The sequence below is a fragment of the Halobellus sp. GM3 genome (genome assembly GCF_052545375.1).
In genome coordinates, this window is the sequence record NZ_JBQWLT010000008.1 from 1 (window position 1) to 57,671 (window position 57,671).

At 55.4% G+C, this 57,671-nt stretch carries 52 protein-coding genes and 3 pseudogenes (1 of these 55 running past the window's edge); 29 read left to right on the forward strand and 26 right to left on the reverse strand.

The annotated features are described in order from the left end of the window. Positions 1-65 precede the first annotated feature (65 nt). Positions 66-206, reverse strand: a complete 141-nt coding sequence (locus ACT3HL_RS13100) for a hypothetical protein (RefSeq protein ID WP_008524486.1) — start codon at positions 204-206, stop codon at positions 66-68. A gap of 212 nt (positions 207-418) precedes the next feature. On the opposite strand from ACT3HL_RS13100, the gene ACT3HL_RS13105 reads away from it, so the two are divergent. Beyond that, a complete protein-coding gene (locus ACT3HL_RS13105; protein WP_445087292.1) occupies positions 419-982 on the forward strand; it encodes a hypothetical protein in 564 nt (187 codons plus the stop codon). A gap of 17 nt (positions 983-999) precedes the next feature. Here ACT3HL_RS13105 and ACT3HL_RS13110 read toward each other — a convergent pair whose 3' ends face one another. Both ACT3HL_RS13110 and ACT3HL_RS13115 read right to left on the reverse strand, forming a co-directional pair. Then, positions 1,000-2,418 (reverse strand): argonaute/piwi family protein, encoded by a 1,419-nt coding sequence (locus tag ACT3HL_RS13110; protein WP_445087293.1) that lies wholly within the window; start codon positions 2,416-2,418, stop codon positions 1,000-1,002. Further along, positions 2,415-3,839 carry a hypothetical protein gene (locus tag ACT3HL_RS13115; protein ID WP_445087294.1) on the reverse strand — a complete coding sequence of 475 codons (1,425 nt, stop codon included), beginning with the start codon at positions 3,837-3,839 and terminating at the stop codon, positions 2,415-2,417. The genes ACT3HL_RS13110 and ACT3HL_RS13115 overlap by 4 nt, the downstream gene beginning before the upstream one ends. 111 nt (positions 3,840-3,950) lie before the next feature. Between ACT3HL_RS13115 and ACT3HL_RS13120 the strand changes: the two genes are divergently transcribed. Beyond that, complete coding sequence (locus ACT3HL_RS13120) at positions 3,951-4,799, forward strand: hypothetical protein (protein ID WP_445087295.1); 849 nt, start codon at positions 3,951-3,953, stop codon at positions 4,797-4,799. Beyond that, on the forward strand, positions 4,796-5,593 hold the full coding sequence (locus ACT3HL_RS13125) for a hypothetical protein (protein ID WP_445087296.1): 798 nt from the start codon (positions 4,796-4,798) through the stop codon (positions 5,591-5,593). Before ACT3HL_RS13120 ends, ACT3HL_RS13125 begins: the two co-directional genes overlap by 4 nt. A 191-nt stretch (positions 5,594-5,784) precedes the next feature. Here ACT3HL_RS13125 and ACT3HL_RS13130 read toward each other — a convergent pair whose 3' ends face one another. Then, the gene (locus ACT3HL_RS13130) at positions 5,785-8,799 is read right to left on the reverse strand and encodes an AAA family ATPase (protein ID WP_445087297.1); all 3,015 of its coding nucleotides are present in this window, start codon (positions 8,797-8,799) and stop codon (positions 5,785-5,787) included. Next, on the reverse strand, positions 8,796-10,523 hold the full coding sequence (locus ACT3HL_RS13135) for a hypothetical protein (protein WP_445087298.1): 1,728 nt from the start codon (positions 10,521-10,523) through the stop codon (positions 8,796-8,798). Before ACT3HL_RS13135 ends, ACT3HL_RS13130 begins: the two co-directional genes overlap by 4 nt. Before the next feature lie 273 nt (positions 10,524-10,796). On the opposite strand from ACT3HL_RS13135, the pseudogene ACT3HL_RS13140 reads away from it, so the two are divergent. The 5 genes and pseudogenes from ACT3HL_RS13140 to ACT3HL_RS13160 form a co-directional block, all read left to right on the forward strand. Continuing rightward, positions 10,797-10,955, forward strand: a pseudogene (locus tag ACT3HL_RS13140) (integrase core domain-containing protein); the annotation flags it as partial. Positions 10,956-11,345: 390 nt separating this feature from the next. Beyond that, positions 11,346-12,443 carry a hypothetical protein gene (locus tag ACT3HL_RS13145; RefSeq protein ID WP_445087299.1) on the forward strand — a complete coding sequence of 366 codons (1,098 nt, stop codon included), beginning with the start codon at positions 11,346-11,348 and terminating at the stop codon, positions 12,441-12,443. Between the two features lie 3 nt (positions 12,444-12,446). Continuing rightward, a complete protein-coding gene (locus tag ACT3HL_RS13150; protein WP_445087300.1) occupies positions 12,447-13,571 on the forward strand; it encodes a hypothetical protein in 1,125 nt (374 codons plus the stop codon). A gap of 271 nt (positions 13,572-13,842) precedes the next feature. Next, entirely contained in the window at positions 13,843-14,202 is a 360-nt protein-coding gene (locus tag ACT3HL_RS13155) for a metalloregulator ArsR/SmtB family transcription factor (protein ID WP_445087301.1), read from the forward strand. Beyond that, complete coding sequence (locus ACT3HL_RS13160) at positions 14,195-15,040, forward strand: arsenite methyltransferase (protein ID WP_445087302.1); 846 nt, start codon at positions 14,195-14,197, stop codon at positions 15,038-15,040. The genes ACT3HL_RS13155 and ACT3HL_RS13160 overlap by 8 nt, the downstream gene beginning before the upstream one ends. Before the next feature lie 237 nt (positions 15,041-15,277). Here ACT3HL_RS13160 and ACT3HL_RS13165 read toward each other — a convergent pair whose 3' ends face one another. After that, positions 15,278-15,715 carry an ArsR family transcriptional regulator gene (locus ACT3HL_RS13165; RefSeq protein WP_445087303.1) on the reverse strand — a complete coding sequence of 146 codons (438 nt, stop codon included), beginning with the start codon at positions 15,713-15,715 and terminating at the stop codon, positions 15,278-15,280. A 132-nt stretch (positions 15,716-15,847) separates the two neighbouring features. Between ACT3HL_RS13165 and ACT3HL_RS13170 the strand changes: the two genes are divergently transcribed. From ACT3HL_RS13170 to ACT3HL_RS13190, 5 genes are all read left to right on the forward strand, one after another. Next, on the forward strand, positions 15,848-16,423 hold the full coding sequence (locus ACT3HL_RS13170) for a hypothetical protein (protein ID WP_445087304.1): 576 nt from the start codon (positions 15,848-15,850) through the stop codon (positions 16,421-16,423). Between the two features lie 122 nt (positions 16,424-16,545). Further along, positions 16,546-16,869: a hypothetical protein gene (locus tag ACT3HL_RS13175; protein WP_445087305.1), complete on the forward strand. Its 324-nt coding sequence runs from the start codon at positions 16,546-16,548 to the stop codon at positions 16,867-16,869. A gap of 258 nt (positions 16,870-17,127) precedes the next feature. Continuing rightward, the gene (locus tag ACT3HL_RS13180; RefSeq protein WP_445087306.1) at positions 17,128-18,126 is read left to right on the forward strand and encodes a hypothetical protein; all 999 of its coding nucleotides are present in this window, start codon (positions 17,128-17,130) and stop codon (positions 18,124-18,126) included. Further along, on the forward strand, positions 18,123-18,473 hold the full coding sequence (locus tag ACT3HL_RS13185) for a calcium-binding protein (protein WP_112077748.1): 351 nt from the start codon (positions 18,123-18,125) through the stop codon (positions 18,471-18,473). The genes ACT3HL_RS13180 and ACT3HL_RS13185 overlap by 4 nt, the downstream gene beginning before the upstream one ends. A 35-nt stretch (positions 18,474-18,508) precedes the next feature. Beyond that, entirely contained in the window at positions 18,509-18,973 is a 465-nt protein-coding gene (locus ACT3HL_RS13190; protein WP_445087307.1) for an IS1096 element passenger TnpR family protein, read from the forward strand. A 36-nt stretch (positions 18,974-19,009) separates the two neighbouring features. On the opposite strand, the gene ACT3HL_RS13195 is transcribed toward ACT3HL_RS13190, so the two are convergent. Then, complete coding sequence (locus ACT3HL_RS13195; RefSeq protein ID WP_445087351.1) at positions 19,010-20,368, reverse strand: DUF790 family protein; 1,359 nt, start codon at positions 20,366-20,368, stop codon at positions 19,010-19,012. Continuing rightward, on the reverse strand, positions 20,355-21,767 hold the full coding sequence (locus ACT3HL_RS13200; RefSeq protein ID WP_445087308.1) for a DEAD/DEAH box helicase family protein: 1,413 nt from the start codon (positions 21,765-21,767) through the stop codon (positions 20,355-20,357). The genes ACT3HL_RS13195 and ACT3HL_RS13200 overlap by 14 nt, the downstream gene beginning before the upstream one ends. A gap of 392 nt (positions 21,768-22,159) precedes the next feature. On the opposite strand from ACT3HL_RS13200, the gene ACT3HL_RS13205 reads away from it, so the two are divergent. Then, complete coding sequence (locus ACT3HL_RS13205; RefSeq protein WP_445087309.1) at positions 22,160-22,297, forward strand: DUF7837 family putative zinc-binding protein; 138 nt, start codon at positions 22,160-22,162, stop codon at positions 22,295-22,297. A 147-nt stretch (positions 22,298-22,444) separates the two neighbouring features. Here the strand turns inward: ACT3HL_RS13205 and ACT3HL_RS13210 are convergent. Continuing rightward, positions 22,445-22,600: pseudogene (locus tag ACT3HL_RS13210) on the reverse strand (PadR family transcriptional regulator); the annotation flags it as partial. 77 nt (positions 22,601-22,677) lie between these two features. After that, positions 22,678-24,042, reverse strand: a complete 1,365-nt coding sequence (locus ACT3HL_RS13215) for a restriction endonuclease (RefSeq protein ID WP_445087310.1) — start codon at positions 24,040-24,042, stop codon at positions 22,678-22,680. 187 nt (positions 24,043-24,229) lie between these two features. On the opposite strand from ACT3HL_RS13215, the pseudogene ACT3HL_RS13220 reads away from it, so the two are divergent. The 3 genes and pseudogenes from ACT3HL_RS13220 to ACT3HL_RS13230 form a co-directional block, all read left to right on the forward strand. Further along, positions 24,230-24,385, forward strand: a pseudogene (locus ACT3HL_RS13220) (universal stress protein); the annotation flags it as partial. A 63-nt stretch (positions 24,386-24,448) separates the two neighbouring features. Further along, on the forward strand, positions 24,449-25,318 hold the full coding sequence (locus ACT3HL_RS13225; protein ID WP_445087311.1) for a universal stress protein: 870 nt from the start codon (positions 24,449-24,451) through the stop codon (positions 25,316-25,318). A 72-nt stretch (positions 25,319-25,390) separates the two neighbouring features. Then, positions 25,391-26,455 (forward strand): CNNM domain-containing protein, encoded by a 1,065-nt coding sequence (locus ACT3HL_RS13230; RefSeq protein WP_445087312.1) that lies wholly within the window; start codon positions 25,391-25,393, stop codon positions 26,453-26,455. 157 nt (positions 26,456-26,612) lie between these two features. On the opposite strand, the gene ACT3HL_RS13235 is transcribed toward ACT3HL_RS13230, so the two are convergent. From ACT3HL_RS13235 to ACT3HL_RS13245, 3 genes are all read right to left on the reverse strand, one after another. Then, positions 26,613-27,074, reverse strand: a complete 462-nt coding sequence (locus tag ACT3HL_RS13235; RefSeq protein ID WP_445087313.1) for a DUF4112 domain-containing protein — start codon at positions 27,072-27,074, stop codon at positions 26,613-26,615. Positions 27,075-27,334: 260 nt separating this feature from the next. Further along, positions 27,335-28,666, reverse strand: coding sequence for a CNNM domain-containing protein (locus ACT3HL_RS13240; protein WP_445087352.1), 1,332 nt, complete (start codon positions 28,664-28,666; stop codon positions 27,335-27,337). 227 nt (positions 28,667-28,893) lie between these two features. After that, on the reverse strand, positions 28,894-29,985 hold the full coding sequence (locus ACT3HL_RS13245; RefSeq protein ID WP_445087314.1) for a hypothetical protein: 1,092 nt from the start codon (positions 29,983-29,985) through the stop codon (positions 28,894-28,896). Between the two features lie 433 nt (positions 29,986-30,418). Here ACT3HL_RS13245 and ACT3HL_RS13250 point away from each other — a divergent pair, with 433 nt between their 5' ends. Next, positions 30,419-31,678: an inorganic phosphate transporter gene (locus ACT3HL_RS13250; protein ID WP_445087315.1), complete on the forward strand. Its 1,260-nt coding sequence runs from the start codon at positions 30,419-30,421 to the stop codon at positions 31,676-31,678. A gap of 40 nt (positions 31,679-31,718) precedes the next feature. Here ACT3HL_RS13250 and ACT3HL_RS13255 read toward each other — a convergent pair whose 3' ends face one another. The 4 genes from ACT3HL_RS13255 to ACT3HL_RS13270 all read right to left on the reverse strand — a co-directional run bounded on the left by ACT3HL_RS13255 (position 31,719) and on the right by ACT3HL_RS13270 (position 34,045). Continuing rightward, entirely contained in the window at positions 31,719-32,138 is a 420-nt protein-coding gene (locus tag ACT3HL_RS13255; RefSeq protein WP_112077759.1) for a universal stress protein, read from the reverse strand. A gap of 216 nt (positions 32,139-32,354) precedes the next feature. Continuing rightward, the gene (locus tag ACT3HL_RS13260) at positions 32,355-32,540 is read right to left on the reverse strand and encodes a DUF7333 family protein (protein WP_112077760.1); all 186 of its coding nucleotides are present in this window, start codon (positions 32,538-32,540) and stop codon (positions 32,355-32,357) included. Between the two features lie 125 nt (positions 32,541-32,665). After that, positions 32,666-33,748, reverse strand: coding sequence for a CNNM domain-containing protein (locus ACT3HL_RS13265; RefSeq protein ID WP_123124640.1), 1,083 nt, complete (start codon positions 33,746-33,748; stop codon positions 32,666-32,668). 126 nt (positions 33,749-33,874) lie between these two features. After that, on the reverse strand, positions 33,875-34,045 hold the full coding sequence (locus tag ACT3HL_RS13270) for a hypothetical protein (protein WP_238330869.1): 171 nt from the start codon (positions 34,043-34,045) through the stop codon (positions 33,875-33,877). Between the two features lie 464 nt (positions 34,046-34,509). Here ACT3HL_RS13270 and ACT3HL_RS13275 point away from each other — a divergent pair, with 464 nt between their 5' ends. The 3 genes from ACT3HL_RS13275 (at position 34,510) to ACT3HL_RS13285 (ending at position 37,587) form a co-directional block, all read left to right on the forward strand. Further along, complete coding sequence (locus tag ACT3HL_RS13275; protein ID WP_445087316.1) at positions 34,510-36,393, forward strand: bacterio-opsin activator domain-containing protein; 1,884 nt, start codon at positions 34,510-34,512, stop codon at positions 36,391-36,393. A gap of 42 nt (positions 36,394-36,435) precedes the next feature. Continuing rightward, positions 36,436-36,879, forward strand: a complete 444-nt coding sequence (locus ACT3HL_RS13280) for a HalOD1 output domain-containing protein (protein ID WP_445087317.1) — start codon at positions 36,436-36,438, stop codon at positions 36,877-36,879. Between the two features lie 237 nt (positions 36,880-37,116). Further along, entirely contained in the window at positions 37,117-37,587 is a 471-nt protein-coding gene (locus ACT3HL_RS13285; RefSeq protein WP_445087318.1) for a pyridoxamine 5'-phosphate oxidase family protein, read from the forward strand. Positions 37,588-37,640: 53 nt separating this feature from the next. Here the strand turns inward: ACT3HL_RS13285 and ACT3HL_RS13290 are convergent, their stop codons facing one another. From ACT3HL_RS13290 to sufB, 6 genes are all read right to left on the reverse strand, one after another. After that, on the reverse strand, positions 37,641-39,095 hold the full coding sequence (locus ACT3HL_RS13290) for a PAS domain S-box protein (RefSeq protein ID WP_445087319.1): 1,455 nt from the start codon (positions 39,093-39,095) through the stop codon (positions 37,641-37,643). Positions 39,096-39,225: 130 nt separating this feature from the next. Beyond that, complete coding sequence (locus ACT3HL_RS13295) at positions 39,226-39,375, reverse strand: DUF7563 family protein (protein WP_443984582.1); 150 nt, start codon at positions 39,373-39,375, stop codon at positions 39,226-39,228. Positions 39,376-39,380: 5 nt separating this feature from the next. Beyond that, positions 39,381-40,244 (reverse strand): thiamine pyrophosphate-dependent enzyme, encoded by an 864-nt coding sequence (locus tag ACT3HL_RS13300; protein WP_445087320.1) that lies wholly within the window; start codon positions 40,242-40,244, stop codon positions 39,381-39,383. 91 nt (positions 40,245-40,335) lie between these two features. After that, positions 40,336-40,725 carry a hypothetical protein gene (locus ACT3HL_RS13305; protein WP_112077785.1) on the reverse strand — a complete coding sequence of 130 codons (390 nt, stop codon included), beginning with the start codon at positions 40,723-40,725 and terminating at the stop codon, positions 40,336-40,338. A gap of 21 nt (positions 40,726-40,746) precedes the next feature. Continuing rightward, entirely contained in the window at positions 40,747-41,076 is a 330-nt protein-coding gene (locus ACT3HL_RS13310; protein WP_123124637.1) for a 4Fe-4S dicluster domain-containing protein, read from the reverse strand. A 40-nt stretch (positions 41,077-41,116) separates the two neighbouring features. Further along, positions 41,117-42,547 (reverse strand): Fe-S cluster assembly protein SufB, encoded by a 1,431-nt coding sequence (gene sufB / locus ACT3HL_RS13315; protein WP_123124636.1) that lies wholly within the window; start codon positions 42,545-42,547, stop codon positions 41,117-41,119. A 138-nt stretch (positions 42,548-42,685) separates the two neighbouring features. Between sufB and ACT3HL_RS13320 the strand changes: the two genes are divergently transcribed. Beyond that, positions 42,686-43,648: a transcription initiation factor IIB gene (locus ACT3HL_RS13320; protein WP_112077770.1), complete on the forward strand. Its 963-nt coding sequence runs from the start codon at positions 42,686-42,688 to the stop codon at positions 43,646-43,648. A gap of 530 nt (positions 43,649-44,178) precedes the next feature. Here the strand turns inward: ACT3HL_RS13320 and ACT3HL_RS13325 are convergent. The 3 genes from ACT3HL_RS13325 to ACT3HL_RS13335 form a co-directional block, all read right to left on the reverse strand. Then, complete coding sequence (locus ACT3HL_RS13325; protein ID WP_445087321.1) at positions 44,179-44,487, reverse strand: hypothetical protein; 309 nt, start codon at positions 44,485-44,487, stop codon at positions 44,179-44,181. A 213-nt stretch (positions 44,488-44,700) separates the two neighbouring features. Beyond that, a complete protein-coding gene (locus tag ACT3HL_RS13330; protein ID WP_112077771.1) occupies positions 44,701-45,096 on the reverse strand; it encodes a hypothetical protein in 396 nt (131 codons plus the stop codon). A 470-nt stretch (positions 45,097-45,566) separates the two neighbouring features. Then, positions 45,567-45,968: a hypothetical protein gene (locus tag ACT3HL_RS13335; RefSeq protein ID WP_112077786.1), complete on the reverse strand. Its 402-nt coding sequence runs from the start codon at positions 45,966-45,968 to the stop codon at positions 45,567-45,569. A gap of 430 nt (positions 45,969-46,398) precedes the next feature. On the opposite strand from ACT3HL_RS13335, the gene ACT3HL_RS13340 reads away from it, so the two are divergent. The 7 genes from ACT3HL_RS13340 to ACT3HL_RS13370 form a co-directional block, all read left to right on the forward strand. Continuing rightward, positions 46,399-50,871: a PAS domain S-box protein gene (locus ACT3HL_RS13340; protein WP_445087322.1), complete on the forward strand. Its 4,473-nt coding sequence runs from the start codon at positions 46,399-46,401 to the stop codon at positions 50,869-50,871. A 3-nt stretch (positions 50,872-50,874) separates the two neighbouring features. Then, positions 50,875-53,583, forward strand: coding sequence for a response regulator (locus tag ACT3HL_RS13345; RefSeq protein ID WP_123124632.1), 2,709 nt, complete (start codon positions 50,875-50,877; stop codon positions 53,581-53,583). Between the two features lie 158 nt (positions 53,584-53,741). Continuing rightward, complete coding sequence (locus ACT3HL_RS13350) at positions 53,742-54,065, forward strand: HalOD1 output domain-containing protein (protein WP_158601460.1); 324 nt, start codon at positions 53,742-53,744, stop codon at positions 54,063-54,065. 10 nt (positions 54,066-54,075) lie between these two features. Further along, positions 54,076-54,669: a response regulator gene (locus ACT3HL_RS13355; RefSeq protein ID WP_123124630.1), complete on the forward strand. Its 594-nt coding sequence runs from the start codon at positions 54,076-54,078 to the stop codon at positions 54,667-54,669. Between the two features lies 1 nt (position 54,670). Next, the gene (locus tag ACT3HL_RS13360) at positions 54,671-55,054 is read left to right on the forward strand and encodes a DUF5658 family protein (RefSeq protein ID WP_445087323.1); all 384 of its coding nucleotides are present in this window, start codon (positions 54,671-54,673) and stop codon (positions 55,052-55,054) included. 272 nt (positions 55,055-55,326) lie between these two features. Further along, the gene (locus ACT3HL_RS13365; protein WP_445087324.1) at positions 55,327-56,085 is read left to right on the forward strand and encodes a bacteriorhodopsin; all 759 of its coding nucleotides are present in this window, start codon (positions 55,327-55,329) and stop codon (positions 56,083-56,085) included. A 380-nt stretch (positions 56,086-56,465) separates the two neighbouring features. After that, on the forward strand, positions 56,466-57,671 hold the 5' portion of the coding sequence (locus tag ACT3HL_RS13370) for a PAS domain S-box protein (protein ID WP_445087325.1). Its footprint extends 423 nt past the window's final position; 1,206 of the gene's 1,629 nt are visible here — the first part of the coding sequence; the start codon lies at positions 56,466-56,468; its stop codon lies off the right edge, out of view.

The following is a 57,671-nucleotide window of genomic DNA, read 5'->3' on the forward strand; positions in this document are numbered from 1 at the left end:
AGGTTCGCAGGAGTCGAAAATACTCGGCGGGCGATTCGTCGTGCCGGTGGTTGTGGGCGTATCGCTCATTCGTTTGTCGAAGTGGTTTCGTTGGTGCGTTCTTTGAGGAGCGTCTTGATTACCGAATCGAGGGACGTGTGGTCTTCCTCGTCCTTGATCTCCTCTAGCTGTTCTTTCGTCCAGTCCTGTACCCGTATCATCGGCATAATTGTATCACGAAATGTCCGGTCCCCTGAGTTTCGCGCACAGTAGGTTATCACGATGTATACAGACAGTTGACTTAGTCATTTGGTATTTTAAAGATGAGTAGAGTGCGACAAGCCTGAGGTTCGACTATGATACTGTCCTTCTGGCCGATCTCACATTCAACCCCCAGCTATTAGCCATCTCTTTGTAGCTCCAATTAGACTCGGACAATATGCCGAAGCCGGATATCGAAGTCCTCGACGACGGCGACGCCTATCCGTATTCATCGCATATCAGCGTAGACGGTACAGAACTCCAGCTGGGCGATCTTCTCCTTGTGTTTGATTCTCCTGACGATAATGGTGTCAGCTTCTTTGAGCGCATCTATGGGTTCACTTGGCCGGGAATCATCACTCACGTCGTCGATGGGCCGGTTCCTGCTGAGTTCCACAATTTCGAGGACTTTGCTGCGGATCTCGACAGCGGGAAGACCGCGGTCGCCAGCAAACGCGAACAAACGAGCTTCTTTGTCGACGAAGACACCGTCCGCACTATCACCCTCTACCGATACCAGTACCAGGGGGGGTGGCAGCCGATAGTGATTGATGAGCGACGAGATCCACTTGAGAACACTCCTTTCAATGAATCAATTACTCTCTGTGAGGATGGAGAGCAGGTAATTGAAGAACTACTCGGGACGAGTTCATCTGAGGAGAAGCAGGAGGTTGAGCATCTCCGTGAATTTCTGCGGTCTGCTGGTTATCAGCTAAATCCGATCTCTGATTCAGACGAATAAGCGTCTCACTCACCGATTCACATATAGTAGAAATACTGTGGCCGAACCTCTGAGATGGACTCCGTATCTACTTCGGAGAGGATTGTACCCACCCGCTTTGCAACACTCACGGTTGCTGGCATCCGAATTGCGTAGTCTGATGTATTCCAGTCGAGTTTCGTGAAAAAGAGGATCTCTTTACAAATCTCTAACGAGGGTGTCTCACAGATCTCGTCAGGTCGGATCTCAATCGGTGATGGTACCCCACTCCCCTGATAGGTCGTCTCTTCCGGAACATATCCAGATGTGTAGAGATAGTGGACGTCGTCATCAGGGACACTCAGGAGTGTTCCCCGCATGGCGGGATAATCCGTAGGCGGGAACAACCTGACCTTTGGCCGCCTACGAACCCATACAAGGTCTAAATCGCGAACACCGTCCGTGGCATCAAGCAACCCTTCACGTTCTTCTTCCCAGAAGACAGATGGCTTATGTAGGACAAACCGGCTGGGACGTGTCCCTTTCTGGGCTTCGTAGTATTCCAGAATCTGCTCACCTACCTGTCTAGCCGCCTCATATGAGAGGTGGGGAGATCCATTCTCGTCCTCGGTGATATCCGGGAGTGGATCGCTCTGCAGGATAATATGGTCCCGTCCGTGAAAGACGTGAGCAAGAGCAGCTCGAATTACATCATCTCCTTCGTTTCGCTCTCTGTAGAACGAGAGCCCTGCGTAGCAGTGCCCATCTTCGATCTGCCGAGTTTTCCATGGATGCCCTCGTTGGGACTTGTACAGAAGTCCAACTGTGAGATTCCAGGCCCGAGATGCTCGCTGTCGGTCAGTACGGATCGCAAGTGTGGATGGCTTAATCAGCTGTGTGGGGATTCGAGCCTCCATCCCGATCAGTTTGATTCGATTTCGCAGGTCAGAACCTTCCGACTGGATTTGTGCATGGTCCTGATTCTCTGGAGTACACGCGTCCATCACTTCTTGCGGAATACAGACGATGATTGCGTTCGGCTGAACGGAATCCCGTTCGATTATCTCGATGTCTTTCCGCACTAGCTTCAGGAATCGCTCCATCCGGTCTCTGGGCGTTGATTTACTCGTAACAGATTGGATGTCTCGTCGACGAATCTGGCGTCTCCAGCCCTTTTTTGCGTTAATAGAGAGATTGAGCGGGGAACTCTTACCTAGGCCGGGATACGGAACCTGCCACGGCTTATCACTTGTTCCTGGATGGATCCCGACCTCCATATCATGAAGTAGTTCGGTCAACCGGCGAATTGAATCTCGATCGCCGATAATCCCGAGTTTGATTGTGTGGTGTCCTTCTTCATAGAGCCGTGGACCATATCTGATAAGGCCTCGTTTGGGAGAGGTTTCAGTACCTCCTTCAAACTGAATCTCTGGCTCCTCGAGGTGACGAAGTGTGAACGGGGAATCTTCAGGCGTCATTGTTCAATTCCACCTGGATTTTTGAGATCAGACGCTGACTCGATGAGCTCATCACGTTCGTCTCCATCTTTGGGTGGGCGGACATTGAGGGAAAGCGAGTCAACTCTGGTCACCTCGAGTTCCTTTATCACGGGTATCTTTTCGCCCATGAATCGATCAAGCTGGGTCTGATCGGACATCAGCAGCTCTTCCCAGACACGCAGCTGGCGGTCGTACTTACTATTCTGGGCGTGGAAGCGGTTTGGTGAGAAATCGTTTTGGAGCCGGGATTTACGCTCGCCTTTTACAGGCCGACGACCGTCAGAAGTGAAGACTTGTGTGGGTAGGAGAACGTAGTAGTACTCTTCCGCATAGCGCCGTACTCGTACTTTGACACCACGATGGATGACATCGGGGTAGGAGTCTAACTCCTTTGCAACCCAAGATCGACCTAGTTTCCGCTCGGAACCGTGCTGTTTGCGGTCGAGTTCTGGGTATACTGTTGTTCCTTTCTCACGGTCGATGAGACAATCGTTATCTCTCGCAACGAGAGTGAATATCCCTCTGAGAAGCGACCTTACGATGTTTTCGCGCTCTTCCTCTTGAGAACCCGTTCGAAGGAACTCCTCGAAATCCTGTGTTTCGAAACGGTCCTCGTGGAGGTAATGACGAGTAGACCCCGGAAGATGGTCCGGATGAACGAGCGAATACAATTTCCGCTCGTGAAGCTTGATGGGAAACGCTTCGTTGTTGTAATTATAGACGCGAGCTGACTTGGCTTCATCTGTCGTATCTATGATATACAGTGTCTCAGGGTAGCGGGTTACCTGAAACAGATTCGTCGCATATTCTGTTTCCTCAGAAACCGGTTCATACGAATGAAGATATGGTTCGTACTGGAACCGTTCTGTTTTCTCGAGTTGATGAGCTTGTTGACGGAGATCATCGTATGTACCTACGAAAACATGGGTATCGATAGCAAAATCTCTGAACTCATCTACCTCAGTATCATCTAGCCGATCTACGACCTCATCGTTGACGCTGTCTTTGAGTTTTTTGTAGAAGTCGACCAGTTTCTGGTTATCGGTGACATCTCGATCGAATAGGGCTTTCCAGAGCTGGTCATTAGAGAGTGTCTCCGTAAAAATATAGAAATCAAAACGGTGGGGTTGGGGCTGTTTGATGTATTTGAGGAAATACCGAGCGAGTTCGTCTCTAAAATCGTTCGGGCTGAGGCCTGTGGAATACGCTTTCGCCTCGGCTACCACCTTATCGCCCGTAGCTTTGTTCACAAACTGAATATCGTCAAGCGTAGAGTGGAAGGCTGAATCCCGTTCGACCATGTAATTCAGCCTTTCCATGTACTCGATGACGACTTCCTTATAGTCCTCCCCGCGTCTCGCCGTCCCTTCCCGCTCTTTATATAGATTGTAGATGGGCACGTTGTATCTCGTTACAAGGAAGTCTCGTGTGAATTACTTTTCCCCAGTCGTTGGATAGTCTACTGGGATACGACGGTACTTCTATAATCCGAGCGGTATATGTTGGAGATAATGAACCGCGAGGACTTGGGAACGACTCTGCGTCTCCTCAATCGCGAACGTGGGGCCGCGGATGCGTTACCGAAAAAGTCGCTTCACAAGCTCCTCTATCGTATTGACGTCAAATCTGCCGAGCAAGATTTGGACATCGAGATTCCGTATTACTGGTATCTCTTTGGTACTGTCTCTCCAGCTACACCCTCGACTGTCCCCTCAGCCAGTATTAATCAGCCCGGAGTTGAAGATCGCCTCCGTTCTATTGTCTCTGAGGCTCTTTCTGAATATTACGAGCATGGGTTAGAATGGCTCACAGACAGAATGTATGATGATGCGCCGTATCAGGTTCAGCGGGATTTTCGGGAATTAGATAAGAAAATCCGGACGTTACATACGGGCTATCACGATTTCTTTGAGGTTGACCCAAGTAGAGAATCGGTACTCAGTTCGGTTTACGAAACTTTTGAATCATTTCCAAACGACCGATTTCCGGAGTACGACCGACCGCTAATCAAGTGGTATAATGCGGTCACACGAGAACTCCATTCGCATTCTCCTGATCCCTCCAGATTGATGACGGTGAATGTAACGTTCTGGCGTATATTTGCCCTCGAACTTGCTGAACGGTATGCCCAGGGGATGTCTCAGGAAGAGGTTCGTGGGAACCTCGGTATAACTTCATTTGAGCAGGCTCGGAATACTGCGATCCAGAAACTTGACGAATTCGAAGAGCAAGACCTTGATGCAAAATTTTCTGGATTAGCAACCGAACTCGAATCTGAACGGAGCGCAGCTGACGAACTTGTTGCTCCGATTCTTGAACGCCGGGGAATTGCGCACGAGGATCTTCATCCGGGTCAATGACTAGATACTTCGTAGATACTAACGTCCTCATTGGACTCACGTTTTCTCACGACCGGTGGGCCGTGGAAGCAGAGCGTATTCTAGACGGCCATAACACGCTCTTCACGAGTGAGTTTGTGATCTACGAGTATTGCAGCCGCCCACAAGGAGCGCCTCGAGTTGTGTCCGACCCTGATCAGCTACGGGTTGATCCTGACGATACAGGTGGCGTGTTCGGAACCGTTCTTGAAGACTTTCAAGAGAATGTGGAGGACAACATCCCGATGTACAATCGTGAAATCGATTTACAGCGCTACGATGGACTTTCGTTTGAGAGGATATTAGAGATTTTCTTCGAAAATATCGAGGTTCGAAGTCAGGCTAAGCCACACTTTGTTCGGCACTTCCAGAACTACTTTTCCTCGCGTGAGGTCACTCCGCGGAACGCGAAACGGTGTGTCGAAGATCTTCGTGATCGTGTTCTTTACGACGCAAAGAAGCGAAAAAACGCACTAATGAATGCTATACATATCATGTCTTCAATTTATGACGATCAGGAGCGGGCTCGCGGTCTAGTCAATGAGCACATCGGAATTCGAGAGTCCCGGATTCCTCCAGTAGACTCTCAGTGGCTTCTTGACGCAATCGGGCTTGCAGAACGCGGTGTGCTTCATCGTGTTGTAACCGGGGATAAGAAAGACATCGTCCGATATCAGCAACAGTTGACCTCCTTATTTGATGTTTCAATCCTCTATATCTTGGATGAGTTTCATACTCACTCCCAAGTCGGTCAGGACTCACACGAGATCTTCTAGTTACCCACCGACTGTTTAGAAGAATCACTGTCGACTGAGCTCTCGGTAGTCCGGGTGGCTGTCGCGAGCAGCGTGGGTTACGTCGTGCGACCAGTCTGTCTTGTCAGTCCCCCGGTCGCTTTTGTAACATCCGCTTCCGGACCCCTTCGGTTGATGACCGAATTCATGATCGACCTACAGGCACTTCCTGCTCAGCGACGACGGCTCTCCAGATCGACCCGCTTGAACGCCTCGGTCTCGCCAACCTTGCGCTCCAGCAGCGAGGCGAGGTTGTCGTTCGCGGTAGCAAACATGATCTGTCGGTCTCCCAGGACCGCAAGTTCAATCACGAGGTTGAAAAACGACAGCGTATTGAGCTCGTCCAAGTGCGCGAACGGCTCGTCTAGTAGCATCAGCGGCGGCGCAGAGTCGTGGGCGAGGTTGTTCGTAACGAAGATCGCCAACACGAGCGCCGTCCGCTGGCCGGAACTCATCTCATCTATGCCTACCACCTCGCCACTTTCTCGCCGGATGACCTGGAGTTCCTCGTTGTCGTCGGTGAGCTTGACGCGCTTGAAGTCGTAGGGTCGTTGGAACACTTTGAACAGTATCGTGACTATCTCGGTATACTCCCCGAGCACCTCGTCGAGACTCTCCTCAACTCCCGCGAACGTCTCCCAGAGGTGATTACGCGTCTCTTCCAGTTGTTCAATATGATCTTTCAGACGGTCAATCTCCCCCGTCTTTATGTCGATTTCGTCTGACAGCTTCGAGGCTGGCTTTGATTCGGCCGCGTCCGCCGCCTCTTCGACCGCAAACTCAATCGTCCGACGGTCGGACTTGATCGCGGGGCTGGCATCCAGCTGTTCTTCCGTCCACTGATTTTCGAGGACATCAAGTCCCTGCCGAACGGCCGACAGTCGGTCCCCGCAGTCGTCGATCTGTGGCCGTACTTCTGTGCTGGGGTCGAAGTCGCGTATCTCCGAAGCTTGCTCTGCGATGTCGCTCTCTATCTCGTCTATTATTGTTGCCAGCACCGGATCGGCCGAACGGTTGTAGACAGTCTGGTTCTGTGCTAGCCTAGCAATTGCCTCCACCGTCTCGGAAGTCGTTTCGGGGAACAGAACCCCCTCCCTACTGTCCGCAACGAAACCGAACAGCCGCGGAACGTCGTTGAGGCCACACAGTTGGTCGCCGTACCGACGGATATCGTCGTCGATAGCCGCCAGGTTGGCACTCTCGACGACCTCCAGCGCCTGCTCGACATTCTCCAGCGACTCGATGAGACTCTCCGGAACACCGCCCGCGTCGTGTGTGTGCTCGGGCTCCTCGCGTGTCCGGATGTCCTCGGCAGACTGTTCGATGTAACAGGCTGGGCAGTGTTGAATGTCTTCGTCGTCGGTGATCTCGAGGTACTCTTCCGTATCGGTACGGATCTGTTCACGGAGTTCTTTCCGACGTTCCTCCAGATCACCGAGTTCCGCCAATCGGTTGCGGGTATCCTCCAAGTCCTCGCACCGTTCGCGCAGTGCCGTTTCGACGGTCGCGTACCACGACTCGGCAGACTGTATAGACTCGATCTCGTTGACTTTGAGATCCGCCTCCTCGATTCCCCGGACGAGTCGACGTGCGTCCTCGTGGCCGGTTCCATTGGCGACGAAGAGGAGTCCAGTGAAGAACGTCGAGAACGACAGTTCTATAATCGCCTCGGACTCGACGTGTTTCGCAACCTCGACGACCCGGCGACGTTCGTCTTTCAGCTCCCGAACATTCTTGAGGTGCTTCCTTCTCTGCTTGAGGAGGTCCGCCTCGTCGTCAAGTCCCGACCGCAGGTCGCGGGCTGTCTCCCAAGTCAAGTCTGACATCGTGGCGTCGAGTGCCGCCTCAAGCTGTTCGAACCGTCGCATCCAGTCTCGCCACCGTGAAATCTGTTCAAGTGGCGGCTCCTCGTCCTTCAAAATTTCCTCGTTTTTCCGTTCTCCTCCGCCTCCCGAATCGTCGTTCTCGACGAGCGCAGACGCTGCCGGCGAAAGGTCCCGTCGGACGCTCCCGAGCGTCGAGAGAGCCTCTTTCACCTCGTCTCGTCGTTCTTGGAGTTTCTCTCGTTCCGCTTCTATATCCTCAATTTCATTTTCGTTATCGTCGATTTTCCCATCGAGCAGGTCTAGAAGTTCTTCTTTCTCTTTCGTAGCGTACGCGAGGTCTTCGCCGTAAAGGAAGTTCCTGAACACTCGCTCGATCTCTAAGCCGGTCGACGGTTCAAGAAGTCGCGTCGTCTCGCCGGCCTCATGGTAGTTGACGCGGTAGAACTCGACATGCCGCCTCGCCGGCCCCTGTGGCCGGAACCCGAACCAGTCGGCGACCCGGTCGTTCACCGATGCCGAGTCCATCGGTAGCGGTTCGTCGTCTCCCTTCAGCGTGACGCTCAAATCGTCGTAGCTGTCGACACGGTCGTCGTCACGGCGGGTCTGGCCGACGAGCCCCATCGTGATCCCGTCGAGAAGACTCGTTTTTCCGGTCCCGTTCGGGCCGTACAGGAGGGTGAACTGGGCCGCGTCGAGTCGCCGTCTAGACGCCTCCTCTCGGAAGTCTCCCAGTTCGACAGTGTCGACGGCCGGCGGGCAGTCGTCGGTCGTCGTCGACGACGACGTGGCACGAGCACCGCCGGCATCATTTATACCCATCTCCAGCAGTCGATTGAACTTCTGGTCGCGGTCGGTGTTCTGGTTGAACAGGAACCCCAGACCGTTGCCGGTCACCCGCTGGACGAGCGCTTTGCGCCCGAATTCGTCGTTCACCTCGGACAGTGCCCTACGGCTGTGCTCCAGCGGGCGGAGGAACTCCTCCAGCGACTCGCGGGGGACACACCGCCGGATGGCGAACTTCGTCTCTCTCTCAAATTCGCGGCGAAAGTCGTCGTCAGGCTCACTGTCGTCCTCGTAGGCCCAAAAAAGCTGGATGTTCCACTGGTTCGGTGTATCGTCGTCGTAGAACTCCAGTTCGAGCTGTCGTGTATCCGTCTCCAGTAACGCCTCCCAATCGTGGTTGCCACTCGCCAGCAGTCGGACGAACAGCACCTCGTCGTCGAATCCCTGTTCCCGATACCGTTCGATCCGATACAGCGAGTCAGCGCTATCCATCGGGTTGACCTCGTTGCCATCGACATCCTCTGGGTTGATCTCAGTCACCTCCCCGGTCTCTTTCAGCAGCGCGGGAGTGTCGGTCATCGATTCACCTCGACGAATTCGACCGGCGAACTGCTTGCAGTGACATCTTCAGGCTGAAATTTGCCCTTCGTCACGTCCTCCAGTCCGTCGATTTGTCTCAATTCCGTGCCGTCGGGCGATACCATCAAGACGAGCGGCCTGAAGTTCCTGTCCTCCTGGCAGTTCCGCAACTTGGCGATATCTGCGAGACGTTCCCGTCGTGTCCCCGGCGTCGGATCGTCGAGCCGCGAAAGCGAAATGTCGACGCCGTCCTCACCGCCGTCCATCGCGTTGATCGGGATGTCCAGCGGTCCACATCGGTCGGCGGGATGAATGAAACGACCGTACCTGCCGCTGGCCGCCTCGAACGTTTCGAGGAGCCGTCTCGTGTTCCTTGCCACGCCGCTGCCGCGGCGGTGTCCGTGGGCCGCGAACGAGTGTGCCAGTTCCTCTTGCCCGTTCGCTCGGAGGTTCTCGAGTGCCGCCAGCGGCACATCCCACCTCTCCTCAAGACTGTTCACCTCGTCTATCTCGAGTCGCCAGAGTGTGACCGCCGCGACGAGTTCTGCGTCGCGTGGCGGGTCGGGTAGTCGTCTCTGTCGTTCAGCCCGTTTGCAGTCCGAACACGTTCGACAGTCGCAGTCGTCGCAAACCTCACACCCACACTCGTCTATCTTCTCCGACTGTTCGTTATATACTGACCCGTCCCAGGTCCGTGTACACAGGATCTGTGGCTCCGGCCGGAGTCCCTGTGCCGGGGCTGGGCCGTTTCCCTCGCGTCGCACACGCAGTCTACTCACCCCGTCGTCGACCAGTGTCCAGACGTATTCAGCGCGGTTAGACGGGCTTACCCCCTGTAAACCCCTGTTGTTGTACGTCCTGTTGTAGTTCTCGAGTGACGACCATTTTCGCGCCTTCGTGTACACGCCCGAATACCCCCACTGTATGTCGGCCCCGCCTACGCCTGGGACGGTCCCCCAGTTGGCACAGATGTACGTCACGTCGTTCCTGTTATTGAAGATGCGTGAGCGGAAGTCGGTCCACTCCGAGTGGAATGGCTTCGGGTTGCATTGTGGGTGAACGACGACGTTCCCTCTCTGGGCGTAGGTAGCGACTTGCTCCCGAAGGTCGTCGTCCAGCAGGTCCGAACAGGTCCAGACTACGACCCCGGCTCCGCTCAGCGGCCCAAGATGGTGGATCCGGTTACCCGTCGCGAGGTTGTCGGCCTCGTTCGGGTTGGCCCCCTCGCTCATCGGGTAGGTCTTGTACTGGATCACGATTGTTGGCTCGTCTACATTTCCAAGTGCGTCGGCTCGCAGCGGGATTATTGTCGGGGTGACGAACTCTTTGCCGGGTTCGTCCGGTACTTCCTCTCCAATCACGCAGAAGTCTTCATGTAGGTTCTCCACTGTCTCCTGCATCTCTTCGATCTCCACTGGGCGACAACCAAGTACGAATAACGGGCTCTCGTCGGCGAACAGTTCGTCGTGGTCGCACACCCACTCCACGCTGTAACTCCACTCGGGGGCAACCGCGAGGTCGGAGTCGCCTGTCAGACTCAGGAACGACTCCGCCCTCTGTCTCGCCTCCCTCGGTCTGGGCAGCGACTGAATGTCTTCGACGACTGTCCCGGGCTGCCACAGCACGATGTCTTTCTCACGGCTGTTCTCGAAGATAGAATAGGCACTCCTCTGGAACCCCCCGGCGATCCTGTCGACCGAGTGAATATCCTCGCCGTCCGGCATTCAAAGAATTGTTTAGAATCGGCATACTTAAACTGTCCGTACAACGGTTGCCCAATCGTCGGCTCCTGCAAGCCCCGATAGACGACGGCTCCCAATCGCAGTATTCGTGCCTCACTCCGATTCACCGATGCCGGCGTCGAAGAACAGTTTGAATGGGACCCGAGTGAGTACTCTGTGATCGAATCTGACCTTCGTTCTATGGTTGAGTTGCTTTCTGAAAATTGATTCTCGATTAGAGTAGAAGTTCTCGAAAGACGAGGGTCGCCATCGATTCAAACGGCCTTAATGCGGGTCGACTGCTTTCAATCCTTCTGGCGGGGCAGTCCAGCCAGCGCTCGTCGCTAGCTCAGGCGGTTCAGACACCACTACAACCAGGATCGACCGAACCAAGCACTGTATGGCCGAACACCGGCTGATGAGGTGCTGAACTAGATATAACCTCGACTTTGCACGTTTATAAGTAGCCCTGGATTCTGCAGTCTCAGTCTCTACAGAGCAGGACCTATCCGATAGTTTGTGGCTTGACGGGCCCGCTGTGGAGGCGAGTACGGGTCAGATCGGGCCAGATATGCTGATCATCGGCTAGCTGATCACCGATCTACAAGAGATGACAGATCGAGACAGGCACTCTCACGCTGTCTACCCTACGCTCAGAAGACCACTTATAAATGTGCAAAGCCGAGTATAACATTAACGTATTCGTTTCAATGCGAAGGGATAGAGAACCACTATCCGCCGAACATCCACTTTCGCTACGAATGGGGAACTAATATACGGTCTGGTGTACGACAATCAACAAACAACATTGCCGGAGGTACCCTAATGCACATCCCAGAAGGACAATACAATCTCAAGGAGTTCTGTCGAGTGATTTTCGACTCGCCAGAGCGTGTCCTCGAAGGGTACCACGGCCAACGCATCAAATCCTTCCTCTACCTCTCTGACGACGGCTGGCGCGACTACCTCGACGAACACTACGAGACCGAGGAACTGGGGAGCATCACGAAGTTCGTTGGAGAGTACAGGAACCGAAAGGGCGCGGAGCAGCCGGCGAAATTCTACGCTGGGAAGTACAAAGACGACCTTCAGATGGTGTTGACTGCCGAAACCGAGGAAGCGATTCGGCAGGCGCTCCGTCCGGTTTCGGAGCACAGCGATTGCTTGTCGCCGATGCCGATTATGACTGAGGACTTCCAGACGATGAACGAAATTGTCCTCAGTACCTACGACGATATGCGGATTTCCGAGTTTAAATCGAAGCGAGTGCCAAGCCTTGCTGACGCTCGAACGCGACCGGACGTTGACCGTGAAATCGAATACAAAGGTGCTGATGGTCGGGATCGACTCGATGAATTCCGTGACGAGTATGGTGTTGTCCCGACCCGGATTCAGTACGAGCACGAGAACGTCTCGATCCGAATCGACACGTCCGGCAAGTTCACGCTCGAAACCGTCAACAAAGAGAGCTTCAACATCCTGTTTGACCTACTGAGCGAGGTCGTAGTAAACGTACTCGAGTTGCTGGATGTGGCGAACCAGATTAAGTTCGAGAAGCGGGAGGTGGTGCCGGGAAACTTGAAGGTACAAGTGCCGGAGGTGAGTTCTGGTGAGATAGATTTTGATCAGCAAGTGTCGTTGATGCAGGCCGAGAATTTTATCAAGGGCACAAAGAATAGCGATGACCTGAATTTTAGCTTCACCGATGTCACCAAGCAGGCTGGGTCGCTCGACTTCTCCGCGCAAGTTACTGACGAGAACCGAGGCTCCTTATTTAATGTGAGTGCGACCGAGGAGTCGATGCGTATCGTGCCGAAACACGACTGCTCGTTCCCGTCTCTTGTCGAGTTCTATCTAGCCGTAATACAGCTGTTAGATGGTGGCGCCGAAATGCGACTGTACGAGTCTCAGTCAGCAGCCTAACGCATGACGAATGTTGACCCTCCTGAATCGGTGCCTGAGGGTCAAGAAACGAAGTATCGTGGGCTGTACGGCAAGTGTGTCGAGCATAAGCTCGAAGGGTTCCCTGAGCAGTCCAAGAGTGAAAACCTGCGTGAGGAAATCAGTGTTCAACGCCAACACCGAAAACTAATCAGCTACTCCATCTTCCCCTTCGTACAGGGGCGACCGGCTGGCTACAAGTTCTTCACCGCCGAACCGCTGGAGGAACTCGGCGTTCCGAACTTCGATTTCCTGTTGTGGAACCTAGATGGGAAGGTGATTTTCGGTGAGGCCAAGTCCTCGGTCCCGGCAAGCGCTGACACTGTGGTGAATCAGCTCGAGGAGCGCAAGGAGATTGCCGAAAACCACAAGCAGCACATCGAAGAGGAGTACCTGGGAAGCGAGATTGACCATATGGAGTTCGTGGTTTCGACGTACGTCAACCACGGCGACAAAATCGCGAAGACCATCATTGAGGAAGGGGCCGACTTCATTACCTGGGTCGTGGACGCCCACCACGACGAGCTGTGGATTCGTCAAGCCCGCCCGACGTCGTTCCCGGACAACTTGGAGGCTGACGAGCCGGATGCGATGCTTCAGGAACTAGACCGCCGACACACGCACGATATGTCAGCGTTGAACGGGGAGCTAGACCGAGTTACCACGAGTTTTGGGCAGGCAGATGTTTTACCAACCGCGATTATTGTCGATCAACTACGAGTCGTGGTGCAGGCACGTCGAGTCGAAGGGCGACATCCTTGTGTTGACCGTGCAGATATCGAGTCGTATGTCTCGAGCAGTTCACTGAACTACTCTGAGGAGCGCGTGACGGGCATCGTGGATGACCTGATTGAGGCAGGTAAACGCATTAATTTCCTCTCTGAATGGGACGAAGAACGTGCTGACCTGAAGCTGGTGTCGAACTATACTGCCAAGGACGACCTAGAGCAGGTTCTTGAGGATAAGTGGGTTAATTGGCGAATCGAGGATCTGAAGAATGACCTCCGGGAAGAATGTGAGGAGAGAATTACTGCTGAGTTGGGCAGGCAGAAGCAGCTCAACGAATTTGGTGTGGGTCTTTCAGGGGAGGAAGCGGAAGAAGAGTCGTAGTAGTCGTCTTCCGGATGTTCTGTAGATGTAGATAGGCTCCGGTAGAAATTGAGACTGGTCGTCTCAATACATACGCATTCAGCACGCATAATCCTGAACGTGGATTTTACTTCAGACAGTTTCGTCGATGTACTCGTCTTTTTAGCGCACTGATTCGGAGTTCAAATCGGTGGTGTTGAGGCTGCAACGAGGGTCTAAGATGATTCTACAGTTGCGAATGGTTCCGTCGGGGAAAACATATTAGTATTTGCTTGTATAAGCTGAAGCTGATATGGCAGAGGACGCGATCGTTGACGGAACCGCGGAAGAGACTGCTCTCTGCTGTGCACCACCCGGCGACGTTGACCCGGATGCGATGGCGACGGATCTCCAGGTGCTGACCGCGATGGGGAACGACACCCGATACGAACTGCTTCGCCGAATCGCGAACGCCGACGACGGCGTCTGCGTCTGTGATCTCGAAGCCGCAGTCGGCGTCAGTCAGAGTGCTGTCAGCCAAGCGCTCTCCCGATTGTACACCGCACAATTGGTCACGCGCCGCAAGGAGGGCTCTTGGCGGTACTACGAAGCGACCGAAACAACCTCGGCTCTCCTCGAAACGCTCGACGACCTGCGAGGGACCTATGAGTAACGATACTGAGACAGCGACCAGTGACCGCAACCCCGAGGAAACCCGCGAGATGGTGCGCGAACGCTACGGGACTATCGCTTCGGATGGCCAAGACTGCTGTGGCGATGTCGGCATCGACATCACCGACAGCGGTGGATGCTGTGACGGCGACACGGACGCAACCGGGAGCGAACGCCTCGGCTACGACGCGGACGACGTCGCGTCGGTCGCCGACGGTGCGGACCTCGGCCTCGGATGTGGGAATCCGAAGGCGTTCGCTGAGATGACGCCCGGTGAGACAGTACTCGACCTTGGCTCCGGTGCGGGCTTCGACTGCTTCCTCGCTGCACAGGAGGTCGGCCCAGACGGGGATGTCATTGGTGTCGACATGACACCGGAGATGGTCTCGAAAGCGCGAGAGAACGTGACGAAGAACGACGCCGACAACGTCGAGTTTCGTCTCGGCGAGATTAGTCATCTCCCCGTTGCTGACGCAACCGTCGATGTCGTCATCTCGAACTGCGTTGTCAATCTCGCTCCCAAAAAACAGCGTGTGTTTGATGACGCTTACCGGGTCCTCAAGCCCGGCGGCCGTGTCGCCATTTCAGACGTTGTCCAAACCGCGCCGTTCCCGGACGATGTCAAGATGGATCCAGACTCGCTGACTGGCTGCGTCGCTGGGGCCTCAACAGTCGACGCCCTCGAAGCGATACTTGACAATGCCGGCTTCGAAGCAATCGAGATAGAGCCCAAGGACGAAAGCATCGAGTTCATCAGTGACTGGGACGCTAACCGGGACCTCGGTGACTACCTCGTGTCTGCAACCATCGAGGCCCGGAAACTCCCTCGCAACGCCTGACCTACCCCGAGTACTGGTGGTCTCGACCACTCAAGCATTCCTGCAGGTGGATTGACCGAACCCCTACGAATCATCAACCACAATCTCGGAGTATGGAAATGATGCGTGCCTAATGTTCGATCTATCTGTTCTGAATCGAAATAGAAATCTATCTCTCTTGTCGGCCTTGAACTGGTTACGCTCCCGGAATATCTTGGATGTCGAGCTCTCCATCCGGCAAAAACGTACGCTCCAAGGTTAATTTGGGCTCCGTCCGTCCGGCCGCTCGACGGCTTCGGCGGCCTCGATTTCATCCGTTTTCTCGACTTCGGCGAACATCGCTCGATACGCGTCAGACTCAAAGAGGTTGTTCCGGTCGAACAACTCGCGGGCAGCGTCGGTGAGCTGGAAGAAGCGGTACGGTTGGCCCCGTTCGAGGCCCTCTCGGTCGCGTTCCACGACTTCGATCAGCCCGACTTCTTCCAGATGGGTGAGGTGGTCGGTGAGCGTCGAGGCAGCGACGCTCGGGTTGTAGTATTCGAGTTCCTTCTTCGAGGGCGCACCCTTGGGATGGCCGACGATCGTCCCGATGATGTTCGCGCGGGTCGTGTCATCGAGAGCACTCAGCGCTTCGATCGGGTCAAGGCCGGTTGTGTCCTTCGTGGGGGTGAACGTGGAAGCGTCGGGCCGGGACATCGTGTGTACTCGTTCGAAGTCGCGCCGGATAACCATTTCGGTGAAATTCGGAATGGTCGGATAACCGCTTATCGATTCCACTTTCGGTCTCGTTTCCGTACTGTTAGGTGGCGATGGTGTCTCTTCGACAGTATGAATGAGGACGACAGTACCCGGGCGGTCATCGACAAACTGGGCGCACAACCCGGTGAGGCACTCACGCCCGAACGAGTTGAGGCGATCCAGACGGCGATGCATGAGAACCTCGGGCGGTTCATCAATACGACATCCTACTTCGTGTTGGGATCTTACGGCGAGGACGAACGGCCACGTCTCGAGGCTGTCCGGGACCACCTGGCGACCGAGGCCACTGCATCTGATAAAGACGATGACGTCGATGCGTTTCTGATGGACGAAATCCTCGATATCACCGAGTTCTTTACCTCGAAATTCAAGCTCTTGATAAGCTACGCCGACCACATTATCGGTGTCTACGAACACTCTCACGGCGGGCATGCTTGGGAGGCTGGCTACATCGATCAACCAAGCTACCGAGAGCGGACCCGGGCGTTCTATCGGACGTACGACACCCAAGACGAGCAGTACGCGGCGTACGACGGGATGTTCGCGCACTACTTGCTGTCGATGGAGCGGGTCGACCGTGCGCACACATGGACGACCACAGACGAACTCCTTGAGGAGGTGCAGGCCGCGTCTGACGGAGACTAAGAGCCAACTATCGGACTTCCAACGAACCGTGCGACCGTCTGAGACTCAAAGAACCGATGACCACCGTCCCCAATACCGCGATCGCCGTTTACGCTTATATCTGAGTACAGCGTGTAGAAGCTATGAGTATCGAGATTGTAGGATTTGAATCGGAACTTGACACGGATGCGGCGCTGCCGCCCGACTGCGAGAGCGACGATCACATCGTACCGATTAGTTTCGAGGCGTTCTTTCCGAGTTCGTTTATGCGACTCTATACCGACGCAGAGACGTTTGCTGAATTCATGCAGGACAGCCCGTGGCAGGTCACGACGCTGGCCGAGTTCGAGATGATCCCGGAACCTGATCTCGATGTCTACGTCGACGATCGGACGGAGTTCAGGTCATGGACGGAGATGCTCAGAGCAGCGGGTCCGGACTTCATCAAGCGGGTACAGAACCACTAAACTCTCTCACAGACCAAGAGTTTCAGAAACCCGACTTGATTTTGACCTAAACTCACGGAATCAAGAACGCTCTCGTACAGCGAGCCGAGGGAGAACTTCACGACCGAGTTCACTGTCTTGGTCATCGGGTGCTGATTGTGACACCATGTGTATTCTCACGTTGTGTGCCTGATCGAATGGCACGAAGATGCGGTCCTGAACCCACCAGCGGCCGGATCGAGAATAAGGTTTAGTCTGAATGGGACACAACCACGGCATATGTCGTTCACCGTCAGCTGGCACACGCTTCTCGAGGAACTTGACGATCTCCCGGATAGCGCGACGCTCACCACGCCGCTGTCACACGACCGATTCCATGTCTCCGACGTACAGAAGCAACGGGTCATCATCGATTTTCTGGACCGCGACATCGACGAGACACGCCCGCTTCAGCGCGACCAGTTCGAGACGCTGTACCGACGGATTACCGATGAGCCGGACGGCTTCGACCTCGATAGACTCCCGACCGACGCCGATCCGTATCCAGCCGTCCTGTCGCTTCACCCGCGCTTCGAGATCGACGAGGATCAGGGGGTGATCGGTGAGACAGAGGGTCCGACCACCAGCCAGCTACTCGATTCGGGAGACGAAGCTGAGACAATCGAGGAGGAACGGACCGAGCCGGATCTGGACGTGTACGCTGATGCACTGTTGCTCATCGACGCGCTTGAACGCCACGAGGTCGAGGTCCTAGAGGACATAGAGACGGACGCCCTCGTGAACCTTTACACCCTGCTCTCGGACGTTCAGCGCAACGCCAACGACCTCCGTCAGGACGTTGCCGACGTGTTGCTCAACCGGCTCCATTACGACCGTCCCGTCAGTGGCTCGTTCGGTTCGGTCCAGCGCACAACCAGGCGCAACCGCTCGCTGAAAGACGAGAGCGAGGTGCTGGAGACGCTCGAAGACGCCGGGATCGACCCGGAGCGTGTAATGGGTGTAGACCGCCAGAAGGTAGACGACGCCCTCGACGTGACTGAACTCTCGGAGGGCGACGTATACGAGATCGAGGAGTCCGAGTACGTCCGTAAGGCCGAGGTGGACGAAGAACGCAAGGAGACACGCCTCCAGGGACTCAAAGACCAGCTTGCGGCCGCCGAAGGTGACGAACCTGAGGAACTGCGCGGGGAGATCGAGGAACTCGAAGACCGGATCGAGGAACTCACGGAGTTCAAGTCGGGCTCACAGTTCCACACGCGGGCTGGTGGTGAACCATGACTGAGCGAGACGAGGAGCGAGAAGAGCGCATCAAGATGGAGATCATTGTCGATGCCTACACCCAAGACGAGCAGGCGATGGGGTGGCACATCTATCTGGAGGAGACGATGGACGTTCCCTTCGAGGCACGCTGTATCGAAGAGCAGGAAGTATCACCGCTGGATGAAGGGGAGACGGTTCGTGTGGTCGGCAAACCGTCATCGGAGCCATCGCTCCGCCAGCAGTTCGTGACCATCGAGTGGATGGATCGGGAGTTCGGTGTCCCACTGAGCCAACTGGAGCCGGTTGAAGCCAGTGATGACACTGAGCAGGCCGTTTCGGACTGGCACTACTGGCTCGACCGATAACGTCACCAGCGTCGATACAAAAGAACTCCACAAATATGACGACCTACCGTTTCCGCGTCAAGTACGAGCACGATCCCCGGTCGCTGTGGCGGGACATCATCGTCGGGGCGGACCGAACCATCGACGAGTTCCAGTCGGTGCTCAACAGCGCGGTCGGACTGGACCAGGATCACCTCTGGTTCTTCGGAACTGACCAGGACTACTGGGACAGCGACGTCCAGTACAAGCGCCCTGGAGAGATCGAACAATCTCCAGACGGAATGTTGCGCGGTGGCGAGGAGTATGACGCGGGCGAGACGACAGTCGGTCAGATGGCCCGTCAATTGGACTTGGACGAACGCGACCGGATCTGCTACCTCTTCGACTACGGTGACGAATGGCGCTTCTATGCCATCCTCAAGGAGATCAACGAGGGCGGAACCAACGATACAGAGCCGGAAGTCGTGAAAGAGAAAGGCGAGCCTGTCGAGCAGTATCCGCCACCCAGCGAAGGCTGGTAGTCATCCTGAGGAATATTTGCGGCGAAGCGGCCCCGGTCAGTGTTGCTGATCAGGGGCGTGTCCGTCGATGGCGTGCGCCTCTGCCAACTCCACCACATCGTAGACGTGAATCCCTGATTTGAACCAGAGAACACGGTCTCTCGCCCCCTCAAAGTCGTCCGCTGAGCACTCTAACCGCTCCGAGACTGCGACAAGCAAGTGGTCGAGATCGGCCCCCCGAATTTTCGCCAGCTTCTCGTTGAGGTACTCGGGTGTCCAGAAGCCCACAATTTCGAAGATTGCTCGTCGTCCATCCGGATGTTCGATCGCGAAGTCGGGGATCATGACTTCGGCACCGAGATCGAAGACATCGTCTTCTCGGACAAGTTCCCACTCCGTATTCGCTCGCTCCCACTTCCGGGCGAGCGTCCGCTCGACATCGCTATCGAACTGGTCGCCAGCACTGTAGTGCGAATCGAGGTCCTCCGTGTGGTCGAGCGCGAACTGTCGAGTCTCGCCGGTCGTCTCGTCGACGAGAATCGTCGCGGTCATCTCCCACCGATCACAGAGGGGCAACGCCGGCAGGAAGTTCGCCATGCGAATCCCGTACTTCTGCGATTGGGAGAACAGCGACGCGGGCCCGTCCAGCACGGCCTCGTAGCCGGCGGCCTGGTCGGTACTCGGGACGCGTTCACCGTCGGCGTCGATCGGATAGATCCGGTGCATCAACCCGAACAGCTTCACGTAGCTGAAGACCGTCCCGAAGTGATCCCAGACGCGAATTCGCATCTCCGTCGTATCGTAGAGCACCGCTTGGGCCAGCGCGAGGTTGTACCGGGTCAACAACCAGTCCACGGTGAGATCCGTGTGTTCGTACTCCGCGTCGCTGCTGCCGGTCAGGTTGGTCGTCGACGTCGATGCATCATCATCACTGGCGTACTGGTCGGCCGTCCGCGTCCCGATTCGGACGAGTCGCTTGTTGTCCTCGAGATCCGCGTACATCCCGCGATAACACTCTTCGAGCGACAGTCCGAGGTCGTCGGCGACCGCGCTGTACACCTCCAGTTTCTGTGTGTCCTCGCCGAGGGTGGGCTGGCGGACGATCGGATAGCGCTCGTTAGCTTTCTCGAAGAGTTGCTGGCGGATCTCGCGCGGTTCGACGGAGGCCACGACCTCGAATTCGCACTCGTCTTTGAGGAGCTTCGCGAGGCCCTGAACGATCTTGTAGTCCGTATCCGCGACGGTCAGCTCACCGATGGCGTCCTCGAGATCACCTTTCGGCTCGCCAAGATGGTCCTCGAACAACTGGATGAGTTCGCGGGCGGTCTCCCGATAGCGCTCCTCGTCAGAGTCGATGAACAGCGGCGTAACCGTCTCGTCACCCGTGTGTGAGCGCGCGAGGTTAGCCGTCAGCACTGGCACTCACCCCTTCGCGGCGACGCTGGGAGACGTAGGTCTCTATCGTCTCCTCGGTGATGATTTCGTAGAGGCGGGCCGGTTGGCGGTCGTCCGTCGGTCGGAGGATCCGGCCAAGCCGCTGGGCGTACTGGCGTTTCGAGGCGCTCCCCGAGAGAATGATCCCGACGTTCGCAGCCGGGACGTCGATCCCCTCGTCGAGGACCTGGGAAGTCACAAGCATCGAGTAGTCGCCCGTGCGAAACCGCTCGAGGATCTCGGTGCGTTCGTCCGTCTTCGTCTGGTGGGTGATGCATGGGACGATGAACTCCTGGGAGATGTCGTAGGCGAAGTCGTTGTTGGCGGTGAAAATGATGGCGCGGTCGTCGTGATGGCGCTTGATGAGATTGTCGAGCGTGTCGAGTTTCTTCTCGGCGGTGCGGGCGATTCGTTCGGCCCGTTGCTTGGCGATAAGTGCCCGCCGGCCTTGCGGGTCGTAGGACGTGCGTTTGAGAAACTCCGCATAACCCTCCTCTTTCCAGAGGTCGAACTCGTGACTGTCGACGTAGTCGCGATAGATCTGGTACTCCTCGTCGTACTGTTGGCGCTCATCAACAGTGAGCTCGACAGACATGTGGATCGTCTCGTATTCGCTGAGGTATTCGCCGGCGAGTTCGTCGACGTCCTCACGGTAGACGACCGGGCCGAGGAGGTCCTCGAGGAGTTCGTGCTTGCCGTCGGGCCGCTCATACGTTGCAGTCAACCCGAGGCGATACGGCGCGATCATCATCTCGGGGATCTGCCGGTAGGTCGGGGCTGGCAAGTGGTGTTCCTCGTCGACGACGAGCAACCCAAACTGGTCGCCGTATTCGTTGACGTAGCGATAGGCGCTATCGTAGGTGGTGACGGTGATCGCGGTGACGTCATGGCTACCGCCACCGAGGACGCCGACCGGCTCTGTAAGTTGGTCGCCGAAGGCGTTGGTGAGCGTGGCGTGCCACTGGTTCATCAGGTCGATTGTCGGCGTCACGACGAGCGCACTGACGCCGGCGTCAGCGATAGCCTGCAGCCCGAGGAAGGTTTTCCCGCTGCCCGTGGGGAGCACGACGCTCCCTCGCCGCCCGTGGTCGATCCAGGCGTCGAGGGCGGCCTGCTGGTAGTCACGCGGTTCGATGTGGAGCGCCGGCGTAAGCTCCAGGTCGGGGTAGGCCCGAGCAGCATCCTCGCAGGACCGACCGAATCCATCGCGGAGCGTGGCTTGGTCGTCGCTGCCCGTCCATGTGCCGGCCCATTCGAGGAGGGCTCGATATCGATATGCCAGTGTGCGATGCTCGTCGACGCGGTCGTCCCACTCCGCGTAGGGCACATTCTCGGTCGCGTCACGGAGTAGGAGAGTTCCGTCGTCGAATTCGATCCGCATTCGCTATGTAGATGCATGCGACCGGCCGGATTCAATCTGTGGGTCGCGTTTGAGTGGTTCCTGTGACTCGACGTGGCGGCTTCGGTGCTTCATACTCTTCGTTCGAAACTAGTGCTCTGTCAATCGCCAATTATCGAAGTTGCAAGGCTAAAACTTCGCCTTCAGGACGGGGAGGATATCAAGATACTCTCGTATATACGTACGTGAACGGTTGGGCGAGCAACGCTCACCAAATTGATTTGACGACGACAATCTCTCAGACGGCAGGCTTCAGATCAAGTAGACTAACTCTGCTTCCACTTTCACTTTGGTTCACTGAGGTATATGTGGGCCTGTCCCCTTAGATAGAAGCAGAGGGCATTGCGTCCCTCAGTCACACGCTTCACACTCATATGAGCACTCAGGACCCGCACCTCGGCGACTGCCCGCATTGCGGTTGTGAGATTCTGTCTCGTCATACTCTGATAGAGTATGCGGGCGGTGTCTGGGCTGAATGTCCCGAGTGCCAGGATGTCGTTGACCCACAGTGATTCTCTATGTTACGAGTTCTAAAGCGGCTGTCTCCGAGCTCAACTGATACAACAGTACTGTTCGAGTGTCGATCTTGCGGGACCAATTTAGATGAGATCAAGGACTCCTGTCCCGAATGTGATTGTAGTGATATCGCTCGGTACGAATTATAGGTCGACGTACTGGCGTTCCCAGTCACGCCGGGCTTCGAGTACTCGCTGTCCGCGTTTGGTGACTGTATTGACGTTTGCCCGGCAGTCTTTGTCTCCTTTTTTCACCAGCCCCTTTTCGACCAGTGTATCGAGGTTGGGGTAGAGATGTCCGAGAAACTTCGTGACTGTGTTGAGGACGCCTACGCGCCGACTGATTTTGGGCTCCTCAATCTGGAGATCCCCGTAATCTAGATAACACCGCCGATGACGAGTAGCCCGATAACAACTAGCAGCGCCGCAACCACGCTCGCCCCAGCCAAGAGTTTGTTCTCCATCGCTTTCTCGTGGATCGACATATCGGTGTACTCCTCACGGAAGGCCTCGAGATTGCCTTCGTCATAGAAGTACTTCGTCTTCAACGCGAACCGCTCAGTTACCGCACAGCCCGTACAGACCGGTTCCTGTTTTAGCCGTTCAGTCTTGGTGTGGCTGTCGCAGGCGATCGCTCCACAGTTGGGGCAGTAGGTGTACGTCTTGCCGACACCGCTCGTGTCACAGTGGACGCAGCGATGGATCCCGTCCTCCGCGGTGACCCGAGAGGGGCCCGCCGCGTAGTACTCGTAGGGATGGGTGTACTCTTTGAGATCGGTCGTATGCCGCACCTCCGGCAGGTAGACCGGCTCGATCGACTGGACGGATATGTCCGAGCGGTTCGGCTCGCAGGTCTTGTTGTACGTGACGTTGTTGTCGCCGGTGTAGGTCACCGTCGTCGTGTGGAAGTCCTGGAGGCGGTCGACGGCCCACTCCTTGTAGTCGGTCTGGGTCTGCCCGAACCGGCGCTCCTCAATCTCGTCGAATACCTCGCCAAATCGGTCGGTGTCTATGTCGATCGTCGCGTGCAGGTTTTCGGTGACCAGCGTCGCGACGTCGTCGTCAGCTACCTGTGGATGTCCGCGGTCGGCGTGAACGACGAACCGCGTCCGTTCGTTGATCCGGTGGATGACGCCGACCGACGTTTCGAAGACCGCGTTGGTGTCAGCGGTGACTGCCAAGACTGGCCGAAACGTCGCCTCCGAGTATGGCGCGGGCAGGTCGGCGGCCTCGATGTTCTCGATGTCGCGGAACGCTTCCGCGACGGCCGCGTCCACATCGGCCGCCGGGTCGTACGGGCGAAGCGTCTCGTCACAGAGGATTTCGATTCGACCGTTGTAGAGGTCGAGGCCGATCTCGTCGGCGATCTCACGGAGGTCCTCGCCGTCTAGCAACTCGATGGGGTGCGGGTCGTCGTTCTGCTGAAGCCGGGTAGCGTACTCCTGAGCGGGGTTCGTGAACCGCCCGGTTGTGACGACCATCCCGTGTTTTGGCCCCTCGAAGTCGAACGTCGCGATGGCCGAATGTAATTTCTGTACGACCGGCCGTCCGACTGTATCCGTGTGCTTACACTCAACGATGATTGCATGACGGGTGCCGTCGACGACCTCTTCCATGATGACGTCCCGTCCCTCGTCGGCCGTCTGCTCGGCCTGCCGGACATTCTCGTAGCCGAGGTTTCGGAAGACGTCTTCCACCACGTCCTCAAACTCGAATCCGGAGAGGTCGTCCAGTACAGCCATTCCGTTCCAAGTGGAGTATAAGTTGCTACTACTATATACATTGTCGAGGCAGACGGTGAAAACACGGCGACGTGACCACAGGTATTGTTCATTTTCCTCAGAAAGTTCCCGACGCTGTCTGCCAGAAGAAGCGTTGGATATCACTCCTGAGGGTCAGTAACGACCATTCAGTCCCTTAGATCTCTCCTATATCGATGCACACGATATTGACTTCGCGATCCTCGGCACGCACGGTAAGACTGATTTCAGCCGCTACATGATGGGTGGGGTAAGTGCGAAAATCGTCCGAACGTCGCCAGTTCCGGTGATGTGGGTTCGGGAGCCGGACTCGAGTGGTGGGTGAGACGCCTCTGCTGAGGGGTGACAAACCACTTGAGCGTGATGCTCGTAGGGACTCACAGTACACATGTACGAGGACATTCTGCTCCCGTTCGACGGAAGCGATGGGGCTGCGGAGGCATTGCATCACGCGGCTGAGATCGCACACTGGGCCGACGCCACGATCCACGTTCTGTTCGTCGCGGATACGAGACGCGATAGTGTCACGGTCGTCGAAACCGAGGTTGTTGACGCCCTCGTCCAGGAGGGTGAGGACATCGTCGAGGAAGCAGAAAAGACACTGGATACACTCGGTGTCGACTACGATTCCGACGTCGTCCAGGGGCACCCAGCGCCGACAATCGTCGAGTACGCCGAGCAATACGAGTACGACGTGATCGTGATGCCGACCCACGGTCGGGAGGGAGTGTCACGATACCTCATCGGAAGCGTCACGGAGAAGGTCGTCCGTCTATCTTCCGTCCCTGTCCTCACAGCACGGATGCAGCCCGACGAACAACTGGTGTTTCCCTACGAGACCATCCTCCTACCGACCGACGGGAGTGCTGGTGCATCTCATGCTGCCGAGCATGGCCTCTCCCTGGCTGCGGCGCTCGATGCGACTGTTCACGTGCTGTCTGTCGTCGACGATACATCGCTAGGTCTGGACGTTCGCTCCACGATTTCGGGACAGGAACGTGAACGGGCTGCGACCGATGCCGTTGACGACCTCGTGTCCGAGGCGGAGACACGCGGCGTTTCGAATAGTGTCCGGCACGTCGAACACGGGTCCCCGATCGAGGTGATACTCGACACCATCGACTCGAACGATATTCACGCCGTAGTGATGGGAACGACGGGGAGACGCGGGAGCGATCGAATCCTTCTCGGGAGCGTCGCCGAGAAGACCGTCCGCTCTGCACCAGTCCCCGTCATCACGGTTGGACATGGGGAGTAGCGATTCTATGAGACGTCTCCGGGTATCGAGCGTCAGTGCTTATTTACTGCGAGGATTCAGTAGCAGGATACAATGACCCCGCTCGAGCTTAGCCTCCGCTTGGTCGCTGGTCTCGCTCTCATCTTGACCAACGGCTTCTTCGTCGCTATCGAGTTCGCGTTGACGCGCGCTCGGCAGTTCAGCGAACAAGAGTTCATTGATGGCACCCCGGCCCTCGAACGGGCGTGGGAGATGACGAACAACCTGGAGATCTATCTCACGACGTGTCAGGTCGGGATTACCGCATCCAGTATCGCAGTTGGGATCGTCGCAGAACCAGCACTGGCGGCGCTATTCGAACCGTATTTCGCCACCACACCGCTCGCGTCGATCGGAGCGGGTGCGATAATCGCATTCGGAATCATCAATCTCGTCCATCTCACCCACGGCGAACAGACGCCGACCTACCTTGGTGTCGAGCGCTCCCGGCTGGTGTGCCGGTACGGAGCGACGCCGCTGTACTGGTTCAACTGGCTTATTTCCCCGCTCATTACGCTTGGCGACTGGATCGCCAAGGCCACGCTCAAGCTGTTCGGTATCGAGATGACTGGGGCGTGGCTAGAAACCGAAGAAGAGGTTCTCGAATCACGAGCTCAACTCCGAAACCGGTTGAACTCGCTACTGGAAGAGGGTGAACTCCCGGAGGAGCGCCGCGACGAAGTCCTCGGCGCACTCGACATCGACGAGCGCTCGATTAGTGAGATTATGGTCCCGGCAGACGATATTATCGGGCTCTCGACCACCCGCTCAGTCGACGAGAACTTCGATCGTATCCGCAACACGCCACACACTCGGTTTCCACTGGTCGGTGAGGAGCCGACCGACTTCCACGGAATTGTGTACGCACCGTCGATCATTAACCATTACGAGGACCTCGCGGATGGTAACGTCTCCTTCACCGAGATCGCGGCACCCCCGATGACACTCGCGGCGGAGACGAACGTCAGCGACGCATTCGATCAGTACCAGGCCGAGGACCAGGAACTCGCGCTCGTCCTCGAAGATGGTGACGTCGTGGGACTCCTCACAGCGACCGACACCCTCGAAGCGGTGATGGGCGAACTTGAGGACCCCCTCGACCAGCGGGCATCGACCTGAAGATATCGCCTGCTACGAGCTCTGATCAGGGAAGCGGTTCCTTTTCACCAGCGATTCCGACTGTGACGAGGTGTTCGAGGAACTCGTCGAACCGCCTCGAGGCCTACATACAGGTCGTGGACTTCCTCGACGAGCACGTGTAGTCCAGCGACTCCCTTCAGTCGTCAGGTTCGATGGGGATGTCGACGCCGCCGTCTGTCCTGCCGCCGGACCCGTCCGTCTCCACCGCTTCGGCGAGGTCCTCCAGTGCAAGCGTGACGTTGCGCTTGTTCGCCTTCCAGAGCGCGTCGAACACAGTACCGATGTAAGGGATAGACCCACCCGCCACGTCGATGGTGATGTTAGCGAGCATCTCCACGAGCGTCCTGAAGGAGACTCCGAGGTATGCCGACTCGGCGACGATGTACAGGGAGAAGGCGCCACTCACCACGTCGCCAGCGACGGGGAGTGCTCCCAGAATCGGGTCGATACCGATGCGGACGCCGATGCCGGGGACGCGCACACTCTCGTCGAGGACGTACGCGACCGTCTCCATCCGCTTGAGCGCGGCCTCGTCGACGCTCCCCGGTAGTTCACCGTCGTAGTCGACGTCGAAGCGAGATTCGAAATCCGCGGGCATGGGGGTACCGGTTCGGGTGGGAGACGTAAACCCTGTGTGGTGGCCCTCGTCAGGGCCATACAGGCCACGCTCGACCACACGACGGCGCGCGTCAAGACGGCGACCGGAACCTCGGGGGACTGGAAACATCTTCCTGAAGCTGTGCAAGATACATCGCGCGCATCTGGTATCGCAGTCGTCCATCGATTCGCTTTCATGCGAATCGCATACCTCTGCCGGTCGAGGGGCTCTGGACCTCTGACCGGCTAGGATACTCCCGGTCAGTCCGCCACTGAATCCTCCTCTTCGTGTTCGTGGACCCTGACTGTCGAAATTCGGGTCCCCTCAACGCTCGTCACCTCGACGACGTTCCCGTCGACCTCAACGCGATCGCCACGTTCTGGCGCGCGGTTGAGTTGCTCGAGTACCACTCCACCGATCGTTTCGACCTCTTCACTTGTGAAATCTCCCTCAATCATGTCGTTGATTTTCGATAGCGGGACGCCCCCGTCAATGTCGTACCCCCCATCGCCACGCCGGCGAATCGAGGGTTCACGCTCGTCCATATCAAACTCATCCCGGAGGTCTCCAACGAGTGCCTCGACGACGTCTTCAACCGTTGCAATCCCCTCAAATGCTCCCCACTCGTCGATAACTGCGACCATTTGCTGTTGATCTTCCCTGAACTGTCTCAGGAGATCGCTCAGTGCCATCGTCTCGGGAGCGATGACGATCTCGCGGGCGATGTCGCCGACGGACTCGGCGTCCTCGCCTTCCACCTCAGCTCGTAACACGTCCTTGACGTCGACGAATCCGACCACCTGGTCGCTGTCGTCGGCATCAAGAACTGGATAGCGGGTATGCCCAGCCTCGAGGATGATCGACTGGAGGTCGGAGAGGGGGGCATCGGCCGGAACGCTCACCACGTCCGGTCGTGGAACCATGACCTCCCGCACCACGATGTCGTCGAGATCGAAGACCCGCTCGATCATCGTCACTTCCGCAACGTCGATGTCCCCTCCCTCGCCCGACCGTGTTAGTACTCGGAGGAGCTCTCGCTCACCGAGTGTCTCATCGGTTTCGGACGCGGGCGGCACACCGAGCGACCGCGTGAACGCGTTAGCTGCCCCGTTGAAGACCACAATTCCCGGATAGAGGATGTAATAAAAGAACTTCATTGGCGGGGCGAGAAACAGCGAGAGCCGCTCTGTCTGGGAGATTGCGATCGTCTTCGGCGCGAGTTCACCGAAGACGACGTGGAGGAACGTGATGATACTGAAGCCAATTGCGAACGCGACGAGATGGATGAGGCCCGCCGGGAGAATCGGTTCCAGTACGGGTTCGATGAGCGCCGCCACGGCGGGTTCGCCGACCCACCCCAACCCGAGCGAGGCGATGGTGATGCCGAGTTGCGTCGTGGCGAGGTAGTTATCGAGATTGGTCATCACTCCCTGGAGTGTCCCCGAACCCGGGCGCCCCTCCTCGACGAGTTGGTCAACCGATGTCCCCCGAATCCGAACGAAGGCGAACTCTGCAGCGACAAAAAAGCCGTTGAGCACCACGAGAAACAGCGCTAAGACGAGTTGTCCCACGGAGAGCGCGACGTTTACCATCGGTACTCCCAGAACGGACTGCCGTTCGATTGTAGTGTGTCCATAGCTATGCATCTCGTTCCGTTTACTAAAACCATCTACAGGATTCGCGAGTGATCGACTACTGTCAATAGGACCTCGACATTCAGTAGGCAAATTAGACGTCGGGGTTTGAGTTCGAAGACGTGATCGACGCGGCCTCGGTTACGAGAACGATCGCTTGGCCAAGCGAACGGCCGATGTCCACGCTATTCACGCTCATCCCCAACGTCCGCGTGTTCCCCGCTCTTTGCTTCGGGGTCGCCCCAGTCGAGGTCTCGGGACCGGTCGGTCTCCCGGAGGATGAACGGCCCAATGGAGAGGGTACGCTTCGTCACAGTGACGATGCGAAGAATGTAGGAGAACAGGAACGCGAACGGCAGCACGGCGACGGCGACGCCCGCGCTCACCACCACGACGAGCGTGCGCACGCCGAACACGGTCCCCGGGAACAGCGCCGGTTCGAGGTAGAGGATGCCCGCGACCGCCGTGAGGAGTGCGGGTATGGACGCGTACAGCATCGTCCGGGAGAGGTCGATGAGCGCCCACTGGAAGTATAGCGTCTTGAAGTGCTCACGCGCCGGCCCGAACAGTTCGAGCGCGTTGATGAGTTCGTCGAACGCCGCTCGGGCATCCTCGGTGAGCACGTCCTCGTTCTCCGCGCGGATGCGGCGCGCCGCGTACAACTTCCACGAGTAGTTGTAGTTCAGCGCGGAGAATACCACGTCGAACTCCCCGAACTGGGCGTCTTTGAGACCGCTCTCGACGGCGTCCGCGTTCCCCTTCACGTTCTCCGTGAACGCGGCCACCTGGTCGTTGAGAGCCTCGTCGTTAATGTCCTGGATGGCGTCCGAGACGGCTTTGGCGCGCCGCTTCGTGAGTTTCACGAGCGATCGAAGGAACGCCGAGGGCTGGGCGGGACTCACGGGCTCCTCGATGACGTCCTCGACGTCCTTCCGGAACGCCATCGCGCCCTCCATGCGCTCGCGCTGGTCGCCGACCGGCCCCAGTTCCTGAGAGAGGACGAGCTGACTGAGCGCGAGCACGAGCGTGACGCCCGTGATAATGGACGTCAGTAGCCCCTGGAACAGCGTCTCGATAGGGTCCGCCTGGCTGAACAGCGCCGGCGACCCGATTGGATGGAGCTGCCCGATGATAGCGAGCGTGAGGAACACGCCGCCCGAAATTCCGGCGGCGACCAGCCACCGGTTCGCGTTCAACAGTAGCCAGAACTTCCGACTGTTCTCCGGCACGCGCTCTCGCATCGTGTCGCTCGGGCGACTCCCCTCATTGTCGCTCATACTAGGCCAGTTCCGCTCACAATTGAAAATGCTTGAGCCGTCACAACCGATGGGAACAGCCGCGCGACGACTCTCGGTTAATGCCCTCCCTATTGGTACTGAGTCGTATGGCAGACGGCAGCTCGACCAAGATCCTCTCAAAGTGCTCACTGAAAAATTGATCTTCTGTAAGTGGTTCCCTGCTGGATACACCCTCCGTATCGGTCACACCCGGACTGACAGACACTGAGTAGATCGAAATTACTCTGCTACATACACAGCGCATATCAGTCACTGATCTTTGGACAACCCGTGTGGAGACGAATCGGTAGAGACTAGTGGGACTTCAGTTGTGAAGTACTGGATCTCCGTATTACTTCGTCTATCGCTCGTATCCAACGGTTCAGCAGTGAAACGGCACTATTTTTTCGTGTGCGAATCGAATCGCAGACACGTGGCAGAATTACTGATTCTCTTGGGGTTTCTGGTAGCAGTATTCGTCGGGTACAATATCGGCGGGTCATCAACCGGTGTTGCCTTCGGCCCGGCGGTCGGCAGCCGGGCTGTCAGAAAGGTCACTGCCGGGGCACTGTTTACCGTGTTCGCGTTCCTCGGAGCGTGGACGATTGGGCGGAAGGTCATCACGACGATGAGTACCGAAATCGTCGATGCAGCAGCCTTTACACCCGCAGCGAGCGTTGGCGTCCTCTTTTTCACCGGGCTCGCACTCCTGATCTCGAACCTCTACGGTGTCCCGGCGTCAACCTCGATGACAGCCGTCGCAGCAATCGTCGGATTGGGGTTGGCAACAGGGACGCTCAACACTGCCCTGATGTTTACCATCCTGTCGGCATGGATCGTCGCCCCGCTGATCGCCGTCTTCACAGGTGCGTTTATCGGCAGATACCTGTACCCACACCTCGACGCCAAATTCGAATTTGGTCGCCTTACGAACCCGTTGATCGCAATCGATACCCAGGGGAGGCTCCCACAGCTATCGGTCAACGATAACGTGGCGCCTCGGGATCTGATCGGGTCGGCGCTTGTGGTGGCAATTGCCTGCTACATGGGGTTCAGCGCCGGAGCCTCGAACGCGGCGAACGCGGTCGCCCCGCTTGTCGGCAACGGTTCCCTTAATCCCAGCCCGGCGATTCTCCTCGCGGTCGGGGCCATCAGTGTGGGCGGCTTCACGATTGCCCGGCGGACGCTGGCGACCGTTGGCAGCGATATCACTAAGATGCCGATTCTGGCAGCGCTTATCGTTTCGACCGTGGGTGCGACGATTATCACCGTGCTATCGTGGCTCGGCATTCCAGCCAGTCTCGCCGTGAGTACGACCAGTTGTATCATTGGGCTCGGGTGGGGCCGTGCAAGTCGAGCGCGGACGCTCGCAGAAATAGTCACACAGTCCCCTGCCGATGAATCCGCTCCAACGTTTACGACTGGTGCACTCAAACTCCCGCCAGTTGAAGGTAACAAGGGGGTCGCTGCAGGCCCGACTGTGGGCGAACTCGCTGAAGGCGAGTCTCCGCACCCGGACAGGCAGCACGCATCCGAGGATCGTGTGTCTAGCATTGGCGAGAAAGACCCGGAGGAGCTGTCCGCCGAAAGTCTGTTTGACCCCGCAGCCACGGCGCGTATCGTGGCGCTCTGGGTTATCACGCCGACGATGGCGGTCGTGGGATCCTATGGATTGTTTTCACTCCTCGCCTAAGAGAGTACCACGTCCGTCCATCGGTCTCAGTCGCAGCGACTCACCGAGCGACGATCACGGGGACGGGCGAGTTGCGGAACACTTTCTGGGCAACGTTCCCGACGACCAGTCGATCCACTAACGAGCCGCCGTGGATCCCGATGACGACCGCATCGAAATCGTCGGCGCTGTTCACAATCGCCCGTGCCGGATGGCCCAGTTGAACCTCAGTGGTGATCTCGATATCGTACTCGGCGGCAAGTTTCTTGGCGCCATCGAATACGTCCTCTGCGCGCTCCTCTGCGGCTTCTTCAACATCCTCCTCAAGAGCAAGTGACGTGGCTGCTCCGCCCCACAATGACGGTTCGCCCACGACATGTAGGACGGTGATCTCCGCGTCGGGATGGTTCTCAAGGGCGTACTCAAGCGCATGTTGGGCCATCTCCGAGCCGTCTATCGGAACGAGAATCCGTGAGATCATACTGCCGACTACGGATAGAGTGTGGATAAAATGATGGTTCGTTCATCTCAGGATGCGCAACGTATTCCCACCAGCTGCCAAACTTTCTACATTTTGCACGAGATTCCTGACAGGCAAGACATACAGCGCGCCTCGGGCACCGATATTACTCGGGATCAGCGTAACTCAGAGCGGGAGTGGACCTTCTCCGCGGACATCCCGAAGTGAACCGGACCGCTACGGACTGGCACGGAACTCGCCGTGTTTCAGTCCGAAGAAGAACGCGACGACCGAGAAGACGATCATTGAGGGCAGAACCATCATGAAGACCGTTGAGGGAGCCATTACGGACGTGAGCGCGACTGTTGCGACGGCGACGATTACGGCGAGCGGAACCACTGAGCGCGTGAAATCAAATTCCATATCCGTGATTGTAGCCGGACGAATAAAGCGTTTGAGAATGTACGTCATTAATCAGTAAGTTGAAAAGTATTGCTCTGAATAGGAGCGCGTGGAGATTCTGTCGGCTTTGGACTCGTACAGCCAGTTCACTGGGGGGCGCTTTTCTGTTCCTTGAGTTTGATGTCGAGGGGGTCTTCGATCTCACCCATCACTGCTTCGAGGGCGTCTGTCGCAGTGATCAGTCCCACGACGTTCTCCTCGTCCTCATCATACACAAGCGCGAGTTCTTGATGTTCGTCCTGAAACTGATCGACGGCATCGCTGATGAGCGTGTCTGCTCGGAGCGTCATCGGTGGAGCAGCGACATCCTCGAACGTCACCTCGCCATGCCGGAGCTCGTCGATCTGATCAACAACTGCAGGAACGTAGACAACCCCCCGATAGTCGGCTGGATCGTCACCAATCAAGGGAAATCGCGTGTGCGGGCTTGTTCCGATTCGATCGAAATTTTCCTGCGCAGAGACGGCTGTCGAGAGAAAAATAATGTCCTCACGATCGGTCATAATATCGCTGACGGGCTGTTCGCCGACAGTGAAGGCGTTCAGGATCTCTTCTTGCCGTTCCTCAGAAAGATTCCCTTGGTCAAGCAAAGTCCCGAGCCGATGGCGGAGGTCCGCCCGGGATTCGACCCGGTCGGTTTCGGTTTCCAGCCAGGCACCGGTCATCTCGACACCGAACAGCCCGAGCGTCCATTTGGCGACGCTGTCTCCGAGCACGATGACCGGATAGAGCAGCTTGGCAAACCAGTACAGCGGTGTCGCGCCGTACCGAGCGACGAACTTCGTCCGCTCAACCCCGAGATACGTGGGCGTCTGTTCGCCGTGGGTCAGGTGGAGCAGATTGATGATGACGAACGCAAGGATGCCACCCGCCCCAATCGACGTGAGCAGCGTGTTCTCGAACACTGGATCGATCAACGAAGCCAGGGCCGGTTCCGCGACGATGCCGACGGCGATACTCGTCGCAGAGATGCCGACCTGACAACTCGTGAGATAGATTTCGAGATCCTGTGTCATCTCCCAGGCTCGCTCGAGTCCCGGGACGTCGAACTCGGACTTAGGGTACTGTCGCACGCGAGTGAGTGCGAACTCGATCGCGACGAAGAATCCGTTTGCGAGGATAAGCAAAACACCGCTCAGTAGGCGGAGCGTTAGTTCGAGACCATTCATTTCGTAGGGCTATTCCCCGTGGTATCAAGAATTCCGTCATCTCGCTCACCGGTACGAGCTGAGCCTCGTCATTCGGTCTACTTGTCGGCAAATTCCCCAAGGAGATCGCCTTCGTCCTCGTCGAAATCATCCGGTGTACGTCGTCGGGCCCGGCTCATCGTCACCAAGATCGAAAATCGAATAGAGCGCTTCGACGAGATCATACGCAGTTTCAGCGGTGTATACGGCGGTTCCGCCATCCTCGTCAACCTTGCTGATCAGGCCTGCCTGCTCCAGTTTATCGAGATAGTCGAACACCGTCTTCTTCGAGTCAGTCGTTGACTCAACAAGTTCGGGGGCCGTGGCAGTCGCTGAGCGCCGAATCGATGTATAGAGACTAGCGAGGGACGGGTTCTCGAGTAATTCTGCGAACGTGGGGATCCGATGATCATCTTCGGAGTGTCACCCGCGTTTCCCACGTGTTCCGTATCGTAGCTCATTTTGTATAGGGTTACGGAACTAGAAACGATACACGTTTGCCACGGAAATGGGGTGCTGTAGTGTTCCCCGGTTTTCGAGGCGGTTCACTCACGATGGTGATAGCCACCGCAAGCACTTCGAGTGTCTAAAGCGTGGCTACCAGACGGCCGCCGTCTCGAACCACGAACGGCAAATCCGTGAGCGAGTGGGGTGGAGGATATCAATTGCGGGGGTCTCTCGAGGGTACTGTTCGGGTTTTCTGTTGACGGAATCGTTTTCTGGTTTGCGTGCATTTTGGGTGTATGAGTTCTGCGTCACCCTCGCCAGCCACCGTGTTGAATGCTGTCGACACGCTCGCACCTGCTGGCACGCCGGTGACGACGACGGAGGTCGCAGCCGAGTTCGACTGTACAGCGCGCACGATTTACAACAAGTTAGATGTCCTCGTCAACCAAGGTACTCTTGAGACAAAGAAAGTCGGGGCGAGAGGTCGAGTGTGGTGGCGACCTACGGAGCAGTCATCCGATGAGTTATATGATGCTGCTCACTCTCTGGCACCGTCGGCGCATAGTCGACTTCGAGAAGGGCAAGATTCATTCCAGTTATCGATGGAAAATCTCGGCCAAGAGGACCTCTATGAGCTAATATTCAACCAGACGTTCCATTTTATCGGTGTTCTGGAGCCCAACGGCACGCTTATCGATGCAAACGAGGCCGCACTTTCCTTTGGGGGCCTGACCCGAGAGGACGTCGTCGGGGAGCCGTTCTGGGAGGCCTACTGGTGGCAGCTCTCCGACGGGACGCAAGCCCAGTTGAGAGACGCTATCGACCGAGCAGCCGACGGCGAGTTCGTTCGGTTCGAGGTCGAAGTTCAGGGTGCCGACCGCACCGCAATCATTGATTTTTCACTCCGCCCTGTGTCGAACGAACACGGCGAAATAATATTGCTTGTGCCGGAAGGGCGAGATATTACCGACCTCAAAGAGCGCGAGCAACAGCTCCAGCGCATCGATCGACTCAATACCGTAATCCGGGCAATCGTCCAGACCGTCGCACGGGCCGAGACGCGCAAGGAGGTCGCACAGGCTGTCTGTGACACGCTCCTGGAGTTCGATGCGTACCAATCGACAGTGATGGGTGAACTGTCGTCACTATTCGATGACTTCGAACCCTGGGCGATGGCTGGGGATATGGAAACCTATCTTGATGAGATGTTGGATCAAAAGGCACCTCCGCTCGACGAGGGTCCTGCTGCGCACGCCGTACGAACCGGTGAATTACAAGTCCAACACGATCTCGCTGATCTTCCCTACGACTATTGGAAGCACCTTGCCGATACCCACGGGATACGATCGTACGCTTCCGTTCCTTTGGGGTATGAAGGGACGGTATACGGCGTGCTTGGGGTGTACGCTGATCGCTCCGAGGCATTCAACCAAGAGAAACAGCGCATTCTCACGGAACTCGGCGAGATTATCGGGTACGCGTTGTACGCTCTTGAACGCAGGGACGTCCTTGATCCCACCGCGGAACTGGAGTTTAGATCCGCGGAGATTGCTCGACTCTGCCGTACAGAGACAGACGCAGACTTCGAGCTGGCTCTTGATTCGACTGTCTCGCTCTCTGACGGAACGGAACGCCTATTCTGGGCAGTAAACGGGCTGTCACCCCAGATTGTTCGGAGTCTCGTCGAGAGCGGTTTTCCATCCGCCTCCGATTTCAGACTCCTGAAAGACGTGGAGGAGAGCGCTCGCTTCCACGTAACTGCCACTGACCAGTCAATTGCCGCCATCTTCGATACCTTCGACGGCGAACTCCAAACGGTGACGATCAAAGACGACACGGCGACAGTGATTGGGAGATTCCCAGAAACGGTCGATTCAACGACTGTTGTACAGGCGATTCGAGAACAGTATTCGGATATCGAACTCGTCGCTCAACGACGGCTGTTGACTCCGACGTATCTCCGACAGTTTGTCGATGAGGAACTGACTGATCGACAACAAGCAGCGCTGCAATTAGCGTATTTCGGGGGATACTACGAGCGCCCACGGCTCAAAACCGGCGACGAACTGGCGGCGGAACTCGGCATTTCGCGACAGACGTTCCACTATCACTTGCGACGGGCGGAGTCTACAGTATTCTATCATTTGTTCGAACAGGCAGCCGCCCTACCGTCAGACTAGTCAGAGTCTGTGTTCATATGGTATGAGGTGGCACAAAACATTGTGAGCGCGAATCAAGACAACTCGGCACCCAACAAGTGGCATTTCCAGATTGGTGAGCGCCCTCCATCCGTCGCTATGATTGAAGCGATTGCATTCGTGACGAATCAAGACCCGCTTGATATTGATCCAGTAGCAGACGTAATTGATCCAGATGCGATGGACCAATTGCTCGGCGGTGACGATACTGTGACGATCTCGTTCGTTTTCGAGGAGTACGATATAGAGCTTTCGGGTTCTGGTGAGATCGTGATCTCTGGAACGGATCTACTTCATACTGATCTTCCATCTGCAAACGAGGAAGTGGCGAAACTCCGTCTCCAGCTAACTCATTTGTCTCTGTCCGAGTTAGAGGATGGAGGGCTGGTTGTCTTGGACAGAAATGAGAACGTCGTGAGGAAGGGAGAGAATTTTGATCCGACGTTAATCAATCAACGCGGTGACTGAGTTATCACTAATCTTCGGGCATTGATACACAGAAACTGGTATTGTATGGGCGAATCGAGACTATCTGTTCTGAAAGATGTAAAATAACCATTCCGTGTATAGTTGACGTAGGCCAAGATGACGATGACACAGATGTCGCCGAAATTGGTCGGGCTTCTCTTGATATCCGGCAAAGAGTGTGGCGAAATATCCGAAAGCGGCCCAACACTTAGTGCATTCAACTGAGAATGCTTCCATATGAGGAATCTTGCTAAGGACGAAATTGACGAGGCACTTGTTCGACAGGGTGTTGGGGTCCTCGCGATGGCTGAAAGTGATCAGCCATATGCGATCCCAATGTCTTTTGGATACGATTCCGAGAAACCAGTGTTCCCAATGCAATGGGGTGGTGGATACGAAGGACGAAAGAATCAAGCCATTGAATCGAATCCGAATGTCTGCCTTACTGTATATGAACAGGATGCTGAAGACGAGTCGATATGGCGAAGCATTATCATCACAGGAGAGTTATACGAGATTCCAGAAAAGGAGGAACAGCAAGCATACGCAAGTATCGCGTCGAATGCAGAGTTCCCTCCTGACCTTGGGGTATGGGGAATCCCATTTGAAAACGTGGAGTTCCGCCTGTTCGGATTGGATAAAGGGGATTGTACGGGTCGTGAATTTTCTACGGAATACGAGAGGTGGGATATTGACGGATCCGAGTAAATCATAATGAAGAGCGTCTATGACTGAAGCCACATACAATACGTCTATAGCGGTTAGCCCGCTTTCGGAACTGTGACGCTGAAAACCGCCCCAGCGGGTTCGTTGTCATCTATCTCGATTACCCCGCCGTAAGATTCTACGAGCGTCTTGACCAGATACAAGCCGAGCCCGGTGCCGGAGCTGTCGAGGCCCGTTTCCCCCTTCCCAAAGATGGTCTCCTTCTCTGAATCCGGGATTCCCGGTCCGTTATCCGCAATCTGAACCAGGACAGAGTCTGTCCGTTCACGTGCCGAGATATCCACTTCCGGGACTTCCTTGTCGTTGTGCTGGATCGCGTTCTTCAGAAGATTGCGGAAGACCGCCTCGAGCATATCATTTGCCTGAACCGGTGTCTCCGGCGCGGCAGCAGTAGGCGTGACCAGGGCGTCCGGGTAGGTGTTCTGTACTTCTTCAATTGCGCTGGAAAGCGAAGGGCCAAGAGGAGTTGGAGCGACATTCTCAGTATCTGAGAGCATCACTTTTGCCATTTGTCGAGCAGTCGTCGTAATCTCGACAGCGTGTTCTGCGTTTTCTAAAACAATATCTAGGTGTTCTCGAATAGAGTCAGACCCCGATTGGTCGGCAGCCAACTCTGCATATGCCATTATCAATTGGATGTCGTTACGGATGTCGTGGCGAAGTACCTGATTCAGGATTTCGAGATTATCGCGTTGTTCCCGTATCTGTCGTTCGTACGCTTTCCGGTCAGAGATGTTCCGGACTAATGCGTGCAAACGTGGTTCTCCACGATGATCGAATCGGCTAAGCTTGACCTCCGCGGGGAACTCAGTCCCGTCGGGGCGACGATGTACCCACTCGAACAAGGCGGTTCCTGTCTCGAAAGCGGTCTCGATGTGCTCTTGGGCTGCTTCCTCCGAGTCTCTCCCGTCCGGTTGCGTTGGCGGTGCTAGGTCCCACGGGGTACATTCAGCAAACGTATCTATGGACTCAATGCGGAATAGGTCCAAGGTGTGTTCGTTGCAATCAAAAAATCCCTGCCTTTCCAGTAACATAAGAGCGTCCTGGGTGCTCTCGAAGAGGTTCCGGTATTTGGCCTCGCTTTCTGTGAGTTCGCGTTCTCGTTCTTTCCGCTCGGTGATGTCTCTGACTAGGGAGTGCAGGACTGGCCGGCCGTCGTCTTCAAACCGGGTCAACTTCACCTCCGCTGGAAATGTTGTCCCGCCTACGGTCTGATGGGTGTATTCGAAGAATGCGCCGCCCTGCTGAAATGCCGTCTCGATGTGTGTCTGTGCGACCTCTTTCGAGTTGGCGCCATCAGGTTGGGTTTTCGGTGCAAGGTCCCACGGTGCATACGTGAGGGCCTCTTCCTTTGAATTGAGGCCGAAGAGTTCGACTGCGCGTGTATTGCAGTCAAAATACCCGTCACGGTCGAACAACAACAGCGCATCACGACTGTTCTCAAACAGAGCACGATACCTCGATTGATTGGGTTTGTCATTACTGCTCATATACGATCTTGATGAGTGGTAATCGTAGTCGTGGTATACGCAATAAACGAAGGTACATTCTAATAATTGTATGGTTCGGCCTGTCCACAGGCGTGCAATACGAGCCAATAGGGCTTGATAGAGAGAATCCCTATATATGGTCCGTTCGCTGTCGTATTTCTTTTCCAATACCAGCATTGGGCGAGCAGGACGGGCACGCGAGAACGACGCCGTCCTTGTCGCCGAACACTCGTGCGAACTGAGCCGAAATATGTCCGCCACAGGTAGCGCATTCAGGCATAGGGATCAGTAGAACTCCCGAACGAGATCCGTTGCATTGTCCGGAGCTCCGTCAGGTATGACCGCCATATTCTCTGAGAGCCCTTCACGCTCTTCGTAGGCAACCGAGTGCTCGTCCCGATAGAGTACACCCTGGTACTCTTTATCGCCGTCCATAATCGCGTCCGTAGCGTCGTCGTAATCCGTCGGATCGTGGTCAGTCTCGGCGAGATCGACAATCGTGTCTCGGAAGTAGTCGTAGGTATCGACGTCGTTGAACGTCACACAGGGGCTGTAGACGTTGACGAAGCCGAACCCGTTGTGTTCGACGGCTTTCTGAACGATCTCGGTGTGGCGCTGGCTGTCTGAACTGAACGACTGCGCAATGAACGTCCCGCCGGCAGCTAGCGCGAGCGCGAGTGGGTTGACCGGCGGCTGTTTCGGCCCCTTGGGCGTCGTCGAGGTTTCGAAGTCATCACGCGAGGTTGGCGAGGCTTGTCCCTTCGTGAGGCCGTAGATGCGGTTGTCCATCACGATATATGTTATGTCGACGTTGCGGCGGACGGCGTGGACGAAGTGGCCCGCACCGATCGAGTACCCGTCACCGTCACCCCCGGCGACCATCACTTCGAGGTTCGGATTCGCCAGCTTCGCCCCGATACCCACGGGAAGGGCGCGGCCGTGAACACCGTGGAGCGCGTAGCTGTGCATATAAGTCCCGATCTTCCCGGAACAGCCGATCCCCGCGACGATGAACGTGTTGTCCGGGTCGTTCCCGGTATTCGCTAGCGCTTTCATCATCCCGTTCATCGTGCCGAAGTCACCGCAACCGGGACACCACGTTGGCTGCTTATCGGATTTGAAGTCGGTGAATCTGATGTCGGTGCTCATCTTTTTACTGGCCCCCTTCCGACCGTACGCCAGAGTTCATCCTTCGAGCCGATGCTCGCTGATGTCGGTCGTTGCGTAATCTGGCTTGGTATCATGCTTTCGAGTTCGTGATTGTCGCAATCTCGATGTCTGTTATTCCCTGTGCTTCGATTTTGGCCCTCACTGCCGGTGGGAGCGTTTCCAGTGTCTTGTCAATCTGTGGGTTAATCGACACGCCGTCAACTTTGATCGCAACTAATTTGCCACGGCGACCGTGTGCAGCGACTTCGAATTCGAACGGTCGGTCACGTTCATCGACGCTGTGGACCCAGACTTTCGCGAGCCCGTTTGCACTCTCCCAGTGAACGCTGTTGACGACGGTGAGACAGCCAGCCGGCGGGACGCACGACGATCCACACGCCGGGCACTGAGCGGGATGTGGACTCTCACCGAGATAGGTATACTCTGTCCCGCACCGGTAGCACTGGAGTGGTAGGGTCATAAGCGAGTCCTCAATCACCCCTCACAGGCGCCCCGCTCTCCCGGGATCAACGTCGATGGCGTCGACGGGACACACGTCGACACAAAGCATGCAGTCGATACACTGTGTCTCGTTGATCGGATCAGCTTTGATGTCGCTCTCGGGATGGCCCGGTGTATCCGTCCATTCGAACACGTCGACGGGACAGTCCTCGAGGCAAGCACCGTCGGCGATGCAGATGTCGAAGTCGACAGCCACGTGTGTGCCGTGGATTCCGAGTTTCTCCGGTTCGTCGACCGGCCCCCAGACTCGGTGCCCCTCGTGGTGCTCGGCGACATCGCGGTTCTCTTCGAAGTGTGGATCGATAGCCATGAGATATCCTCGATAAGAGTGGCGTAGTCCGGACGAACTACTATCCGAGCGAGCCCTCCATCTCCAGTTCGACGAGTCGGTTGAGTTCAACCGCGTACTCGATGGGCAATTCTTCGGTGATCGGCTCGATGAAGCCCGAGACGATCATCTGCTTTGCGTCGTCGTCGTCCAGACCGCGCGACTGGAGGTAGAAGACGTCCTCGTCGCCGATTTTCCCGACAGTCGCCTCGTGAGCGACGTCGACCGTCGACTCGTTGATCTCCATATACGGCATCGTATCGGAAGTGGACTCGTTATCGAACATCAGCGCGTCACACTCGACGGAGGTCGAGGAGTTCTCCGCGCCGTCGGCGATGTGGACCAGCCCGCGGTAGTTCGTACGGCCGCCGTCCTTCGAGATGGACTTCGACTCGATCGTCGATTTCGTGTCCGGCGCGTTGTGGTACACCTTCGCGCCGGTGTCGATGTTCTGGCCCTCACCGGCGAACGCGATGGTGATGTGGTTGTCAGTCGCGCCCGGCCCCTTCAGGATCGTCGATGGATACAGCATCGTCGCCTTCGAGCCCATCGACCCCGAAATCCACTCCATAGTCGCATCTTTCTCGGCGATCGCACGCTTTGTGTTGAGGTTGTAGGTGTTCTTCGACCAGTTTTGCACCGTCGAGTACTGGACGTGGGCATTCTCCTTCACGATCACCTCAACGCCACCCGAGTGCAGGTTGAACGCCGAGTACTTCGGGGCCGAGCAACCCTCGATATAGTGAACCTCAGAGTTTGGCTCCGCAATGATGAGCGTGTGTTCGAACTGCCCCATCCCCTCGGAGTTCATCCTGAAATATGCCTGGACGGGCATCTCGACGGTGACGTCTTCGGGAACGTAGACGAACGAGCCGCCGGACCAGATGGCGCCGTGCAGCGCCGCGAACTTGTTGTCGCTCGGCGGTACGCACTTCGTCATAAAGTATTCGCGGACGAGGTCTTCGTGTTCCTGAACAGCCTCATCCATATTACAGAAGATGACGCCTTTCTCTTCCCAGCGCTCCTGCATATTCTGATAGACGACCTCGGACTCGTACTGGGCACCCACGCCGGAGAGCGCATTCTTTTCGGCTTCCGGGATACCGAGCTTGTCGAATGTATCCTTGATGTCCTCGGGCAACTCTTCCCAGTCGTCGACGCCGGCGCGGACGTCGACGTCGGGGCGGATGTACGGCACGATCTCGTTGACGTCGACCTCCGAGAGGTCCGGCTGTCCCGGCCAATCAGTCGGCATCGGCATCTCTTGCCAGAGGTTCAACGCACGTAGTCGTCGCTTCAACATCCACTCAGGCTCGTCTTTATCCTCAGAAATGAGCCGTATCGTCTCCTCTGTCAGCCCTTGGTCAGCCTTGAACGCAGCTGCTTCCTCTTTTTTGAAATCGAATCGGTCTTCAGTGTCGGTCTCGCGGAGGTGCTCTTGATCGGAACTCATCAATCGAGGTTTGTAGTATGAGAGAATAAAGCTAGGGTACTCAAACTACAATTTGTAACTATAATAGGTTTCTTTCACAGTTTATAGGAACTATTGGTGGTCACAAAAGTTTACTGTTGATGAGATGAAAGGGGAGATATGACCAACCAGACTCGCGAGACGACTGCCCCACCCGCAGAGTCAAAAACAGAGCAAGCACAGGAGCAGCGATGTCCCGAGTGTGGCGAGGACGTACTCGCAGAGAGTGATACGTCGGAGAAGGTGTGTACTGCCTGCGGATTGGTCCTTGATGAGCAACGTATCGACCGCGGTCCGGAGTGGCGAGCCTTCGATTCGGCTGAAAAGGCAGCGAAATCACGCGTTGGTGCGCCGACGACACAATTGATGCACGACAAAGGGCTTTCGACCAATATTGGCTGGCAGAACAAAGACACATACGGAAATCCAGTGTCGCCACGAAAGCGCCAGCGACTCCAGCGACTACGGACGTGGAACGAACGCTTCCGTACACGGGATTCGAAAGAGCGCAACCTCAAGCAGGCACTCGGCGAGATCGAGCGGATGGCCTCTGCGTTGGGGGTACACAAGCCGACACGCGAGACTGCAAGCGTGATGTATCGGCGCGCGTTAGAGGAAGGTCTCTTGCCAGGGCGCTCGATCGAGGGGGTTGCAACCGCGGCTCTGTATGCCGCGACACGGCTCGATGGCGTTGCGCGGACGGTCGACGAAATCGCTGTCGTCAGCCGTGTCGACTCGCTGGAGATCAAACGCACCTACAGATACGTCGTTCGGGAACTCGACGTGCAGATTCCGCCGACGGATCCAATAGAATACGTCGGGCGTATCGTCTCCGAACTGGACTGTAGCGATGACACGACGCGACAAGCCCGCCAACTGGTCGAAGCGGCCACAGCTAACGGCGTCCACAGCGGGAAACACCCGGTTGGTATTGCTGCGAGTGCCGTCTATGCGGCGGGGAAGCTCTGTGGTGAAAATATCACTCAAGACGACGTGTCCGAGGTTGCTGACGTCAGTAACGTCACTATTCGAAACCGGTATCGTGAGGTTCTCAACGCCTACGAAGAGCGTCAAAATGGTTGAAAGTTCTGGAGATGTCCAGTGCTATGTCTACAGGCGGAGCAGGCCGAGTGCCTCGGAGCTTGACCCCGAGGCGGTTCACCACTAAGTTGCTACCACGAAGTAGTGGCTACCCTGTGGAAATACCCACTACCAATACGTATGAGACAAGGGTAGCACACCACGGGTTTTCACACTTCGATTGTCGAAATATGCTGCCCGAAGAGGAAGGCTGTCCCCGCCCCTTCCAACACCAGTTGTTGAGCGCGATGGTCCGAATTTGTGGGGTTCGGGCAGGAGCGTTTCATCACCATTTGGAGCGAGGACACTTCCTCGGTTAACCACCCACCAACAGGGCGGAAGCTCAAACACCCCATCGGTGGGCACCCTGCCATTAACGGGACTGATTCTATTCAATTTTACTTTTCAAATCACAGCTCGCGGACACCAAGTCGCCACATATAGGCCGAAACTCCGACTTTTTCTGAGACGAATTGACGTTGAATACGAGAAGGCGCGACTGACGGTGTGCCAACTCCCGTCGCTTCGGAAGTTTAGGAGAGGGGAATATCAGTCCCGTTATTATTGTGATTGTTATACCGCTGTTTGAACATGTTGACAGCCCTCTTTTCGATGATTAGTCGTGGATTCGCCGGTTTGTCTACAATTTCACAACTTACTGACTGCACCGCATACATATCAATCGCATATGTGACAAACTTGTCCTTAGCTCTATGAAGTGTTGTTAAATTGGTGTGCTTCTGGCTCTCGAACAGTTCGACCGCATCTCTGAGCACGGCTTCCACAACAGTCTCGGAATCCCGTTGCTGGCGTTCTTGCTCCGAGTTACCGTATTCCGTCATCCTGAAGACAGCCCTCCTTATTCTGTCTTCTTGGCTGTGAGCAGTCTGTTTGAGCGTAGTTAATTATCTCTATTTCGGTTTGCTATAGCTCGCATAAGGAGCGACCAATTCGCCGACCCGTGTGGAGGCTTCCACAAGTTTGTACACTCCCTGGGCCCGATGCTTGGCACGTAGCCGTGGTGCGACCGGAAAAGACTCCGGCTGCACGACGAGTCACTGGAGTTCGTGGTCTACTTTGTGCGGAGAGTCGGTGGATTCGGTGATGGTCTTCTCGATGTAGATGTGCACGCCATCCGATTGTGTCAGTTCCCAGCCGTTTGCTTCAAGCGCGTCAAGTTTGTCTGCAAAGTGACGGACGGCATCTGCGTGGGTCTGAATGTCGAGTGGCGGGTCGTTCAACGGGATGGTGTCGTATTTGGTGTAGTAGTGGATGCGCTTGGTGTAGGTGTGCCCGCTTGTTGTTCCGCAGTGTGGGCAGGTACGATCCTGCTGGGTGAACTGGTCGGAGTCACCACTGTGGCGTGTTTCCCAGCTTTCGTTGCAGTCGCCGCACGTGAACCATGGTTCGTAACTGATTGAGAACTCTTCACCGTCGTGCTCGATGGTCATCGTTGGAAGAGCCGTCATGGGTGGTGCTTGTCTCGGTTGGTTAGCCTGTGATTTCTTGCGAGGTACGTTTCTCGTATCCTTGTAGATGGAACTGGCGTTTCTCGTGTAGTCGGACAGCTCTCAATCTCTTTGCTTCGGAATTATGCGTTTCGATCACCTGTGGGACCGGACATCCGTGACTATATTAGATCGAGAAATTACCGGAACAGGGCGGGCGGGAGGACAGCAGTGCTCCCGACCACCCGACCCGATGCAAGTAGCAGGTTCGTCAACATCCACAGATTGTAGAGTGCTACGGCAAGCAGGAAGTAGAACAATCGAACAGAGAACGTCGGTGACGACGTTTTCGGGAGAAACTCGGTTACTTTTCGGTAGGACGTTTCTATTCCCCACCGACGCCGGTAGGCTTCTGCCAGCGGCTGAGCGAAGTTACGAGTGACTTCGAGGTTTGTGACCAGGCAGAAACGATATTAGCGCCCAGAAGGTTCGTTAATGAGAATAAACGGATCGCGCTCGCGATTGTAGTCGGCGACGTCTCCGGCGACCGCCTCGATGAGTCGGCGATGAACTTCTCTGGCTGCTCGTCCCTCGTCTGGGCTCAAGTAGTGGAGCCCGCCCAGATCCGTCCAGAAACCACCGTCAAGCCAAAAGAGTGTCTCATCGTTCGACTGGTGGACGATGTCGCCGTTATCGGTCAGTCCCGCGGTGTCGAGTTGGCGACCCGAGAGCTGGGCGCGTGCCAGCACCGCCACAAGTTGCCGGCGTGAAATGGATGCATGAACAGCAACATCGTCGATCAAACTCCCGAAGTAGTCTTCGACAGTATCAATCGTTTGGGAGAACTCATCAAGCGTAACGGAATCTAACGGTATTGTATCCCTTGGTACTTCTCGAGTTTCCCAAGATCGAGAGCCGCTAAGTAATACGTCAGATGCAAGGTTGAGTTCAATACTATCCGCCGTTCGACAGTACTGTGTTCTATCCCTGCTCTCGTCCGCAGTGACCTCTTCTAAATACATATTCTCAGAAAGTTCCTTCACACGTCTATAACAGGTGGCAATCGGGATATCTAGCTCTTGACTCAGCCAGCTAACTGATCGCGGTTCCTTCGCCGCCCGCAGTATATCTACGCTGTATTTCCGCCCGAGTACCTCAACTGCTTCCGTCGACATCTTGTTACCACGATTGATTCTCAAGGGTGAATAGCTGTACCCTATATTTATCGATCTAATTCTATTAGGGCCGATATGAAATGGTTCTCTAAGCGAAAACATAATAGAGCGGAACAACAACATCGGATGTATGAGCGATGGAGACACGTACACGGAACATACCCCCGCGGGACTTCTCGAATTGTCTTCGGAACTGAACCAAGCTGGTTCTATCGAGGACGTCTCTGTCGTTGCTGTCCGAATGTTGGATCTCAATTTTGATGCGCCTCTTTCGGCGATCTGGGAATACGATGAGGAGGGAAACGAACTCCGCCCAATCGCCGAATCAACTGAGGCACAAGCGGTGATCGGCGATGCACCTATCCTTCCACTTGATTCTCTCGCCGGGCGTGTGTACAGACAGAATCGTCCGGAAGCGTTCGACGATGTCCACGAGGCCGACGGCACGTATAATTCAGACACCCCGATTCGGAGCGAAATTCTTGTGCCAATTTCAGGTTTCGGCGTCTTGAGTGTCGGAGCCACTGAAGTGGATGCGTTTACCGAGAAAGACTCAGAACTGGCAAAACTCGTTGCTTCGAATCTTGAAGCTGCAATCTCACGAATCCGACGACACGAGGAGCTACAGGCTGAACGTGATTGGACACACACGTTGTTTGAAGGCTCCAACGATGCCATTTTCATTAGTGATTCAGATGCGAATTTCGTCCAAGTAAATCAGGCTGCTTGCGAGTTAACTGGCTATGAGCGAGAGGAACTCCTCTCGATGCGTATTCCCGATCTTCACGAAGAGGTCGACTTACATGCCTATCGGGACTACCACGCCCAAATTTTAGCTAGCGAACCAGCAACCACTGACGCAAAATTGCTTCGGAGCGACGACAGTAAAATTGATGTGGAGTTCTCGAACCGTCGGATCGAGCGCGATGGGACGGCCTATATGCATACCGTTGCGAGAGATGTGACGGAACAGCGGGAACGCCGACGTCGTCTGGAGTCATTTCAATCAGCTATCGAAAACGCGAGTGATGGGATTGCTATTTTGGAGAACGAGGAGTACACGTACGTTGATCAAACGCATGCCGACATATACGGGTTCGAGGACAAAAACGAGTTACTCGGGCAGACCTGGCATGAGTTGTACACCGATTCCGTCGAGGTCGAGCGCATAGAGGATGAGGCGCTTTCAGCCCTCTGGTCCGATGGAGAGTGGAGAGGTACTGTAACTGCATCTCCAGCAGGCAAGGGAGAATTTCCGACCGAACTATCGCTGACACGCTTGGAAGACGATCGAATCGTCTGTGTTGTCCGTGACGTGTCTGAAAAATATCGGCGTCAAGCGGAACTTCGGGAGAATGAGCGGCGTTTCGAGTCGGTGTTCGAAGATCCTGAGATGCTGGTCGGATTACTGGAAACCACTGGTGAAGTGATCGATGTGAATGAAACAGCCCTGGAGTACGTTTCGCACGCTAAAGATGAGATGTTGGGGGAACCGATTTGGGAGGGGGAGTGGTGGTCACACTCTCAGACTCTGCAGGACGATCTAAAAGACTGGATCGATCGAGCAGCGTCAGGTGAGTACGTCAGTTTCCAATCCGAATACCCAACACCGGATGGAGAGATTCGGTTCTTTACCGGGACCATCCGTCCCGTTATAGGGGAATCAGGAGTCGAATCGCTCGTTATTTCCAGTCGTGATATTACGCCCCGTGAGCAGCGCCGTCGCGAATTAGAGACGTTCCAGCAGGCTGTCGAGGATGCAAAAGACGGCTTCGCTATTCTCGAGGATGGAGAATACACCTACATCGACGAGACACACGTGGATATGTATGGATTCGATGATACTGACCAACTCATCGGGAACTCCTGGCGGATGCTCTATGACGAAGATGAGGTAGAGCGTCTTGAGTCGGAAGCCTTCCCTGTTCTTGAGTCGGAGGGGCACTGGCGGGGCAAAGTAACCGGATCCCAACCGGACGGAACGACCTTCCCGGCCGAGATCTCTCTGACTATCATCGATGATGGCCCCCTCGTTTGTACTGTGCGCGATGAAACTGCAAGACAGCAACGGGAGCGTGAACTCGAACTCAAGGAGCAAGCGATTGACTCCTCGAATGTTGGGGTCATGATCACCGACCCACAGCGAGAAGACAACCCGATCGAGTACGTAAATAAAGGATTCACCGACATTACTGGCTACCAGGAGGACGACGCCTTAGGTCGTAATCCACGTTTCCTCCAGGGACCCGAGACAGACCCAGACGAAATATCGAAGCTTCGAGAGGCGATTGCGGCCGGTGAACCGGTAACGGTAGAATTGAAAAACTACCGAAAAGACGGGAGTGAATACTGGAATCGATTGTCTGTCACGCCAGTCACTGATGCAGATGGGACGCTTTCGAAGTTTATTGGCATACAGCAGGACGTAACAGGTCGGAGGCAACGGACTCGGAGCCTGGCAGAACAAAACCGGAAACTCGAATTGGTTCTTTCTGGAACGGACACTGGTATTGCAGAGTGGAGTCTTGAGACGGATCAGATATCATTCGACGACACGCTTGTCGATTTACTTGGCCATGATCCGGACAACTATGAAGAGTTCGTACAGATCGTCGCGCCGGAAGATCGGGACCGTGTTCGTGATTCACTAGAACGAGTCGGCGATATCAACGACTTGTCTGCGGATTTCAGAGTTATTGATGCCAACGAACAAACGCGATGGATACACACAGATGCTGTTCTGATACCCGATGACGAAACTGGAGAGAGACTTGTCGCGATTGCCACGGACATAACGGATCAAAAACGACGGATTCGGCAGATTCAACAGGAGCGGAAGCGATTCGAGATCCTCTCGGAAAGTCTCGAAGAATACGCCTTTGTACTTCTCGATGACGATGGACAGATCGACAGCTGGAACGATGGAGCAGCCGACATCTTTGGATATGACGAAGAAACTGCAATTGGTATGCCAGCAGCAGAGTTACACCCTGAACAGGATCAAAAACGTGGGATTGCTGATCGGTTATTAAAACAGGCATCACTCGCAGGAGAAAGTACTCACGAAGGACAGCGAGTCCGTCAGGATGGATCGTCGTTCCCTGCAGAAGTCTCATACGTTCCCCTTCAAACTGAAGATGGAGTGTTCCTGGGATACGGGATGGTCATCAGAGATCTTACTAACCAGCGTCAACAGCGGCGTAGAACAGAGCGGTTCGTTGAGGAATCAGTCGACGTCGTGTCTATCTTAGATCGCGACGGGTGTTTCACCTATCTTAGTGGCTCTGCTGAACGGGTTCTTGGATATGATCCAACTCAGCTAAATCAAGAGAGTGTCTTTGATTATATCCATCCAGAGGATCGGGAACGTGTAATGGAAGCGTTTTTCGCCGCCGTGGAGGATTCCGATTCAAGCGTTCAGCTAGAGTTCCAAGCAATGGATGCGGATGACGAGTGGATTACCGTAGAGGCACGTGGACGGAATCTCTTTGACGATGAAGCAATTGGTGGGTTTCTGTTATATATACGTGACATCAGTAATATAAGAGAACAAACGAAAAAATTCGAATCCGTATTCAATCAAACGTTCCAATTGACGGGTCTGATGACCCAGAGTGGTGAAATCCTTGAGCTAAACGACCCCTTCATGGAGTTCGGCGGCATACGTGTGGAGGAGAGCAGAGGCACACCGCTCTGGGAATGCCCTCTGTTCGCGCATTCGTCTGAAGTGCAAACTCAAATTAGACAGGCAGTTACTCAAGCATCTTCGGGTTCATTCGTTCGGTTCGACGTGGAAGCAGAAGGCGTTGATGGACTCGCCAGCTTCGACTTCTCGATCAAGCCGATCTCAAGCCAGCACGGGGAGCTTAGCTTCCTAGTATTTGAGGCACGAGATATTACAGCTCAGGAACAGCGTCAGCAACACGTCCAGGTCTTACACCGGATTATGCGGCACAATATCCGAAATGATCTGACGAAACTGAGAGGGTATGTCGATCTGCTTGCGTCGGACACAGAGACAGACACTCGTGAACAGCGCGCTGCGACGATCCGAGACATTCTCGACAAGTGGGAAAGAATGGCAAACAAGACCCAAGAGCTCCAGAATATACTCACGAGCGAGAGCGCTCTCGCTTCCTACCAGAGTGCTCAGCAAATAGCTCAGGATATTCAAGCCAAAAAAGAAGACGAATATGCTAATGCGAATATCACTATCACAGCCGACCACGATCTAGAATCACAAATACCGAGTGAACTTGACAAGGCGATTTCTGAGCTCGTTGAGAACGCCATCACAGCGAACGATACTGAGCATCCATCCGTACAGATCAGTGTCTCGCAATCCGATGAACGGTGGGTAGAGGTTTGTGTGTCCGATACTGGGCCTGGACTCCCGGAAATGGAGAAAAATCTCCTCGAAACTGGCGAAGAAACGCCGCTGAGTCACGGGCAGGGACTCGGATTGTGGATGGTGCGATCACTGGTGACTCGTGCCGGGGGATCGATTTCAGTTGAAACCTCGGGCGATGGGAGTGAGATCAGACTGGAAGTCCCCACCCAACCGGCTCGAGAGGACTCAGAAAAACCGGGCATCGTGTCGTAAACTATGACCCAAGACGGAAATACAAAAATCCTGGTCGTCGAGGATGACCAGAGTTTGGCTGAGCTGTATGCAGAGTGGCTCGCAGACCGCTATGTTGTCGAAACCGCGTACTCTGGCGAAGAAGCCTTGGAAGCGTTCGATGCGACTGTCGATATCGTTCTTCTGGATCGGATGATGCCCGGGTTATCCGGCGGAGAGGTTCTCACGCGACTCAGACAATATGAGTCGAACTGCCAGGTGGTTATCGTCTCTGCGGTGACACCGGACTTCGATATCGTCAAAATGGGATTCGATGCGTATCTCGAAAAGCCCGTTGAAGCTGACGACCTCGAAGACGTTATCTCCCAGATGCTCACTCGTGCCGAGTACAACGAGGATCTGCAAGAGCTGTTCTCGCTGATAGAACGCCAATCGACCTTGGAAGCCGTCATGGAGGCAGATACCCTCGAAACGAGCCCAAAATACCAGGCACTCACAGACCAAATCACAGAACTCGAGGATAAAGTCGAACGGTACCTCCAGAACCTGCCAGATAGGGATTTTCGAGTGGCTATCGAGCGCCTGCAACGAACAGCAGCAGAGCGCAGGGAACAACAGCAGTACCAGTCCCTCACTGAAGACGTATTAGACACATCACAGGAAGGGGTCATTGTAATTGACCGTGATGGACAAGTGGTGTGGGCAAACGAAACTACCGAAGAATTACTTGGAGTTGATAGAGACGATATCCAAGGGTCTGACTACAGTCGAATTGCTTCTGAATCGTACCAGGAATATCCCTCAGGTGAGCAAACACTGTCTGACCTCGTAACTCATTCTCTAGAGAACATGAATTCCGAAGTCGAAGCCATCGTCCGTATCCCTGAGACGGCTTCGAAAGAGCAGCAGTGGTTGGAGTACTGGAGCGGACCGATTCAAACTGGTCTTTATGCAGGCGGGCGGATTGAACACTACCACAATATTACAGAGAGGTACGCGTATGAACAACAGCTTGAGGATCTGCATGCGGTTTCCCGCGATCTAATGACAGCGGACTCGGAACGTAGCATCGGCGAGACCGTGACAACTGCCGCAGTCGGGGAACTCGGATTCGAGTTTGCCGCGATATATACACGAGAAGAGAACACGGGACGCTTGGTCCCACTAGCACACGCATCCACGGAAGATGTTACTGAAATTGACCTTCCCACTATCTCTGAAGGAGACACACCAGTCTGGACGACCTATGTGACTCGAACGGAACAGTTGGCTCCCGACGACGAAGACGTAGTAGATACTCGGTCGAGCCAGTGGTTGGCAGAGGAGTTCTCGTCGTGGCGACTCTACTCACTAGAATCAGAGGGGGTTCTGTTGGTGGGGATGACCACGACGCCAGAGATCTCCTCAAGAAAGAACAAATTGGCAAAGACGTTAGCAGCGAACGCAGCAAGCGCATTCGAACGAACAGCACAAGAGGCGGCCCTTCGGCAACGCGACCAGCGGTTAAACGAGCAAAACGAACGGCTGACACGACTGGATCGAATCAATACACTGATACGGTCGATAAGTGCCACGGTTATCAGTGCAAATACACGAGAAGAACTGGAGCAAGAGGTCTGTAATGCTTTAGCTCATCTGGATCTGATTAGCGGGGCGTGGATCGGTAAAAAAGATATTAATACGAATACGATCGAGGTCAGAGCCAAAACGGATTCGCTCCAATATCAAAAAGTGGGGGCGAACGACACTCCAGCAGATGACAATACCCAGCGGAGTAACTCTACATTGCCACCTACTGAACGGGCATACAGGATTGAACGTTCGGTCGTGGAGAGCGACTTAATGACTGCTCGCTCCGAAACGGAGTGGGAACAAGACGCACTGAAAAATGGCACCAACTCGATTGTGGCTGTACCACTACAGAGCGAGGCTTCGATCCTTGGCGTATTAGAAGTCCACTCCAAACTACCAAACGCCTTCGCTGAAGAAGAGGTGACAGCCCTCACAGAGCTCGGTCAAATAATAGGTCACGGGATATCAGCACTCCGGCAAAAGGCGGCGCTTCTATCTGGTGGGGGCACAATTCTCGAAATTCAGTTCGAGGACGATACTGGCCTTGCAACTCTTGTTTCGGATATGGAGACGGATCTCGAAGTGTTGAATGTAGTGACTGAGAGTCCAGATCACCTCCTGTTCGCGCGAGTGACCGGTGAAAACGTGACCCCCGAGGCGTTCGAAGCTGCTGGTTTCGATCCAGAGACGGTCATTTTGAGCGACTCTCGAAATGGTATCTACTGTAAAGTCCCGGTGCGGAACAGCAGCTTTTGCGAGAAACTGACCGATCAAGGAGTTGCGATAAATCAAATCACAAACGCTTCCGAGTCCAACGAGATCGTGGTTTCAGTAACCGTGCCATTCACCGTCGACGTCGGGGAATATCTGAGTTCACTCCGGGAAGACTACAGCGATCTCACCCTGTTATCCAAACTGGATAGTGAGCGGGGAGAAACTAATACCTCTCTCTCAGCACGTCTTGATGGAGCTCTTACCGCCCGGCAAGAAGAAGTCTTGCAGACGGCGCTCTACGCAGGATATTTTAACTGGCCGCGGGATGCAGATTCGACGTCGATTGCCAAGACTCTCGATATCGCACAGTCAACGTTCAACCAGCATCTTCGAGCTGCTGAGTCTAATCTGCTGACGACTCTCTATCAGGATTCAACCGAGCTGTGACCTGCCTCAGTATCACGTTCTACAGTACTCGGGCTGTCCTGCTTATCGACATTCGGAAAACTGGCTCCAAATAGTGGGCCTTTCCATATAGGCATTAAATTTGGCAACCCGATATTAGAGGGTAGAAGACGTTTGATTGTAGAATAGATGTATTCTTTATGGCCCAAAGCTCTCCGCACCGAGAGTCTGAACCTACGGGATGGAGTACAGATTCCCAAATAGTGCGTGAATTTGATAGACCTGTCCGTGTTTCGGATGCGGTCATTGAGACACTTATGGAAGCTGTCGAAGACTGGCCGGAACTCAGTAGATCACCTCCGGTGTTCGAATTTGTTGATGCAGACAAATTAGATGGCTTGTTCAAAACTCGTACAGTCGAGGAGACCAGTCATATGCCCTCTGTGGAGTTTCTCTTTCAGGACGCACTTGTGACGGTCATGTACGCATCAACGGTGCGTGTCATCGTCGAACGAGATGCGTGAGTGAGAATAGATGACCCATTCCAGTACCGTTCTGATCGTCGAAGACGAAGAGAATCTCGCTGACTTGTTTGGCATTTGGCTACAGGAGCAGTTCGAGGTTCATGTGGCCTATTCCGGGGAAGATGCACTGGAAATCTTCGCTGAGGAACCGATTGATATTGTCCTTTTAGATCGTCGAATGCCGGGCCTCTCTGGCACGGAGGTGCTACAATCAATTCGTGAAGGCGGCGATGCCCAGCAGGTGATCATGGTAACAGCTGTTCAGCCAACGGAAGACCTAGCGTCCATCGATGTGGATGACTATCTTCTCAAACCAATCGACCGGACAAAGCTTCTTCGAGCTGTGGAAGCTGCAGAGCTGATTCTAACATACGAAGATTCACTCACAGAGCTTCTCTCACTCACCGCGAGGAAAGCCACGTTAGAAGCGAACCTTGACAAAACAGAGCTGGAAAAGGACGATCGATACGGCGATCTCCTCCAGAGAATACGGGAGTTGGAGGAGGAAGCTGATACGACACTTCAGCGTCTCGAAACAGATTATCAGATCGATATGCTGGTCAGAGACCAGCGTATCGGATCTCAACCTGTAGAGCAGTTCTGATATGGTGCGAGGAGCCGTGGCATCCACTAATTGGGCTGCCAGCAGCAATATCGAAGTACTCGCAGAAAGTAAATATCCGCTGCTCATCGGATTGGTCTTCGTACGAGCTATAGATGCGAGTCTCACGTACTATGGGCTAAGCATCGGACTGCGAGAAGCCAATCCGATTGTCGTACTTATTGTTGAGACTCTCGGAATCATCCCCGGCCTATTCTTTCTCTCGTCGGTGTCACTAGTGTTATTATTCTTTCTTGGTGAATACCTGCTTCCCTGGGTCGCACAATCGAGACACAATATCGATCTGTGGAGCAATGTAGCATACCTTTCAGTTTTGGTCGTATGGAGCGCTGTGTCGCTTCATAATATGGTACTCATTTGGATATGAGATTGATCGAGTTTGTCGGTTTATTATTATATGTTTCAATTGTGTTAATTATATCATTTGCTATGCTGCTTTCTCTGCTTTAATTTCCGCAATGAAGGTCCAAACCCTCACTTTATGAACAGTATAGGAGGATGCCTTATCGCAGCGGCAATTCACGGATCAAAACTGGATAGATAGTGTATTGGTACCTATTAGCAGAGGCAATCTACGAGTTACACTATACATAGAGGTATAAAGCACATACTGTATATGGGTGATTATTCTGAGGTACTATGACCCAACCAGGCAGCGAATCATTATGGCTGTGGCTAGGGACAGCAGGAATGCTCATTGGTATGCTGTACTTCATCGCTCGCGGATGGGGTGAAAAGAATAGACGCCGTCAAGAGTTCTATATTGTCACGATATTCATCACTGCTATCGCGTTCGTAAACTACCTGAGCATGGCACTTGGATTCGGCTTGACGACAATCGAGATCGGCGGTGAGGAGCTACCGATTTATTGGGCACGGTATACCGATTGGCTGTTCACAACGCCACTCTTACTTATTGACCTCGGACTGCTTGCCGGGGCAAACCGAAACCAACTGTCTACACTCGTTGGCCTTGACGTGCTGATGATCGGCACCGGTGCCGTGGCAACGCTATCGACAGCCGGTGTGCTGCTCAGCCCTGTCGGGGATCGCATTATTTGGTGGGGAGTCTCGACGGGCTTCTTATTGGTGTTGCTATACTTCCTTTTCGGCACTCTAACCAAAGAAGCAAACGAGCTGTCGGGAGCCGCGCAATCAACGTTTAGTACTCTTCGGAACCTCATCGTAGTCGTCTGGTTGGTCTACCCGGTATGGTGGATCCTCGGCACGGAGGGGCTCGGAATGATCAGCCTCTATAGCGAAACGGCCGGATTCATGGTGCTAGACCTCGTCGCGAAGGTGGGCTTCGGCATCATCTTGCTATCGAGCCGCGATGTTCTCGACGCAGCCGGCGATACTACTGGTGCGGCGCTAGGAGACGCAGACCCCACAGACTAATTGCGCAAGTGAGTCTGGTGACTTGTCCCACGACTGGACAGTAGTTGCTGATTTCGACACCTCCGCATCTCGGTCATTCGGGCCATCACTCATCGGACAGTGAAACCAATAGTTAGGTGTTGATAATCTCAACTAGGTATATGTATTGGGGTCAGAAATTTACCCTACGTCATTCATTTCTGACCTGGATACCTATCAAATGGTATCCGGCGAAGCGTCAGGGAGACATTCACCCCCCACCCCCCTTTAGGCGAAATGTAGGCCAAGCTGTAATGACAGGCGGGCTCAGACTCTGACAAATATATGCTATTAGCTCAAAATTCACATATTGGATGTGGCAAAGTAGATTCATTTAACCGACACTGGAGACTGTCCATTTTATGACTGCTAACAATCGACCGGGTTCACACCCACCTCTCGGGCTGAAAGATACCTTCTCACTCGATCAGTTGCCGTTACACTCGACTGATCTGCTTACGCTTCTTGACCCGCGTGGGAGAATACTGTACGAGAGTCCGGCCATCGAACGGTTGTATGGCTATGAGCAAGACGAACTCGTCGGCGAGCAGGTTGCCGAGTACTTCCACCCAGAGGATCGAGAACGCGTCGTCGAAGCATTCGCCGCAATGGTCTCGGAAAAAGCTCACCACGTTGAGGCGGTCGAATACCGGCACCTACAGGCAGATGGGTCCTACAAATGGATCGAATCGGTTGGCTCGTCGAACCCCACGCCCGACGGCAACTACGTCATCAACTCTCGGGATATCTCCGAGCGCAAACAGCGTGAACGAGAGTTACAGCAGACCCGAGAGCAGGTCCAGTCCGAACGCGACGGCAAGGAAGCCATCCGCCAACTCCTTTTGCAGACATCGACCAACCGGGAGATCGCTGCGAGTGTCTGTCACCTGCTCGTCAACGACTACGGCTACGAGTCGGCCTGGGTCGTCCGGAAGCAAGGACCAGGAGGTGGCGACCAGCATCCGGTTGTGATCGCCGACCACGGATCGGACCGGGGCTTCCGGCACCCCGGTGAGGGGAGCGCCATCGACGCAGCGACACGACGCACACTCGCCACGGACGACCCCGTGACAGTCACGACAGACATGGACGGAGAGAACGACATCGTCGCCCAACTGGAGCGGTGTGGACTGTTCTCGGTGCGGTCGGTGCCGTTGGTCCACGAAGGACTGTCCTACGGCGCGCTCACGGTCGTCCGGGCGGATACCGGCAGCGACGTGGCAGGACAGTTGGTCGACGAAGTGGCGGCCGCCCTCGCGTTCAAACAGCAGGTCCACCGCCAGCAGGAAGCGCTGGCCGGTGAGACAGTAACGGAACTCTCGCTCCGGTACACGGGCGACCACGTCCTGACAGCCCTGTCGAGGGCACTGGCTGTCGAGGATGGCGACGAGGAAGACGACGAGTTCCCGGAGCTGGTCGTTGAGGAACTGCACGCCGAGGGTGGCCCCGGTTCGACATACCTCGTCAAGACGGCTGATGTGGACGCCGAGACAGTTCGGGCGACTGCAGCGGAGCTCCCGTCGGTCACAGCGGCGACCGTCGTCACCGAAACGGAGACGACTGCGATC

Bases quoted from the DNA above. Each gene is read 5' to 3' on its own strand.
- ACT3HL_RS13275 (WP_445087316.1), top strand. From the start codon at position 34,510: ATGAGTTCTGCGTCACCCTCGCCAGCCACCGTGTTGAATGCTGTCGAC.
- ACT3HL_RS13340 (WP_445087322.1), top strand. From the start codon at position 46,399: ATGAGCGATGGAGACACGTACACGGAACATACCCCCGCGGGACTTCTC.
- ACT3HL_RS13165 (WP_445087303.1), bottom strand. From the start codon at position 15,715: ATGTCCCGGCCCGACGCTTCCACGTTCACCCCCACGAAGGACACAACC.
- ACT3HL_RS13345 (WP_123124632.1), top strand. From the start codon at position 50,875: ATGACCCAAGACGGAAATACAAAAATCCTGGTCGTCGAGGATGACCAG.
- ACT3HL_RS13255 (WP_112077759.1), bottom strand. From the start codon at position 32,138: ATGATCTCACGGATTCTCGTTCCGATAGACGGCTCGGAGATGGCCCAA.
- ACT3HL_RS13320 (WP_112077770.1), top strand. From the start codon at position 42,686: ATGACCAACCAGACTCGCGAGACGACTGCCCCACCCGCAGAGTCAAAA.
- ACT3HL_RS13365 (WP_445087324.1), top strand. From the start codon at position 55,327: ATGACCCAACCAGGCAGCGAATCATTATGGCTGTGGCTAGGGACAGCA.
- ACT3HL_RS13110 (WP_445087293.1), bottom strand. From the start codon at position 2,418: ATGACGCCTGAAGATTCCCCGTTCACACTTCGTCACCTCGAGGAGCCA.
- ACT3HL_RS13325 (WP_445087321.1), bottom strand. From the start codon at position 44,487: ATGACGGAATACGGTAACTCGGAGCAAGAACGCCAGCAACGGGATTCC.
- ACT3HL_RS13205 (WP_445087309.1), top strand. From the start codon at position 22,160: ATGAGCACTCAGGACCCGCACCTCGGCGACTGCCCGCATTGCGGTTGT.
- ACT3HL_RS13245 (WP_445087314.1), bottom strand. From the start codon at position 29,985: ATGAGCGACAATGAGGGGAGTCGCCCGAGCGACACGATGCGAGAGCGC.
- ACT3HL_RS13225 (WP_445087311.1), top strand. From the start codon at position 24,449: ATGTACGAGGACATTCTGCTCCCGTTCGACGGAAGCGATGGGGCTGCG.
- ACT3HL_RS13135 (WP_445087298.1), bottom strand. From the start codon at position 10,523: ATGCCGGACGGCGAGGATATTCACTCGGTCGACAGGATCGCCGGGGGG.
- ACT3HL_RS13265 (WP_123124640.1), bottom strand. From the start codon at position 33,748: ATGAATGGTCTCGAACTAACGCTCCGCCTACTGAGCGGTGTTTTGCTT.
- ACT3HL_RS13185 (WP_112077748.1), top strand. From the start codon at position 18,123: ATGACTGAGCGAGACGAGGAGCGAGAAGAGCGCATCAAGATGGAGATC.
- ACT3HL_RS13235 (WP_445087313.1), bottom strand. From the start codon at position 27,074: ATGCCCGCGGATTTCGAATCTCGCTTCGACGTCGACTACGACGGTGAA.
- ACT3HL_RS13155 (WP_445087301.1), top strand. From the start codon at position 13,843: ATGGCAGAGGACGCGATCGTTGACGGAACCGCGGAAGAGACTGCTCTC.
- ACT3HL_RS13180 (WP_445087306.1), top strand. From the start codon at position 17,128: ATGTCGTTCACCGTCAGCTGGCACACGCTTCTCGAGGAACTTGACGAT.
- ACT3HL_RS13100 (WP_008524486.1), bottom strand. From the start codon at position 206: ATGCCGATGATACGGGTACAGGACTGGACGAAAGAACAGCTAGAGGAG.
- ACT3HL_RS13240 (WP_445087352.1), bottom strand. From the start codon at position 28,666: ATGGTAAACGTCGCGCTCTCCGTGGGACAACTCGTCTTAGCGCTGTTT.
- ACT3HL_RS13170 (WP_445087304.1), top strand. From the start codon at position 15,848: ATGAATGAGGACGACAGTACCCGGGCGGTCATCGACAAACTGGGCGCA.
- ACT3HL_RS13305 (WP_112077785.1), bottom strand. From the start codon at position 40,725: ATGACCCTACCACTCCAGTGCTACCGGTGCGGGACAGAGTATACCTAT.
- ACT3HL_RS13300 (WP_445087320.1), bottom strand. From the start codon at position 40,244: ATGAGCACCGACATCAGATTCACCGACTTCAAATCCGATAAGCAGCCA.
- ACT3HL_RS13200 (WP_445087308.1), bottom strand. From the start codon at position 21,767: ATGCGGATCGAATTCGACGACGGAACTCTCCTACTCCGTGACGCGACC.
- sufB (WP_123124636.1), bottom strand. From the start codon at position 42,547: ATGAGTTCCGATCAAGAGCACCTCCGCGAGACCGACACTGAAGACCGA.
- ACT3HL_RS13360 (WP_445087323.1), top strand. From the start codon at position 54,671: ATGGTGCGAGGAGCCGTGGCATCCACTAATTGGGCTGCCAGCAGCAAT.
- ACT3HL_RS13190 (WP_445087307.1), top strand. From the start codon at position 18,509: ATGACGACCTACCGTTTCCGCGTCAAGTACGAGCACGATCCCCGGTCG.
- ACT3HL_RS13130 (WP_445087297.1), bottom strand. From the start codon at position 8,799: ATGACCGACACTCCCGCGCTGCTGAAAGAGACCGGGGAGGTGACTGAG.
- ACT3HL_RS13145 (WP_445087299.1), top strand. From the start codon at position 11,346: ATGCACATCCCAGAAGGACAATACAATCTCAAGGAGTTCTGTCGAGTG.
- ACT3HL_RS13150 (WP_445087300.1), top strand. From the start codon at position 12,447: ATGACGAATGTTGACCCTCCTGAATCGGTGCCTGAGGGTCAAGAAACG.
- ACT3HL_RS13350 (WP_158601460.1), top strand. From the start codon at position 53,742: ATGGCCCAAAGCTCTCCGCACCGAGAGTCTGAACCTACGGGATGGAGT.
- ACT3HL_RS13310 (WP_123124637.1), bottom strand. From the start codon at position 41,076: ATGGCTATCGATCCACACTTCGAAGAGAACCGCGATGTCGCCGAGCAC.
- ACT3HL_RS13230 (WP_445087312.1), top strand. From the start codon at position 25,391: ATGACCCCGCTCGAGCTTAGCCTCCGCTTGGTCGCTGGTCTCGCTCTC.
- ACT3HL_RS13355 (WP_123124630.1), top strand. From the start codon at position 54,076: ATGACCCATTCCAGTACCGTTCTGATCGTCGAAGACGAAGAGAATCTC.
- ACT3HL_RS13120 (WP_445087295.1), top strand. From the start codon at position 3,951: ATGAACCGCGAGGACTTGGGAACGACTCTGCGTCTCCTCAATCGCGAA.
- ACT3HL_RS13290 (WP_445087319.1), bottom strand. From the start codon at position 39,095: ATGAGCAGTAATGACAAACCCAATCAATCGAGGTATCGTGCTCTGTTT.
- ACT3HL_RS13330 (WP_112077771.1), bottom strand. From the start codon at position 45,096: ATGACCATCGAGCACGACGGTGAAGAGTTCTCAATCAGTTACGAACCA.
- ACT3HL_RS13160 (WP_445087302.1), top strand. From the start codon at position 14,195: ATGAGTAACGATACTGAGACAGCGACCAGTGACCGCAACCCCGAGGAA.
- ACT3HL_RS13105 (WP_445087292.1), top strand. From the start codon at position 419: ATGCCGAAGCCGGATATCGAAGTCCTCGACGACGGCGACGCCTATCCG.
- ACT3HL_RS13285 (WP_445087318.1), top strand. From the start codon at position 37,117: ATGAGGAATCTTGCTAAGGACGAAATTGACGAGGCACTTGTTCGACAG.
- ACT3HL_RS13175 (WP_445087305.1), top strand. From the start codon at position 16,546: ATGAGTATCGAGATTGTAGGATTTGAATCGGAACTTGACACGGATGCG.
- ACT3HL_RS13125 (WP_445087296.1), top strand. From the start codon at position 4,796: ATGACTAGATACTTCGTAGATACTAACGTCCTCATTGGACTCACGTTT.
- ACT3HL_RS13260 (WP_112077760.1), bottom strand. From the start codon at position 32,540: ATGGAATTTGATTTCACGCGCTCAGTGGTTCCGCTCGCCGTAATCGTC.
- ACT3HL_RS13215 (WP_445087310.1), bottom strand. From the start codon at position 24,042: ATGGCTGTACTGGACGACCTCTCCGGATTCGAGTTTGAGGACGTGGTG.
- ACT3HL_RS13295 (WP_443984582.1), bottom strand. From the start codon at position 39,375: ATGCCTGAATGCGCTACCTGTGGCGGACATATTTCGGCTCAGTTCGCA.